The organism is Cetobacterium sp., from assembly GCF_051653945.1.
Classification (GTDB): Bacteria; Fusobacteriota; Fusobacteriia; order Fusobacteriales; family Fusobacteriaceae; genus Cetobacterium_A.
Genome location: NZ_JBOFXD010000029.1, coordinates 1 through 52,707 on the forward strand (window position 1 = coordinate 1; position 52,707 = coordinate 52,707).

At 27.8% G+C, this 52,707-nt stretch carries 48 protein-coding genes and 2 riboswitches; of the genes, 15 read left to right on the forward strand and 33 right to left on the reverse strand.

All coding sequences use genetic code 11. The annotated features are described in order from the left end of the window. The first annotated feature begins 263 nt into the window (after window positions 1–263). Window positions 264–1,433, forward strand: a complete 1,170-nt coding sequence (locus ACRC8M_RS02700; protein ID WP_438527731.1) for a M20 metallopeptidase family protein — start codon at window positions 264–266, stop codon at window positions 1,431–1,433. A gap of 78 nt (window positions 1,434–1,511) precedes the next feature. Here ACRC8M_RS02700 and ACRC8M_RS02705 read toward each other — a convergent pair whose 3' ends face one another. Beyond that, window positions 1,512–2,861 (reverse strand): amidohydrolase family protein, encoded by a 1,350-nt coding sequence (locus ACRC8M_RS02705; RefSeq protein ID WP_438527732.1) that lies wholly within the window; start codon window positions 2,859–2,861, stop codon window positions 1,512–1,514. Between the two features lie 362 nt (window positions 2,862–3,223). Between ACRC8M_RS02705 and ACRC8M_RS02710 the strand changes: the two genes are divergently transcribed. The 4 genes from ACRC8M_RS02710 (at window position 3,224) to ACRC8M_RS02725 (ending at window position 6,511) form a co-directional block, all read left to right on the forward strand. Next, window positions 3,224–3,961, forward strand: coding sequence for a transporter substrate-binding domain-containing protein (locus ACRC8M_RS02710; protein ID WP_438527733.1), 738 nt, complete (start codon window positions 3,224–3,226; stop codon window positions 3,959–3,961). A 2-nt stretch (window positions 3,962–3,963) separates the two neighbouring features. After that, the gene (locus tag ACRC8M_RS02715) at window positions 3,964–5,025 is read left to right on the forward strand and encodes an alanine racemase (protein WP_438527734.1); all 1,062 of its coding nucleotides are present in this window, start codon (window positions 3,964–3,966) and stop codon (window positions 5,023–5,025) included. A gap of 89 nt (window positions 5,026–5,114) precedes the next feature. Beyond that, window positions 5,115–5,759: a GntR family transcriptional regulator gene (locus tag ACRC8M_RS02720; RefSeq protein ID WP_438527735.1), complete on the forward strand. Its 645-nt coding sequence runs from the start codon at window positions 5,115–5,117 to the stop codon at window positions 5,757–5,759. Window positions 5,760–5,830: 71 nt separating this feature from the next. After that, window positions 5,831–6,511 (forward strand): 4-carboxy-4-hydroxy-2-oxoadipate aldolase/oxaloacetate decarboxylase, encoded by a 681-nt coding sequence (locus ACRC8M_RS02725; RefSeq protein WP_438527736.1) that lies wholly within the window; start codon window positions 5,831–5,833, stop codon window positions 6,509–6,511. Between the two features lie 405 nt (window positions 6,512–6,916). Here ACRC8M_RS02725 and ACRC8M_RS02730 read toward each other — a convergent pair whose 3' ends face one another. The 15 genes from ACRC8M_RS02730 to ACRC8M_RS02800 form a co-directional block, all read right to left on the reverse strand. Beyond that, on the reverse strand, window positions 6,917–8,350 hold the full coding sequence (locus ACRC8M_RS02730; RefSeq protein ID WP_438527737.1) for an SLC13 family permease: 1,434 nt from the start codon (window positions 8,348–8,350) through the stop codon (window positions 6,917–6,919). Between the two features lie 11 nt (window positions 8,351–8,361). Then, on the reverse strand, window positions 8,362–10,164 hold the full coding sequence (locus ACRC8M_RS02735) for an aryl-sulfate sulfotransferase (protein WP_438527738.1): 1,803 nt from the start codon (window positions 10,162–10,164) through the stop codon (window positions 8,362–8,364). Between the two features lie 32 nt (window positions 10,165–10,196). Further along, window positions 10,197–11,339, reverse strand: coding sequence for a thioredoxin-disulfide reductase (gene trxB / locus ACRC8M_RS02740; protein WP_438527739.1), 1,143 nt, complete (start codon window positions 11,337–11,339; stop codon window positions 10,197–10,199). Between the two features lie 531 nt (window positions 11,340–11,870). Then, a complete protein-coding gene (locus ACRC8M_RS02745) occupies window positions 11,871–12,455 on the reverse strand; it encodes a CDP-alcohol phosphatidyltransferase family protein (RefSeq protein ID WP_438527740.1) in 585 nt (194 codons plus the stop codon). Then, entirely contained in the window at window positions 12,456–13,439 is a 984-nt protein-coding gene (locus tag ACRC8M_RS02750; protein ID WP_438527741.1) for an ABC transporter ATP-binding protein, read from the reverse strand. It lies immediately after the preceding gene. Then, on the reverse strand, window positions 13,440–14,186 hold the full coding sequence (locus tag ACRC8M_RS02755; protein WP_438527742.1) for an ABC transporter permease: 747 nt from the start codon (window positions 14,184–14,186) through the stop codon (window positions 13,440–13,442). It abuts the gene before it with no gap. A 1-nt stretch (window position 14,187) separates the two neighbouring features. Next, on the reverse strand, window positions 14,188–15,069 hold the full coding sequence (locus ACRC8M_RS02760; protein WP_438527743.1) for an ABC transporter permease: 882 nt from the start codon (window positions 15,067–15,069) through the stop codon (window positions 14,188–14,190). Next, window positions 15,056–16,219, reverse strand: coding sequence for an ABC transporter substrate-binding protein (locus ACRC8M_RS02765; protein ID WP_438527744.1), 1,164 nt, complete (start codon window positions 16,217–16,219; stop codon window positions 15,056–15,058). The genes ACRC8M_RS02760 and ACRC8M_RS02765 overlap by 14 nt, the downstream gene beginning before the upstream one ends. A gap of 79 nt (window positions 16,220–16,298) precedes the next feature. After that, on the reverse strand, window positions 16,299–16,970 hold the full coding sequence (locus ACRC8M_RS02770) for a TVP38/TMEM64 family protein (RefSeq protein ID WP_438527745.1): 672 nt from the start codon (window positions 16,968–16,970) through the stop codon (window positions 16,299–16,301). Window position 16,971: 1 nt separating this feature from the next. Next, on the reverse strand, window positions 16,972–17,883 hold the full coding sequence (locus ACRC8M_RS02775) for a sulfurtransferase (RefSeq protein WP_438527746.1): 912 nt from the start codon (window positions 17,881–17,883) through the stop codon (window positions 16,972–16,974). 22 nt (window positions 17,884–17,905) lie between these two features. Next, complete coding sequence (locus ACRC8M_RS02780) at window positions 17,906–20,491, reverse strand: FAD-dependent oxidoreductase (RefSeq protein ID WP_438527747.1); 2,586 nt, start codon at window positions 20,489–20,491, stop codon at window positions 17,906–17,908. A gap of 160 nt (window positions 20,492–20,651) precedes the next feature. After that, the gene (locus ACRC8M_RS02785; RefSeq protein ID WP_438527748.1) at window positions 20,652–21,158 is read right to left on the reverse strand and encodes a C-GCAxxG-C-C family (seleno)protein; all 507 of its coding nucleotides are present in this window, start codon (window positions 21,156–21,158) and stop codon (window positions 20,652–20,654) included. Window positions 21,159–21,289: 131 nt separating this feature from the next. Continuing rightward, window positions 21,290–22,927, reverse strand: coding sequence for an FAD-dependent oxidoreductase (locus ACRC8M_RS02790; RefSeq protein ID WP_438527749.1), 1,638 nt, complete (start codon window positions 22,925–22,927; stop codon window positions 21,290–21,292). A gap of 73 nt (window positions 22,928–23,000) precedes the next feature. After that, window positions 23,001–23,564 (reverse strand): alkyl hydroperoxide reductase subunit C, encoded by a 564-nt coding sequence (ahpC, locus tag ACRC8M_RS02795; RefSeq protein ID WP_023050769.1) that lies wholly within the window; start codon window positions 23,562–23,564, stop codon window positions 23,001–23,003. Window positions 23,565–23,718: 154 nt separating this feature from the next. Continuing rightward, window positions 23,719–24,072, reverse strand: a complete 354-nt coding sequence (locus ACRC8M_RS02800; protein ID WP_438527750.1) for a winged helix-turn-helix transcriptional regulator — start codon at window positions 24,070–24,072, stop codon at window positions 23,719–23,721. A gap of 144 nt (window positions 24,073–24,216) precedes the next feature. On the opposite strand from ACRC8M_RS02800, the gene ACRC8M_RS02805 reads away from it, so the two are divergent. Beyond that, window positions 24,217–25,440 (forward strand): MFS transporter, encoded by a 1,224-nt coding sequence (locus ACRC8M_RS02805; RefSeq protein ID WP_438527751.1) that lies wholly within the window; start codon window positions 24,217–24,219, stop codon window positions 25,438–25,440. Between the two features lie 112 nt (window positions 25,441–25,552). On the opposite strand, the gene rlmF is transcribed toward ACRC8M_RS02805, so the two are convergent. Continuing rightward, window positions 25,553–26,449, reverse strand: coding sequence for a 23S rRNA (adenine(1618)-N(6))-methyltransferase RlmF (rlmF, locus tag ACRC8M_RS02810; protein ID WP_438527752.1), 897 nt, complete (start codon window positions 26,447–26,449; stop codon window positions 25,553–25,555). A gap of 569 nt (window positions 26,450–27,018) precedes the next feature. On the opposite strand from rlmF, the gene ACRC8M_RS02815 reads away from it, so the two are divergent. After that, window positions 27,019–27,249 carry a hypothetical protein gene (locus tag ACRC8M_RS02815; protein ID WP_438527753.1) on the forward strand — a complete coding sequence of 77 codons (231 nt, stop codon included), beginning with the start codon at window positions 27,019–27,021 and terminating at the stop codon, window positions 27,247–27,249. A gap of 430 nt (window positions 27,250–27,679) precedes the next feature. Here the strand turns inward: ACRC8M_RS02815 and ACRC8M_RS02820 are convergent, their stop codons facing one another. Continuing rightward, complete coding sequence (locus tag ACRC8M_RS02820) at window positions 27,680–28,105, reverse strand: GNAT family N-acetyltransferase (RefSeq protein ID WP_438527754.1); 426 nt, start codon at window positions 28,103–28,105, stop codon at window positions 27,680–27,682. A 137-nt stretch (window positions 28,106–28,242) separates the two neighbouring features. Here ACRC8M_RS02820 and ACRC8M_RS02825 point away from each other — a divergent pair, with 137 nt between their 5' ends. Beyond that, window positions 28,243–28,998 (forward strand): class I SAM-dependent methyltransferase, encoded by a 756-nt coding sequence (locus ACRC8M_RS02825; RefSeq protein WP_438527755.1) that lies wholly within the window; start codon window positions 28,243–28,245, stop codon window positions 28,996–28,998. A 14-nt stretch (window positions 28,999–29,012) separates the two neighbouring features. Here the strand turns inward: ACRC8M_RS02825 and ACRC8M_RS02830 are convergent, their stop codons facing one another. Beyond that, window positions 29,013–30,527 carry an ABC transporter substrate-binding protein gene (locus tag ACRC8M_RS02830; protein ID WP_438527756.1) on the reverse strand — a complete coding sequence of 505 codons (1,515 nt, stop codon included), beginning with the start codon at window positions 30,525–30,527 and terminating at the stop codon, window positions 29,013–29,015. A 290-nt stretch (window positions 30,528–30,817) separates the two neighbouring features. Between ACRC8M_RS02830 and ACRC8M_RS02835 the strand changes: the two genes are divergently transcribed. Then, complete coding sequence (locus ACRC8M_RS02835; RefSeq protein WP_438527757.1) at window positions 30,818–31,186, forward strand: hypothetical protein; 369 nt, start codon at window positions 30,818–30,820, stop codon at window positions 31,184–31,186. A 373-nt stretch (window positions 31,187–31,559) separates the two neighbouring features. On the opposite strand, the gene ACRC8M_RS02840 is transcribed toward ACRC8M_RS02835, so the two are convergent. Further along, on the reverse strand, window positions 31,560–31,757 hold the full coding sequence (locus ACRC8M_RS02840; protein ID WP_438527758.1) for a cold-shock protein: 198 nt from the start codon (window positions 31,755–31,757) through the stop codon (window positions 31,560–31,562). A gap of 366 nt (window positions 31,758–32,123) precedes the next feature. Here ACRC8M_RS02840 and ACRC8M_RS02845 point away from each other — a divergent pair, with 366 nt between their 5' ends. Beyond that, complete coding sequence (locus ACRC8M_RS02845; protein ID WP_438527759.1) at window positions 32,124–33,059, forward strand: TRM11 family SAM-dependent methyltransferase; 936 nt, start codon at window positions 32,124–32,126, stop codon at window positions 33,057–33,059. Window positions 33,060–33,402: 343 nt separating this feature from the next. Further along, window positions 33,403–34,380 (forward strand): beta-ketoacyl-ACP synthase 3, encoded by a 978-nt coding sequence (locus tag ACRC8M_RS02850; RefSeq protein WP_438527760.1) that lies wholly within the window; start codon window positions 33,403–33,405, stop codon window positions 34,378–34,380. 276 nt (window positions 34,381–34,656) lie between these two features. Here ACRC8M_RS02850 and ACRC8M_RS02855 read toward each other — a convergent pair whose 3' ends face one another. Further along, window positions 34,657–35,160 carry a GNAT family N-acetyltransferase gene (locus ACRC8M_RS02855; RefSeq protein WP_438527761.1) on the reverse strand — a complete coding sequence of 168 codons (504 nt, stop codon included), beginning with the start codon at window positions 35,158–35,160 and terminating at the stop codon, window positions 34,657–34,659. Window positions 35,161–35,407: 247 nt separating this feature from the next. Between ACRC8M_RS02855 and msrA the strand changes: the two genes are divergently transcribed. Continuing rightward, the gene (gene msrA, locus ACRC8M_RS02860) at window positions 35,408–35,989 is read left to right on the forward strand and encodes a peptide-methionine (S)-S-oxide reductase MsrA (RefSeq protein ID WP_438527762.1); all 582 of its coding nucleotides are present in this window, start codon (window positions 35,408–35,410) and stop codon (window positions 35,987–35,989) included. A gap of 79 nt (window positions 35,990–36,068) precedes the next feature. Here the strand turns inward: msrA and ACRC8M_RS02865 are convergent, their stop codons facing one another. Further along, complete coding sequence (locus ACRC8M_RS02865; RefSeq protein WP_438527763.1) at window positions 36,069–37,433, reverse strand: ATP-binding protein; 1,365 nt, start codon at window positions 37,431–37,433, stop codon at window positions 36,069–36,071. A gap of 162 nt (window positions 37,434–37,595) precedes the next feature. Then, a complete protein-coding gene (locus ACRC8M_RS02870) occupies window positions 37,596–38,411 on the reverse strand; it encodes a nitroreductase family protein (RefSeq protein WP_438527764.1) in 816 nt (271 codons plus the stop codon). 144 nt (window positions 38,412–38,555) lie between these two features. Further along, window positions 38,556–38,631: riboswitch (cyclic di-GMP riboswitch) on the forward strand. A gap of 35 nt (window positions 38,632–38,666) precedes the next feature. Between ACRC8M_RS02870 and ACRC8M_RS02875 the strand changes: the two genes are divergently transcribed. Next, on the forward strand, window positions 38,667–39,830 hold the full coding sequence (locus ACRC8M_RS02875) for a diguanylate cyclase domain-containing protein (protein WP_438527765.1): 1,164 nt from the start codon (window positions 38,667–38,669) through the stop codon (window positions 39,828–39,830). 161 nt (window positions 39,831–39,991) lie between these two features. On the opposite strand, the gene ACRC8M_RS02880 is transcribed toward ACRC8M_RS02875, so the two are convergent. The 8 genes from ACRC8M_RS02880 to ACRC8M_RS02915 form a co-directional block, all read right to left on the reverse strand. Further along, on the reverse strand, window positions 39,992–41,200 hold the full coding sequence (locus ACRC8M_RS02880) for an Nramp family divalent metal transporter (protein ID WP_438527766.1): 1,209 nt from the start codon (window positions 41,198–41,200) through the stop codon (window positions 39,992–39,994). Between the two features lie 208 nt (window positions 41,201–41,408). Beyond that, window positions 41,409–43,157 (reverse strand): hypothetical protein, encoded by a 1,749-nt coding sequence (locus tag ACRC8M_RS02885; RefSeq protein ID WP_438527767.1) that lies wholly within the window; start codon window positions 43,155–43,157, stop codon window positions 41,409–41,411. Between the two features lies 1 nt (window position 43,158). Next, a complete protein-coding gene (locus tag ACRC8M_RS02890) occupies window positions 43,159–43,812 on the reverse strand; it encodes a hypothetical protein (RefSeq protein WP_438527768.1) in 654 nt (217 codons plus the stop codon). A 9-nt stretch (window positions 43,813–43,821) separates the two neighbouring features. After that, window positions 43,822–45,291: a hypothetical protein gene (locus ACRC8M_RS02895; RefSeq protein WP_438527769.1), complete on the reverse strand. Its 1,470-nt coding sequence runs from the start codon at window positions 45,289–45,291 to the stop codon at window positions 43,822–43,824. A gap of 26 nt (window positions 45,292–45,317) precedes the next feature. Continuing rightward, a complete protein-coding gene (locus ACRC8M_RS02900; protein WP_438527770.1) occupies window positions 45,318–46,244 on the reverse strand; it encodes a toxin-antitoxin system YwqK family antitoxin in 927 nt (308 codons plus the stop codon). A 1-nt stretch (window position 46,245) separates the two neighbouring features. Next, window positions 46,246–46,740: a DUF2628 domain-containing protein gene (locus ACRC8M_RS02905; RefSeq protein ID WP_438527771.1), complete on the reverse strand. Its 495-nt coding sequence runs from the start codon at window positions 46,738–46,740 to the stop codon at window positions 46,246–46,248. 40 nt (window positions 46,741–46,780) lie between these two features. Then, window positions 46,781–48,472 carry a hypothetical protein gene (locus ACRC8M_RS02910; RefSeq protein WP_438527772.1) on the reverse strand — a complete coding sequence of 564 codons (1,692 nt, stop codon included), beginning with the start codon at window positions 48,470–48,472 and terminating at the stop codon, window positions 46,781–46,783. Continuing rightward, window positions 48,459–48,890: a hypothetical protein gene (locus ACRC8M_RS02915; RefSeq protein ID WP_438527773.1), complete on the reverse strand. Its 432-nt coding sequence runs from the start codon at window positions 48,888–48,890 to the stop codon at window positions 48,459–48,461. Before ACRC8M_RS02915 ends, ACRC8M_RS02910 begins: the two co-directional genes overlap by 14 nt. A 205-nt stretch (window positions 48,891–49,095) precedes the next feature. Beyond that, window positions 49,096–49,192: riboswitch (purine riboswitch) on the forward strand. An 80-nt stretch (window positions 49,193–49,272) separates the two neighbouring features. On the opposite strand from ACRC8M_RS02915, the gene ACRC8M_RS02920 reads away from it, so the two are divergent. Beyond that, on the forward strand, window positions 49,273–50,022 hold the full coding sequence (locus tag ACRC8M_RS02920; protein WP_438527774.1) for a 5'-methylthioadenosine/adenosylhomocysteine nucleosidase: 750 nt from the start codon (window positions 49,273–49,275) through the stop codon (window positions 50,020–50,022). Between the two features lie 23 nt (window positions 50,023–50,045). Next, window positions 50,046–51,050 carry a hypothetical protein gene (locus ACRC8M_RS02925; RefSeq protein ID WP_438527775.1) on the forward strand — a complete coding sequence of 335 codons (1,005 nt, stop codon included), beginning with the start codon at window positions 50,046–50,048 and terminating at the stop codon, window positions 51,048–51,050. Between the two features lie 340 nt (window positions 51,051–51,390). Here ACRC8M_RS02925 and ACRC8M_RS02930 read toward each other — a convergent pair whose 3' ends face one another. Both ACRC8M_RS02930 and ACRC8M_RS02935 read right to left on the reverse strand, forming a co-directional pair. Then, a complete protein-coding gene (locus tag ACRC8M_RS02930) occupies window positions 51,391–51,600 on the reverse strand; it encodes a hypothetical protein (RefSeq protein ID WP_438527776.1) in 210 nt (69 codons plus the stop codon). 181 nt (window positions 51,601–51,781) lie between these two features. Next, window positions 51,782–52,066 (reverse strand): hypothetical protein, encoded by a 285-nt coding sequence (locus tag ACRC8M_RS02935; RefSeq protein WP_438527777.1) that lies wholly within the window; start codon window positions 52,064–52,066, stop codon window positions 51,782–51,784. Between the last annotated feature and the right edge of the window lie 641 nt (window positions 52,067–52,707).

The following is a 52,707-nucleotide window of genomic DNA, read 5'->3' on the forward strand; positions in this document are numbered from 1 at the left end:
ATGGAAATAACTCTAATTAGATTACTTGAGAAAATTTTTGAATGAAAAATGGTCGAAATACATTGAAAATAAAGGGGGCATCAATGGTCAGGAAAATCCTTAGCGTTGTTATTCCGCGTTTTCCTGATGGGACCCCAAAAAGTTGAGTATCAGACTTTTTGGGGAGTTTTATTTAAATTAATATCATTATGTAAAGATGATAATGATGTTAATCTAAAAAAATGATATACTATTGGAAAATATATTTTAAGGAGATGCGATTTATGAATAGAGAATTTTTAAAAAAACACAGCGAAAATATAAAAAATTGGTTAGTAAAGGTGAGAAGAGATTTTCATGAGCACCCAGAACTAGGAACTCAAGAGTTTAGAACTCACGATAAAATTTGTGAATATTTAGATGGGATGAATATTCTTCATAGAACTTCATTTGATACAGGAGTGATAGCTGAGATTGAGGGGAAAAATAAAAATATAACGATAGCTTTAAGAGGGGATATAGATGCACTTCCTATACAGGATATAAAAAGTGTTGATTATGCTTCAAAAAATAGTGGAATTTGTCATGCTTGTGGACATGATGTACATACAACTGTAGTTTTAGGAGTGGCAAAATATTTTTATGAAACAAAGGAGAAGCCACCTGTAAATATAAGGTTATTTTTCCAACCTGCTGAGGAAACTGTTGGAGGGGCAAAACCTATGATTGAAGATGGAGCTCTTGATGGAGTTAATGCTGTTTATGGATTACATGTAGATGAAACTATAGATGTTGGAAAAATTGGAATAAAGTACGGAGCTATGAATGCTTCTTCAGATACCTTAAAAATAAAGATAAAAGGGGAAAGTTGTCATGGTGCTTATCCAAGTAGAGGTGTGGACGCACTTTTAATAGCATCTCATGTGATTATTGCTCTACAGAGTATTGTAAGTAGAAATTTAGATGCTAGAGAATCTGGTGTAATAACAATTGGAACAATAAATGGTGGAACTGCTGGGAATATTATATCAAATGAGATTGAGCTTAGAGGAACTTTGAGAACTTTAGATCCAGATGTTAGAGCTAGAATGAAAAAAAGAATTGAAGAGATTGTAACAACTCTACCCTTAGCTTTTGGTGGAAAGGGTGAGATTGATATAGAGCCTGGCTATACAGCTTTAATAAACCATGACAGATCTGTAGATATTATTAAAAAAAGTGCTACTGAACTTTTTGGAGAGGATAGTATCTATGAAAAAAAGCTAGCCAATATGGGAGTGGAAGACTTTGCATATTTCATTGAAACCACTGAGGGTGCATTTTTTACTTTAGGAGTTAGAAATAGCGAGAAAAATATAAAAACCCAGGCTCATAATGGAAACTTTGATATTGATGAGGAAGCTATTGTCAATGGAGTAATGATGCAAATATTAAATGTATATAACTCAATTTAAGGAGGAAGTTGATGAATTGAAATAAAATTAAAAAAGTAGACGATAGAAATTTATAAGGTTTCTATCGTCTTATATTTTTCATAAAAATTTTCTTATAGATTTTCCAGAGTTAAAATTTACAACTTCGTTATCAATTAAAGAAAGTTTGCCATTAATAATAACATATTTTATTCCTTTTGGAGGTAATGTTGTATTTTCAAAAGTTGCTTGATCTTCAATTTCATCTAAAGAAAAAATTGTAATATCGGCGTCAGCTCCAATTTCTAAAGAGCCTTTATTTATTCCAAGTATTTTAGCTGGAGAAAATGTTATTTTTTCAATAGCTTCTTCTATAGATAGCAATTTTTTCTCTTTTACATACTCTTTTAAAAACTTTGGAAAAGTTCCAGCTGCTCTAGGATGTCCTTCACCTAATTCAGTTAAAATTCCATCACTGACAATAACGGTATTTTTATTTAAAATAGCAGTATCAATATCTTTTTCAATCATCATATGACCAACAACAAGAGTCTTAGGAGCAGTTTTTCTTAATTGTTCAAAAATCTCTTTTGTGCATAGATTACCTTTTAATGGACCGCTAGCAATTTGGAGTTGTTCATAACTAAAATTATGATTTTCAATATAATTATTATCAAAAACAGCCGAACCTATTAGCGTACTAAAAGCTTTATATGGATAACAATCACACATTATTTTAGTGCCCTGTTTTTTTTTATTTTCAATTTCATTTAAAAATTTATTCATTTGTCCGTATCCAGCCATACTTCCTATGTGAGAAATTTGTAAATGGGTGTCCGTGAATTTTCCAATTTCTAAAAGTTCATTTAAAGATTTTAAAACATTCTCTCCATCCTCTCTCAAGTGAGCAGAAACAACTCTATTTTTTCCAAGTCTAGCTAAAGTTATTAATTCATTAAAATCTATTCCTGGAATATATTCAATACCAAAGCTTATTCCTAAAAGACCATTTTCTTTTATAAGATTTTTTCCAAAACGATACATTTTCTCTATATTTTTATTATCTAAATTTGCATATCTATCATGAATATCAATGTGTTTTCTTAAAATTTCATGAGGTAAAAGTGTTCCATAGTTTATAGGAAATCCAAGATCAACTAATTTTAAATATTCACTAATATTTTCAATACCAATTCCACAATTTCCTCCTATAGCAGAAGTGACACCCATTTTTAAAAGTTTTTCAAAAATATTAATCTTAATCTCTTTATCCAATATTTTATCTTCATGCATATGCATATCGATAAATCCAGGAGTTACATATAAATTATTTGCATCAATTATCCTATCTCCAATTAAAATATTTTTAGAAAGCTCAACTATTTTACCATTTTCAATACTGATATTTAATTTTTCAGATATATTATTTTTAGGATCAATTAAGTGTCCATTATTTATTGCTATTTTCATAGTTGCTCTCCTCTTTAATTTATTTTAACAAGTATATATAAAAAAAATATCTTTGTACAATATATAAAATGTGTTATTGGAATATATTATTTGTATAACGGATTTTGTTGACTTCTAAAACTTTAGATGTTATAATCTGACAAAATTATAAAAGGAGGAAGATAATGCTAAGGAATTTAAGGAATACAAAGCAACTCAATAAATTTGTAATCCTTAGAGATAGTAGGCTCAATTACTTTATTTTATAATTAAAATTTAATCGATTTTTTATTGATTAAATAGTTTTTAGTTATATTTTTGTGGTTAATACCTGTCTTTTAAGGCAGGTATTTTTTTATAAAATTTTTTATGGAGGGAAGAAGATGAAAAAGATTATTGTATCAATGATAGCTTTATTATTTGTAGTATTTTTAGGGTGTACAAAAGAGGAGAAAAAAACAGAGGTTAATGAAAAGATTTATGTGATTGGAACAAATGCTGAATATCCACCTTATGAATATTTAGAAAATAATAAAATTGTTGGGTTTGATGCTGACATTATTGAAGAGCTTTCTAAAAGAGTAGGATTTAATTATAAATGGTTTAATATGAATTTTGATGGGCTTATATCAGCTTTACAGACAAGAAAGGTGGATATGATTATAGCTGGAATGACTGTAACTGAAGAGAGAAAAAATTTCATTAATTTTTCAACACCGTATATAGCTCCGAATATTTGTTATATAGTCTTAAAAAACAATAATTTAAAAAGTTCAAATGAACTACAAAATAAAAAATTTGGTGTAGAATTAGGTACAACTGAAGAGGGAATTGCAAGACAAGTCCCAGGTGCACAAGTGATTCCTTTTACTGGACATACATCAGCCTTATTAGCATTAAAAGCTAATAAAATAGATGCTATGTTATTAGATGAAAGTGTTGCTCAAAAATATATAGAGAATAATCCTGAAATAGAAAGCATCGGGATTGCCTCTGGAGAAAGTAAAGCAATGGCCTTTAATAAAAGTGACGAAGAGCTAAAAAATAAAATTGATACAGAGTTAAAAAAGATGTTAGATGATGGAACTATTCAAAGTTTAAAAGAAAAGTATGGTATATAATTATGGAAACAAAGTCATTTTTTATGGAAATTTCAGAAAAAAATCTTGTAAATAATATTAATTATCTTAAAGAAAAATATAAAAAAAGTATACTTCCTGTTATTAAGGCAAATGCTTATGGTCATGGAATAGAGCTTGTTGCTAAAGCTTTATATAAAAATGGTTATAAAGAGTTTAGTGTTGCTCGATTAAATGAAGCTCTGAAAATTTTGAAAAATGAAGAGCTGAAGGAGTGTAAAATTTTAGTTTTTGAAACTATAGATCAAAGTTATTTTTCTTATATAAAAAATTATGATTCTATAATTGTGACTGCTAACAGCTTCAGAGAGCTTAAAAATTTAGTAGCTAATGGCATTTCTTCGAAACAAATTCAGCTAAAAATAGATTTTGGATTTGGAAGAAACGGGATAGAAATATCAGATATTTTAAAATTAAAATCTTATATAGTCGATAAAAATCTAGAGTTTAGTGGAATTTATTCTCATCTTTATGCTACTGATTTCAATGAAGGAAAGGAAATAATAGATAGATTTAGTGAAATTGTATTATTTTTAGGAAAAGAAAACTTTCAAATGATACACATTCAAAATAGCATTGGAATTTTATTTTATGGAACTCAAGATTTTATGACTCATATGAGAAGTGGAATATTTATTTATGGATTACAGGAAGAAGGATTTTTCCATGAAGGACTAAAACAAGTTTTTCAATTAAAGGGAAAAGTAGCTGGAATAAAAGATATTAAAGATTCGAAGTACTTAGCATATACTTTAAAAGATGATTTAAGTAATGAAGATTATAAAAATATTGTAAAAATAAAAATCGGATATGGAGATGGCTTTTTAAAATGTAATGAAAAAAGTATGTGTATAATAAATAAAAAGCCCTATAAAATATTATCTGTGACAATGGATAATACTTTTATAGCTGGTGATAATTCTATTTGTGAAGGAGATGAGGTTATTTTATATCCAGATACGAATTTGATTAGAAATAGTACTGGGATGCATATATGTGAAGTTTTACCTCTAATAAATGACAGAATAGAAAGAATTTTAAAATAAAATTCAATAAGATTGACATAAATCATGTTATGTACTACAATATTGTTGAACAATGTTGTAGTGTAAAATGTTGTATGAAAGGAGAAACTATGCCAAATCAAATGGATTTTGTTTATGAAGAAATCAGAAAAAAAATTATTTCAGGAGAATATAAACCCAATGAAAATTTAACAGAAGTTTTTCTATCAAATAGTTTAAGTGTTAGTAGAAATACAATAAAAAAAGCACTTATAAAACTTGAAAATGAAAATCTAATAGTTTTAGAAAAAAATAAGGGAGCAAGGGTTAAATCATTTACTTTACAGGAAGTCCTTGATTATTTAGAGGTAAGATTAGCTCTTGAAGTTTTAATAATAACAAAAGTTGTTCAGGAGATTACAGAGGAACAACTACTAAAGTTGTCTGAAGTTATGGAAAATATGAAAAAATGTTTTGAAGAAAATAATTTAGTTAAATATTCCGAAAACAACCAGATTTTTCATAAAATAATCTATGATAGTTGTTCAAATAAAGTTGCAGTAAAATCTGTAGAGGTAATTAAAAATCAACTTAATAGATATAAACTTAAAACTATATTGATTCCTGGACGTAAAAATCAATCTATAAATGAGCATATATCAATTGTAGAAGCATTAAAAGAAAGAGATGTAGAAAAATCTCAAGAGATGATAAAAAATCATATTGAAAATATAGCTACAGCATTAAAAGATTATTATCCATTTATATTTAATTAATTTATAATTAAATATAATTCTCTGTTAGTAGGGGGGCAAAATTTTTTTATACATAGGAGGCAGATTTAGAGTTGGAGTACAAAATAAAAAAAAGCATTGAAAGAAAATCAAATGAGGTATATGAGAAGTTTCAAGAACTAGGGGTAGCCACAGTTTATGAAGCTCAAGGACAAAAGGGCCTTTTAAATGATAGGATAAAGCCTATTCAGATGGATAGTTGTGTAAGTGGTCCTGCAATTACTGTAAAATGTGGATCTGGAGACAATCTTATGATTCATGCAGCAGTAGAGTTTTGTAAAGAGGGAGATATATTGGTAGTAACAACTGAAGGAGAATCGAATAAACACGGTATGATAGGGGACCTTTTAGTTCAATCTCTTATGGAGAAGGGTGTAAAAGGATTAATAATTGATGGTGGGATAAGAGATTCTAAAAGAATAAGAGAGTTAGGATTTCCAGTTTGGACTACAGCTGTAGTTTGTAGTGGAACAACTAAAATAAAACCTGGAACGGTAAATGGTTCAGTAGTTTGTGCTGGAATACAGATAAATGCTGGAGATCTTATTTTAGCTGATGATGATGGAGTTGTTGTTGTAAGACAAGAAGAGATAGAAAAAGCTCTTGAATCTGCAAAAAAGAGAGAGCATAAAGAGATGGAAACTTTAAAAAAGATAAAAAATGGAGAATTAGGTATTGATTTTTATGGTTTCAGAGAAAGAATAAAAAAATTAAATATAGAGTATATTGACTAAAAAAGAATAAGGAAGAGAGAATAAATGTGTGATTAAGCATTATCTATTCTCTTTTTTTAAAAAAATTATTAGAACTAATTTTTAATTGATATAATTTGTAATTTGATATTTAAACAAATTAAAATGGATAAGTGTTACGAAATAATGTCAAAATATTTGTAAATTTTATAGAGATAAATTTTTATTTAATTTTTCTAAAACTCGTATTATGTGAAGAATACGAGTTTTATTTTGTTGATTTTACTAGAATTAATTAATATATTCAAATTTCATCTAAATAAAGCGATATTAAAATTATCTAAATACGAGAAATATGTATAATAAAAAATACCACTAAAAATAAAAATTGGGTGGTATTTTTCTAAAACAAATATTTAATTTTATTATTTTTATTATAGATTAATATTAACTTGATATTATTCCCAAAATATTCCACCATGGATAAGCTATTCCTAATAAAATAACTAATCCTAAAAACATACGCACTATAAGAATCTTTATTAAGGTACTTAAAGATACGTATCCTGAAGTATAAACCAATAATAATCCTGCAAATTCATATGGTAATAGATATTGATCTAAAGAAACTTGAAAAATATATGTCATTACATAAGGGTTTATATTATTTTCAAGTCCTAGTTGTATTAAAGGGATTGTGAAAGAAGACATAGCTGCTAATGGTGTAAGTAAAAAATTTAATAAAATACCCGAAATATATGATACTGTTATTATAGAAAAGTTTGATCCTTTGAAAAATGGTTGTAGAAAATCTTTTATTATATTTATAGCCTGAGTCTCTGATGCAACGCTTCCTATGCTCATGGCCCCTACAATAAATAGAAGTGATAGTAAATTTACTTTTTTTAAACTCTCATTATTTAATAATCCCAGTTTAGGTATAAAAAATAATGAAGAAAGAATTACTAAAATCCAAGCTGAGTTGATTTTATGAATACTTTCTGTAGACATAAATAGAAGTGCAACTCCCATAACTATAAAAGCCTTTTTTTCTTTATCTTTTATTTTCCCTAAATCCAAATATTTTTTTTCTAACAGTGTTCTTTTTTCTGCAGTTAAAGGTTTAGCATTCTTTGCAAATAAAACCAATACTCCTAGGGAACCAAAAGTATAGAAGAATATATATGGTAAATTATGAATTAAATATTGCATCCAAGTTAAAGTTTGGCCAGTAATTTGCTGAGCATAATTTAATCCAATTATAATTCCTGAATCTCCTGTTGCAAATCCAAGTCTAAAAGTTGAGATAACGAAAAAACCAGCCATTGTTAATAATGTTGCTTCTAAACTTTTAGGTTTATAACCTAAAGTTTCAATCAATCCCATTGTTATGATATTAAAAATTACTATTTTAGCAATAACCGATGGAATAAATGGAGTTATAATTATCCCTGCTAAAGTTATTCCTAAAAGAATTGTTGCAAATGTTTTTCCAAATTTTGCAATACTCCAGATAGCTATTCTTCTAGCTACACCAGTTTCATTCAGCATTGTTGACATTAGCATAGCTGCTAAAACTAACCAAGGGATTGTCGATGTCCAAGGTTTAAAAGCTGTATTCGGTGAGGCGACTTTAAATACAACATACAAAGTCGGCAATAGTAGACCTGTTATAGCGTCTGGAATTAATGAAAAACACCAGAGTAAAACAGCAAATATAGTAATTACAAAAAACATTGATGTTTTATAGTCTAAACTATAACTTTGAGCTGTCACCCAAATTATAATTAATATTGTAATTGTTCCAATCCATTTATAAAAATCCCTATTTATTGTATAGAAAGAGCCTTCTAAGGCTCTTTCACTCTCCATCTCTCTCATTTTTAATCCTCCTATAGATTTCTTTCTATAAACTCTTCAACTTCATCAATTGGATTAAATCCTGAAAGTCTGTCAACAATCTCGTTATCTTTTACTAACAATAAAACTGGAATTGACTTCAAATTATGTTTACTCATAAACTCTTTATTTTTATCAGCATCTAAATGGAATGCAACCATATTAGCTTCCTCTTTATAAATTGGAACTAACTCTTCTAATATAGGTTGAAGAGCCATACAATTTTTACATCTTTCCGCTCCAATAAATATCATTCCTATATCTTTAACTTTAGAGATTTCATCTTTAAGATTTTTTTCATCTAAATGTGCAAATAACGTAGAGTTAATTTTAAATAATTTAGGTTTTTCTTCTGTTTCATCTCCAGCAGCTACACATGCATTTAAAGCATTTGATTTTTCCCATGGCGAAACTCCGTCAACAGCAACTCTTGTCGCTCCACCTAAAGGTTTTGACCCAGGAACTCTAAATGTAGAAACATCAACTTTTTTAATTGGAGTTTCCTCTGGTTTTTCCAATTGAGGTACCCACTCGTAAGGAACTCTATAAGCTCTGAAAATCATATTCATGTTCATAATCTCTTTATCCCAATATGGATTTATATATTCCCATACAATCTCATAGCTCGAAGTTACTTCAATCAGTCTTCCATTAGATCCCTCTGTTATTAAAGTATTTCCATTTGCTAATCTTTGAGCTCCACTTATAAATGGACTGTAGAATCTTGAAGCATCTAGTGGCATTACAAATCCAGCTTCTTTTGGTGTATATTGCCATACAATTTCTAATGTAACTGGGTCTATTTCTAATATTCTAGAGTAATCTCTTCTTGCATTTTTCTCTCCGTATTTAGACTCAGGATTTGGTGCACCATATCCTGCCCATCCACCATTATCAAATACAAGAACATTTCCTTCTCCAGGTAACCCTCTTGGAATCATATGAGCGTGGTGTTGTCCAATGATACATCCTAAGTGCTTAAACTCTGGAGTATTGTAATATGGACCGATTTTCCATACAACTTTTCCAGTTTCTTTACTGATAATAGCAATTATATTTGTTTCTCTACCATCCCATATAATGTTATCTGGATGGAATCTTTCGTCACCAGCATCATACCACTTGTTAGGACCCAAAGCTGACATTGAGTTTATGTGCATCCAGTCTCCAACTTTTTCTGGTTCTACACTTCTTAAATTTGGATTTCTAAATAAAACATTTTTAGCTTCTTCTGAAAATCCGAACTCATCAAAGTGTTCATTACAAACCCACTCCCAAATTACTTTTCCATCCTCATCAACTTCATAAATAACATCATCTAATAATAATTTATCTGATATTTTTAAATTTCTTACTGTTTTATGTCCAAGGATTAAAGTTTTTCCACCATGTACCTTTGGTTCCATACCAGGTGCATAGTATCCAACTGGATTTCCCTCTCTTTGATAATCATGATGCTGTCTTGCCATCCATCTTGGCTCCATCCCCTCATCTTCGATATATTCATATCTATCAAATCTCCAAACTTCATTTCCATCCCAGTCTAGTTGTACAACATCCTCATAATCTTGCATTCCAAACTTTGAACTTCTCTCTCTTTTGCTACCTAAAACGTATCCTCCTGGAAACATCTTTGCAGGAAAACCTTTTAAATTTTCCCAAAGTCTAATCTCTCCTCCGTTCATGTCTATTAGCATTACTCCTTGCCCTTTTAAAGGAAAAAGTGTATACCCACTCCATGCTTTTTCTGGATTGTAAATCGTTGCTCCTGTTGGATAAATTGTTGGATGACCCATTTTGTAACCTCCCCATTTTATATATTTATTTTTTATTTGTTAATTATTAGCTCAGGACTATCTATATTTTCTTTATCAAAAAATTTTGCTAAATACCTATTTTTTCTAATATCAATATAGATAAAATCTTCTATGTTATTCTCTCTTAACTCTTTTTCTTTTTCAGAAAGATATTTTAATCCATCGCTATCTAATGAGTTCCAAAAACCAATAGCTACATTTTTATCCTTGATTCTATTTATATAAATATTCATCTCTTCTAAATATTTTTCTGCTGCTACTGCTGCTATAGCTCCATCCGCTGCTGCTGTTATAACCTGCTTTAAATATTTTTCCCTTACATCTCCAGCTACAAAAACACCAGAAATTGATGAATTTAATAAAGTATCACACTCAATGTGACCTCTTTTATCAAGTTTTAACTCTGTTTCTTCTAAAAATTCAGTATTAGGAATCATTCCAACAAAGAAAAATACACCTTTGCAAGAGATATCTGTTATTTTACCTGTTTTTAAATTCTTAACTTTAACTCTTTCTACAGATTCATCTCCTATAATCTCATCTAAAGTTGAATTCCAAATAAACTCTATTTTAGGATTTTTAAAAGCTTCCTCTGCACTCAATCTATTACAATCCAATACTCCTTCATCATGAAGAACTATAACTTTTACTTTTGAAGCATATTTAGATATAAACATTCCCTCTTCAATAGCTTGATCTCCGCTTCCAACAACAACAACCTCTTGATTTGAGAAAAATTCAGCATCACAAGTAGCACAATAAGCCACACCACTACCTTTAAAATCTACTTCCCCAGGAATTCCTAGGACTCTAGGTCTAGTTCCTGTTGCAAAAATTACACTTCTAGCTTTATACTCTTTTCTTCTGCTTTTTAAAACTTTTATCTCACCATTTAATTCTACTGTTCTTATGCTATCTCTTACAATCGTAGCACCTAATTTTTCTGCGTGTTTAGACATAACTTCACCTAGTTTTTCTCCAGATGTTTTTGGTATTCCAGGATAATTAACTATCTCAGTAGTTTTTGCAGCCATTCCACCTATAGTTCCTTTTTCTAAAATTAGAGTTTCCATTTTTGCTCTAGCTCCATAAATTCCTGCAGCTAGTCCTGCTGGCCCTGCTCCAACGATTATTAAGTCGTAGATTTTTTCCATGCTCTCCTCCAATATTTAAATATAATGATACTTTTCAAATAAAAATATAAATATATAGTATAAAATATATTTATACTATTATTAATAAATATATTTTTATAAACTTAAAAAAGTTTATACATCATAACTAAACACCGTTCAAGGTAGATCGTAGTCTATATTTATTTTGAAATTTTATTTTATTGTTAAATTGGATTTAAAATGTTTGTTTTTAAAACTTTTAATATGAATTTTATTTGAAAAGATTTGTTTATATTCAGAATTTTAATTAAAAATAGTGTTTTTGTCAATTTTTTATTAGGGTTAATTTCAAAGTTTTTTTTGCTCTATTTCTATCCATTTTTTATTATTCTTAAAAAGAAACCATTAAATCATAAGTTCACTTAAATATATTTATACTAATATACTTGTATTTTTTGTTTATTTTTTAATCCAGATTATATTTTTTTTTCTTCATTCTAAGAACAATTTATCTAAAAATAAAAAAAGAAAAGTCTATTTTTTAGACTTCTCTTAATTTAATCAATATTCCTATTTCAATATTTTTTTAGCTTCTACAAATCTTTGGAAAGCTGTAAACAGTACCATCGCTGTAAATATATTTATTACAACTCCTGCATTCTCCTTTAAAAGTATCATTAAACTCAACATTAAAAACCCTTCAGTTCTTTCTGCTAATCCAGCTTGATAGTAAAATGTTTTTTCTCCTTTATTTTCAGCTAGTGGTCCTGTTGTTAAAAATATTGTCATTGATATAATTATACTTACTGCTAGGATAAGAGAGAGAAAACTAAACTCACTATATTTATATGCAACTCCCAATATAACTGCACCCTCAACCATTCTATCAAAAGTAATATCCATTACAGTTCCAAATGGCGATGAAGAGTTTGTTTTCCTAGCTATTGTTCCGTCTACAGCATCTAAGTATCCAGAAAACCATAAAATTAAAACTGCTGGAATATTAAATCCAAAAGCTGCTAAACACCCACTAAAAATCCCCAATAACATAGCTATTATTGTGACAGCATTTGCACTTAAACCAATCTTCATAGCTGTTTCTGCTCCAACTCCTATCAACGGTTGGATATATTTTCTACAATATGTATCTAACATCTATTTTTGCTCTCCTATTAAAATTTTCTCATTGTCATTGTAAGTAAAAGATACCTCATCTCCCACCTCATATAAAAACTCTTTCTCCTCCACTAAAGTTACTTTTTCGTTTCCTAAAGAGATAACTACTGAATATCCCCCCATTTTAAAGTTTATTTCATGAACTACTCCCTTTAAATTCGAACTCTCTATAACTTTAATACTCTTCCCTCTAAGAGCAACAAACTTACACTTCTTTACTTCACACTTAAAAAGCTTTTCAAATACTTCTCTTGAAAATATATTTTCTATAGCTAATAACTTTGCTGTATAGACATTTTTAGGATTATTATATAAATCTTTTGGAGTTCCATAGTCTAAAAGTTCTCCTCTAAACATAATCCCAATTTTATTAGACAAATAAAAGGCTTCCTCTCTATCATGAGTTACAAATATAATTGTAATTTGTAATTTTTCATGAAGCTTTTTAACCATTTTTTGCATTCTATCTCTCAAATTAAAATCTAAGGCTGAAAAAGGTTCGTCCATCAATAAAAGTTTAGGTCTTGTCACTATGGCTCTGGCTATAGAAACCCTTTGTTTTTCTCCACCACTTAATTCACTGGGAAATCTTTTTTCTTTTCCCACTAAATCCATTTCTAATATGGCATCTTTCACTCTTTTTTCAATCTCATCCTTTGAAACCTTTTTAATTTTTAATCCAAAAGCTATATTTTCCCAAACATTTAGATGTGGAAGAAGTAAATCTTTTTGAAAAACCATGGCTACTTCTCCATCTTTTATTATTCTACTTGGATTTTTTCCATTTATCAATATTTCACCATTAAAATCTTTATCTAAACCCGCTACCAAATTTAAAAGAGTAGATTTCCCTGATCCAGATTGCCCTAATATTCCAATAAACTCACCATCTTCTATAGAGATATCTATATTTTTTAGTGAAAATCCAGAGAAGGATTTAGACACCCCTTTTATTTCTATCATTTAATACTCTCTCTTTCTATAAATATTTTTTACTATTCGGTCTACTAAAAAAACTAAAAAGTATGTAAAAGCAACATATATTATACTATAAACCGTTCCATTAGTAATCCCTCCATCAACTAAATATGGCATCATTAAAATTGGAAGCGTCATAATTTGACCTCCGCCAATTATAAAAGTTACTAGATATTGAGCTAATGAAACAATAATAACTAAAGACATTCCAACTAAAAATGACGGATAGATTATAGGCAAAGTTATTTTTAAAAAACGCTCCACGGAGTTGGCACCTAAAACTTTTCCTAAGTTTATATAATCTTTATTTAAAGTCACATATCCTGCTCTCATACTTTGAATATAGTAAGGCATTGTTGTTACACTATGAACAATGGCAACTCCCAATGCTGTTTCTATTAAATTTAATTTTATAAATGCAAATTGAATTCCCATTGTACTGACCATTGTCGGAATAATTAGTGGAAGAATGATTAAAAACTCTATAAATATCTTTCCGCTAAAATTTTCCCTAGCCATAAAAGAAGCTATGGGAGTTCCAATTATAAAATTTATAAACATTGTTATAATAACAACTAAAAGCGTAGTTATTAAACTATCATAAGTTTTTCCTGATTTTAATACATATTCCCACATCTTAAAATTCATACTATTTAAAAATATTCCAATGAAAGGCAGTAAAAATATTAAGGATAATAAAAAATATGTAGTCCATAAAAATAATTTTTTCATTTTACCACTCTCTTTCCTGGAATTTTGTAAAAAATTTCAAAGCTAAGCACATTATCCCACCAAACAATAAACTTATACTTGAGATTAAAATGTTCATAACCATTATCTTTCCTCTCAAATCTAAATTCCCTTTTGTATATGTATCAAACACTAGTACAGATAGTACTCTAGGATGAGTAACTCCTAAAATATATGGTGTTTCAAATGCTGCAAAAAGATATGTTAAAACTATAAAGAAACTGATACTTAAAGTTGGAAAAACCAATGGAAAAACTATTTTTTTAAAAAAAGTAACATTACTTAAATTATATATTTTCCCCAAAGAATCCCATTTCTTATCAATTCTAAAAACTACAGGAAGACTCATCATAGTCATAAATGGCAAAGCCTTCCAAACATAAGTCAGTATTATTCCAATTCCAAGATGATCATTTGTCAGTACTGGAAACTCATCCATAGAGGATATTACCCCTATTTCTAATAAAAAATTACTTACTACTCCTCTTCTCATAAGCAAAAGTAATATTCCATATGCACTTACTAAATATGGTACAAATACAGGTGCTTCAATAACTTTTTGAAAAAACTTTGTATAAAAATATCCTTTTCTCTTGCTTAAAAAAACTAAAAATATAACAATTACTGTCAACACAAAGGCTAAAAATGCAGCAATACTATTTATTTTTATAGTATATATTAAACTTTCATAAAACTCTTTCGAATGAAGAACATCTCTATAATAATGCAAGGTAAAACAAGAGTTACTCAAAATCCTATTATAGCCTAAAGAAGTCATAAAAACATAGTAAAGACCATAAAGAAAGAAAAATGTCATATATAATAAAAACGGTACTATATATATAAATTTTTTAATTTTTTCCAACGTTCTCTAGCCATCCTTCTTCTATAATTATAAGTTTTTCAGGTTCTAACTCCATAACTCTTTTTTCTTGTAACTCCTCTAGTGATGGAATCTTTCCATTTTTATTCAAATCAAAAAACTTTTTCACAGTTTCAGGAGGTAATTTTTTCATATCTAAAATAGTAAAATCACCCCAATTTTTAGGTTCTTGTTTTAGAAGTTGTAATTCTGGAGATATTAATTCATTAATTACTGCTAAAGCTCCACCCTTATTTTGAGCATTTACAGGTATAGCTAAATAGTGATTATTAAATAGAGTTCCTTTATTTAATAAAAAGCTCTTTGATGTTTCAGGATAATCTCCTGATTCTATTTTTGAATTTACTTTATTTATAGTATATCCCATAGTTATATCAACTTCTCCAGCTGAATAAAGAAGATCTAATTTTCCCTCTGATTCTGGATAAGTTTCACCTTTTCTCCATAAATAAGGTTCTATCTCATTTAAGTAATTCCAAACTATGTTTAGATTTTGCTTAAATTCCTCAGAAGTCATACTTTGAATATTATCATAACCCAACATATCAATTGTCATGTTTCTTACAAATGCACTTCCTGTAAAGTTAGTTGTATTTGGATAAGTAAATCTTCCTGGATTCTTTTTTACATACTCTGTTAAAGTTTCCCAACCAGTAAATGGCACCCCACCATTTTTAGTATTATATATAAAATTGAACTGAGCTTCTCCAAATGGAATCTCCAATCCATTAATGTCCTCTCCAAAATCTTTAACTATTGTACTCTCTTTTAATAAATCTTTATTTTTAATGCTTCCTAAAGCATTCTCTGTTAAAACTCCAGCATCTTTTAAAGCTTTAAAGTTTTCACCATTTACCCATAAAATATCTATGACACCATTTTTTTTTCCAGCTTGTTTCTCAATTATCAATTTATTTACAACATCTTTTATATCTACAATGGGTACTCTTTTTAAATTTATATTTTCCTTTTCCAATACTTTAGGAGCAACTACATCATCCATAAAAGTATTTATTTCTATAGAGCCTCCCCACATATAGATATTAACATCTTTATTTTTTTCTTTATTACAACTTGTTAGTACACTAAGAACTAATAATGAAAGTGTTAGTAATTTAAATTTTTTTCCCATTTTTACTCCTCCTACCAATTAATAAATAAGGGGAGATACCTTTCTCCCCTTTATTTATTATAACTTATTTATTATTTTCTTACGAGTTTTTCTTTGCTTTTTTTGCTATCAGTTTTGTGATTATAGTTAAGCCAAAGAATATAAGTGATGCTACTATTGACATTTTAGCAGCTGTTTTCATATCTCCTGAAGCAACTGCTCCTGCTAATAATACAAATACAGATGTTCCTGGTAATATAAATATTGTTGATAATAAAGAATATTGGATAAAGCTAATTGGTGTTAATCCATAGACATAGTTTTGAATTCCAAAAGGAAATACTGGTAATAACCTTGTTGTTGCAAGAATAAACCATCCATCATTTTTAACACCTTCATTTATTTTTTTAAAAGCTTCTGTTTTTCCAAACTTTTCCTCAATAGGTTTTCTAGCAATATATCTTGCTATTAAAAATGCTAAAGATAATCCTAAACATGCACCTATAGCTGTATATACAATTCCCATTACAGCACCAAATATCAATCCACCTACTAAAGTTAATGGTAAAACCGATATACATGTTGTTGTTACTACAGCATATAATCCTATATATGCTATTGGTCCCCATGCACCTAAACTTTTAATTAATATTTCTAATTTTTCTCTATCTTTTAAATATTCTAAAGCTCCTGATTTTACTAGTCCAAATATCATAATAGCTAAAATACAAACTATTATTATTAATTTTATAGGGTTTTTCTTCGCACTCATCTTACTCTCCTGTTTCTACTTTTACTTTTCCATCTTTTGCTGCATAAGACCATTCAATCCAAGAACCATCATAGTTTTTAACAACTGGATATCCTAAAAGTTCTTTTAACACAAACGTTGTATGTGCTGATCTAACTGCTGATTGACAATATGGTAAAACCTCTTTATCTGGAGTTACTCCTTGTTTATTGTAAAGTGCAACTAACTCATCATAAGATTTCATTGTTTTATCGCTATTTAAAACTTCAGTCCATTCTACCCAAACACTTCCTGGGATTCTTCCTTTTACAACTGCACCTTTTTTAAGCTCTTCACCTGTGAACTCTTTCTTACTTCTTGTATCTACTATAATATCCCTAGGATTATTTATTGCCGATTCCACAGTTTCTATTGTTGCTAATGTATCTTTATCTGGATTGTTAGTGAATTTAAAATCCCCTTGCTTTTCAGTGGCTTCTTTTCCAAATCTTGTTTTTACTCCTACCTCTTTTAGAGCTGAGTATCCTCCGTCAACAACTTTTACATTTTCCATTCCATACATATCAAGTATCCACCAAAGTCTGTACTCATCTAAATTGTCACCAATTAAAATTAAAGTTGAATCTTTAGTTACACCCATTTTATTTAATTCAGTTTCTATCTCTTCTCTAGAAGCCCTCATCCCACCAATTTCACCATATCTGTTATCTTTTGGTTCCATATCTGGTCTCCACATACTATAAGACCCTTCAACATTTCCGATTAAAAACTTTGCCTCTGGTCTAACATCTATAATTACAACATTTTTATCTCTTTCAATCATCTGCTTTGCAACTTCAGCACTAACTAATTTATCACTTTTATACTGAGTATAATCTTTTCCAAAAGCTACCATTGATAATAACAGTGATCCTAATACTAAACTTTTCTTCATTTTATCCCTCCATATTTGATAATTACTTTCTTTTATTAAGTTCCATTTTTGATTTATATCTTGTTAACCATTGTTTTGCAGGTCCCATATTTCTATTAGTTACTTTTGATTTTTCATATCTATCCCCAAATATTAAATCAACTATATGGAGAGCATCTGTGCTTCCTTTTTCCATTGACTCTCTACAAGCTGCACAGTAAGTTACCATATGTCCTGTTGTTGTTTCTGCGGCTCTTCTATCCATAACTTTTTTAGCTATTTCTGGTACAGCTGGAACAATCATTCCTCCAAATCCACAACATCTTGTTTTCTCTCTTGAGTTTTCTAATTCCTCTACATCGTATCCTAACTCAGTCATAATCCATCTAATTCCGTCATGAATTTTTGTTTGTTTTCTGATTGAACAAGAGTCATGAATATTAAATTTAACATCTGAATCTTTTCCTACACCAATTTGAGATTCTGGTAATCCAATTTCTGGCAATAACTCCCAAAGTGATATCACATTTTGCTTTGCATATGTATTGAAAATTCCATAACACGATTGACATGCGACAATAACAGTTTCAGCTTCAACTTTATCCAACTCTTTTTGAACAGCTTTAAATCTTTCTTTAAATAGATCATCTTGTCCTAAAGCTTTAGGTGGTTTTCCACAACATTTTAATAAAGACCCAACCTCTCCATTTAGCTTATCTTGTAAGTGATCCATAATATTTCCAACAGCAACTGAGTTATATGATGGTAATGAACATCCTGGAAAAAACACATATTTTGTTTTCTTTCCATTAGGAGCTGCATTTGTTGTATTAAACATTTTAGAGTATCCTAAATATTGATGAGCCTCTATCGCTTTATGCCCTTTCATCGGTGATTTTCCACCATTTTCTTTAGTATATTCACTTCTCATAGCTCCAAAGTTTGATTTAATATCAAAATCTTTTGGACATTTTAAAGTACACTGGTCACACATATTACAAGAATATGCTATTTTAGCATCCATCTCTTCGCAGCCCTTTTCAAGATATTCTTTAAATAAGTGCTTTGGACAATCTGTATAATCGTTTAACATTATACACTCTTTCATACAAAGTTTACACTCACATTGTAAACATCTATTTGCCTCTTTCATTGCTTCTTCTTTTGTAAATACCCTTTCAACTTCTGAGAAATCTTTAACTCTTTCATTTCCATCAATTGTTCCAGGAACCACTCTTTCAACTTTTTCAGCAGCATCCCATCCTTCTGGTAAATACTCTGTTGGTAGATATAATTTTGCTTTATATCCTCCTTCAGCTTCTATTGATCTTCCCTCTTCTAAATTCTCTCCATTTAAAAATCTATCAATTGACTTAGCAGCTCTTCTTCCCTCTGCCATGGCTTCAATAACAATAAATGCATTTGCACAATCTCCAGCTATAAAAACTTTTTCATTACTTACAGATTGCATAGTTAATTTATCAGACTCGAAAGTTCCATTTCTTCTTGTTGCTAATTTTTTATCTGCATCAAATGAGTTATCCACTCCTTGACCAATTGCAAATACAAGTGTATCTATCTCTATAATCTCTTTTACATTTTCATCAAATTGAGGATTAAAATTTCCTTTTTCATCAAATAGACTTAAACATTTTTTTATTTCTAATCCAGCTACTCTATTCTTTTCATCCTTAATTATTCTGCTAATTCCGTTTCCTAGTTTAAATTCAATATTTTCCTCAATTGCCCCATGAATTTCATGATTTGAAGAAGCCATTTTTTCAAAAGTTGACTCTAGAGGAATTGAATAAACTACTTCTACACCTGGAACTCTCTTTGATGATCTAGCACAGTCCATTGCAACATCTCCACCACCAATTACTGCAACTTTCTTTCCAGCTCCTTTAAAATTCTTTGTTAACGAGATCTCTTTTAAATACTCAGCTGCATGAAAAACTCCCTCTGCATCATGATTTTCTAAAGATCTGTCTATTCTTCCAGATTGCTTTCCAACAGCAACTAAAATTGCATCATAATTTTTCTCTAACTCTTCAAAACTTATATCTTTTCCTATCTCTGTAGATAGCTTAACTTCTACTCCTAATTTCTCTAATAAAGAGTACTCTTTATCAATTATTTCTCTTGGAAGTCTATATTCAGGAATTCCAACTCTCATCATTCCACCAAATACAGGTAATTTATCAAATATTGTAACGTCATATCCTTCTTTTGCTAAATCTATTGCACCTTGAGCTCCTGCTGGTCCTGCACCTATTATTGCAACTTTTTTACCATTTTTATTTTTTACAGTTACATCCCAATTCTCTATACTATCAAAATTATCAGCTGCATATCTTTTCAATGAAGCTATTGCTATTGATAAGTCTTCCTCTCCTCTTCTACAATTTTGTTCACAAGGATGTGCACAAATTCTACCTAAAGTTCCAGGTAAAAAAAGTTTTTCTCTAATAACTTTGATTGCTTCTTGTCCATTTCCTTCACCGATTAATCTCACATAATTTTTTACATCAGTGTTCATTGGACAATTATTTTTACAAGTAGCATCTGAGTCGCCCATACAGTTTTCAACAATATCTTTCATTTTTAAAACGATATTTTCATTTAACATCTGATAAACCCCTCCAAAAAATTTAGTCTACTAGTATTTTAGCTTCAAATATAATTTATGTCAATAACTATATTTTGAATTAAAATCCCTTGTTAAAAAAATAATTTTGTTAGATAAAAAAAGTGAAGGATAACCATTTAAAATAATTATCCTTCACTTTTTATTTTTCTTTATAACCTAACTCTCTTGCTAAAATCTTTGCTGTTATTTCTGTTAACTCACCAGTTATCTCAATACAATGATTAATATGTTCTTTTGTTCCTAAATCCATTCCACGAGTTAAAACCTTACAACAACAAACTTTTCTTTTTTCTGTAAACTTTGTTTGAAGTTCTTTTGTTAGTTCCATACTTTTTTTAACCTCTGAACCTCCAGCCTCTCCTCTTCCAAAAAACATACCAATAGCCATTACTCCACCATTTACAGCTCCACATGTGCATCCATTTCCCATTCCAACAGGAAATCCTGATGCTAATTTTATTACCTCATCTCCATAAGGAGCTTCGAAGGAATCCTTTAAAACCTTTAAAACTGCTTCTGAACAATAAAAATCTCTATTTCTATAATACTCTTCAGCTTTTTTTCTTAAAGCTTGTATATCTACTTCATTATTTTCAATTTTAACAATCTTATCTTTTCTAAATTTTCTAAAAATTTTATGCAACATAATATTTTACTATCTCCTTTTTAAATTATAGTTCAATTTAAATTATAACTCTTTTTTTTAAAAATACAATAGGTATATTCCAAAAATAAAAAAGATTAGGTAACATTTCATAATTACCCAATCTCTCGATTTTATTTTGCTATTTTCTCAATAATCTCCTCTAAAGATTGCTTTCCAAAAGAGATATCTTTATCATTTATAATTAAAGCTGGAACTCCCATAATATTGTATTTACTTTTCAATTCTGGGAATGCAAATATATCTACCATTTCAGCTTGAACGTTTGAATTTTCAATAGCTAACCTTTGTGCTCCTGTAACTACCTCTGGACAAAGTGAACAAGAAAGTGAAACTGCAATTTTAAGTTTTACTTTTTTATCTATACTTTGAATTTTTCCTTTCAGCTCCTCATTTAGCTCTTGACCTGGCCCAGCTATATTATATAAAGCTAGAATAAATGAGTTCAGCTCATGACCACTTGGAAGTCCTGAGAACTTAACTCCTCTAAAGTTATCATTAGAATCTAAAATAGCAATGGTTGGAGAACAATCTAACTCTATTTTTTTCTCTAATTCAAGATTTTCATCTTTTTTATAAAACTCTAAAGTTATTCTATCTGAGATATCACAAATCTCAGTTAAAAACTCTCTGATATTTACTGAAAGATCATTATCATTTAATATAGAAACTATTTTTATGCTACTTTGGAATCTTTCAAAGATACCTTTTAGTTGAGAAACTATTCCTTCATCTAAAAACTTAGATTTAGAATCCTCTTTAGAAATATCTGAAGTTTTTGGATGTTCCTTTTCCTCTTTTTCAATTCCTAAAGCCTCTCTTTTTTCTTCAACAACTTTTTCTAAAACTGTTGCAGCTAAAGCTCCATCAGCAACTGCTGTAACAACCTGTCTTAATCTCTTTGGTCTAATATCTCCAACAGCATATACATCTTTAACATTTGTTTGTAACTCTTCGTCAGTTACTATATATCCTTGAGAATCTAAATTTACATGACTTTTAAATATATCACTTTGTGGTTTGTATCCAATGAAAACAAAAACACCAAAAGACTCATTGTCTGAAGCATTATACTCCCAAGTTGTATTTGTAAGATTATCTTTAAAGATAGCTTTTCTAAGTTTAGTATCTCCAGTTACTTCCACAATTTGAGAATTAAATCTCACTTCAATCTTTGGATGTTTTAAAACTTTTTCAGCTATAGATTTAGCACATGTAAACTCAGGTTCTCTAGCTATAATTGCAACTTTTCTTGCAAATTTAGTTAAAAATATAGCTTCTTCAGCAGCAGCAAACCCAGCTCCAATAACAAAAACATCAAGACCAGTGAAAAACTCTCCATCACAAGTTGCACAATATGCAACTCCTCTACCTGTAAACTCAGCTTCTCCTGGGAATCCTAACTTTCTTGGATTTGCTCCAGTAGCAATAATGACACTTAGAGCTTTATAAATTCCTGAAGTTGTTTCAACTTTTTTAATCTCCTCTTTAAAATCCATATTTGTAACTTCAGATTTTAAAAATTCTACACCAAATCCAAGAGCTTGCTCTCTCATCTGCTCTCCTAAATGATGCCCTGATATCTCTTTAATCCCTGGATAATTTACAACTTCAGAAGTAGTAGTTATCTGTCCACCAACCTCAGATTTTTCTATAATAAGTACATCCATTTGAGCTCTACCAGCATATATTCCAGCTGATAATCCCGCTGGACCTCCACCAATAACAATTAAATCATATATTTTATCCATAGTTCACCTCATAATTTAAAGTATATATATTATTAAAAATTGAAAGGCACCCTATAGTGCCTTTCAAAAGAGTTTAAATTTTCCCAACTAAATCTAAAGATGGTTTTAAAGTTTCTGAACCTGGTTTCCATTTTGCAGGACAAACCTCTCCACCGTGCTCAGCTACAAATTGAGCAGCTTGAACTTTTCTTAAAAGCTCAGCAGCATCTCTTCCAATTCCTAAATCATGAATTTCATACGCTACGATTTTCCCCTCAGGATTTATAACAAAACTTCCTCTTAATGCTAATCCCTCTTCAGGAATTAAAACACCAAACATCTCTGATATTTTTCTTGTAGGGTCTGCCACCATAGGATACTGTATTTTTTTTATAGTATCAGAAGTATCATGCCATGCCTTATGAACAAAATGAGTATCAGTTGAAACTGAATAAATTTCACAATTAATCTCTTTAAACTTAGCGTAATTATCAGCTAAATCTCCTAACTCTGTAGGACAAACAAAAGTAAAATCTGCTGGATAAAAGAAGAAAACTGACCATTTCCCTTTTATAGACTCGTTAGTAACTTCAACAAAGTTGTTGTTGTGATAAGCTTGTGCTTTAAATTCTCCAATATTTTTTCCAATTAATGACATGTAATAACCTCCTATACATTTTATAATTATTTTCATTTTGTAATGATTACAAATTAATGATACTACACTTTTTTAGTATTGTCAATATTTAATTTAAAAATATTTTGACAATAAAAATATAATTTTATTCGATATAGTTTATTACTTTACTTTTTTATTTATTATCACACTGGGGGTTGATGATTTCAAAACGCCCATCCTTATTTTTTTCTCCCCACTCACACATAAGCTCCAATATAGGAAATAAAGTTTTACCTTTTTCAGTTATGGAATACTCTACTCTTGGAGGAATTTCGCTAAAAGCCTTTCTAAGTATCAAGCCATCACTTTCGAGTTCTCTCAATTGATTTGTAAGTGTTTTTTGTGATATCTGATTGACTTTAATCATTAAATCTTTAAATCTTTGCGTACCTTGTTCAATTAAAATATATAAAATATGAGGTTTACATTTACCTCCTATTATTTTTAATGTGATTTCGATTTCAGAGTTAACCTGTATTCTATCCAATTACTAACCTCCATTTCACTAAGTGAAAAAATTGTGCCTTATTGACTTTTAAATTTTTAACAAGTACAATATTTTATTGTTATAGTAATATATCCTATAACAATAAAAATGTCAACATGAATATTTAAACATAAGGAGAGTTTTATGTCACAATTTAAAACCCAAAATACCCAAGCCTTGGCTCAAGAAATTTCTTATCAGTCTACAATAAATGCATGCTATCTAGGAAATTTTATTCAAGCCATTGTTATAAATCTACCAGCTTTACTTTTTGTTATTTTTAGAGAAACTTTTAATTTAAATTATCAACAGTTAGGATTTTTAGTTTTTATAAATTTTACTACCCAAATTGCTGTAGATCTAATTTTTAGTGGAATAGTTGATAAATATGGATTTAGGAGATTTGTTGTAGCTGCTCATATCTCTGTTTTTATAGGACTTACTTTATTTGGATTAGTTCCTATACTACCATATGATACCTACACTCTTTTAGTCATCTCTACAGTCATTTTTTCTTGTGGCGGAGGTATTTTAGAACTTCTTTTAAGTCCAATTGTCAATTCTATTCCCACTGATGAAAAAGCCTCAGCTATGGCAATTCTTCACTCTTTTTATGCTTGGGGACAGTTTACTGTAATAGTTTTAACAGCCTTACTTTTATCACTTTTAGGTAATAGTTTATGGTATTTGATAGTTTTTATGTGGTCTATTCCAGCTTTAATAAATAGCTATCTTTTTTTTGTAGCACCTCTTGCTCCACCTCTTGAAGAAAATCTTAGGCAAAAAAGCAGAGACCTTATAAAAATTCCATTTTTTCTTGTAGCTATAGCTACCATAGCTTTTAGTGGAGCTACAGAGGTTTCAATAGCACAGTGGAGTTCTGCCTTTGCTGAACAGGTCCTTCATCTTCCTAAAATTACAGGTGATTTTGGTGGAATTGCAATGTTCGCCATATTTTTAGGAGTAGGAAGAGTTATCTATGGAAAATATAGTAATAAAATAGATTTAACTAAAATTATGATTTTAGGAGCTATTCTTGCATTTTTATGCTATATAACATTAGCCCTATCTACAATAAAAATTCTATCTTTAATGGCCATTGCTATAGGTGGATTAGCTGTGAGTCTTTTATGGCCTGGAACTTTAGTTCTTACTTCTGAAAGATTTCCCATGGCAGGAGCTTCCATGTTTGCAATTATGGCTGCAGGTGGAGATTTAGGAGCTGCTCTTGGACCTTGGCTTATAGGGAGTGTCGCAGAATTATCAGGTTTTGGACTTCGTGGAGGAGTATTTCTAGGCTCAATTTTTCCTATAGGAACACTTTTATGCATACTATGGATGAAAAGAGAAATTAGAAAAAACAATTAACTACAGATAAAAAAATTACCTATAGAATAGATTCGTATAAAAATAGCGAGTCTATCAAATAGGTAATTTTTATATAGTAATATAACGTGACTTTTTATGAGTACAATAAGATTTATCTTTCTTTTTTATTAAAAGTCCAAGCTAAAACTCTACTTATTTTTTGTCCTTGGCTCATCTCTAAAACTTGACACTTAGCTCCTAATTTTTCAAGAACTTTTATAGTTGGTTTTACATTTTCTTTATTTGAAATTAAAGATGTAAAATAATATACTTGCGAAGCAAAAACAGCACTCTCTTTAGCCATTTTTTTTAAGAACAAACGCTCTCCACCTGGACACCATAACTCAGCTTTTTGTCCTCCAAAATTTAGTCCTTTTTGAATATTTTTATTTCCCTTATTTAAATTATCAACTTTTCTCTGATTAGCTTTTAAAGCATCCTCTAAAGATGAATGAAAAGGTGGATTACACATAGTTAAATCAAATCTATCATTTTTTTCAATAACTCCTACAAATATGTGGTTTCTATCTTTTTGAAGTTTAAGTTTTACTTTATTTTTTAAATTTTCATTTGAATCTATTATTTTTTGAGCGTTCTCAATAGACTTAGGATCTATATCTGAAGCCGTATAGTTCCAGCCAAAAGTTTGACTACCTATAATTGGATAGATACAGTTTGCTCCAGTTCCTATATCTAATACATTTATATTTTTCTTCTTAGTTAATAAATCTGCTATATAATGGATGTAATCTGCTCTTCCAGGTATGGGTGGACATAGAAAACCTGCAGGAATATCCCAATTTTCAATATTATAATATGTTTTTATTAACGCTTTATTTAAACAGATAACAGCTTGGTTATCACTAAAATCTATTGTATCTTCACCAATTGGATTTTTTATAATAAATGATTTTAATTCAGGCAACCTTTCAATTAAAATCTTAAAATCATATCTTCCTTTATGAGGATTGTTTGGATGCAGCTCCCCTTTTTTTATTTCTTTTTTCAATAGAAACACTCCTTGTATCTTAATGTTTATTTTTAATTTTATTTATATATTTTAACATTAAATCTTAGGTTTGTTAATACTTTGAGGTTTTTTGTATTTTTCAATAAAAAAAGTAGAGGGCAACCATCACAAATCCCTCTACTTTACTACTAAATCACCTTTGAATAACTTTAAAACTTTCAATCATTTCATTTAAAAATCTAAAAAACTTCTTAAAAATAAATTAATCTACTAACGTTTAAATCTATTACCTCAACATAATAGTTAGACAAAACAACTTCATAATTTGTTAAAACTTTTTAAAAACCCTCCTTTTAAAATTAAAACATCTTCGAAACTGTGTGATGGCTATTTTTACTACTTTAAATCTTTTTTATCCTCTAACTATTATCATATCTTTTAGACGTTTTTTTCTTAAAAAAAGTTTGAAAAAAGTTTGAAATACAAAAAATAGAAAGAGCCTCTGGCCGTAATAGAGTGCCCAAAAATATTGGAATTCTTGTAATTTCTTCGTTCAGGTGCTAAAATATAAAGTATATCTTACTTGAGAAAAAAGGGGGGTGATAACAATGATATTACTTAATAGTTTCAAAGGTAAAAAAGTAAATATATATTTTACAAAAGATAGCTTACTTGATACGATTCACAATGTAATTTTAAAAAATGTAGACTCTAATTTTTTTGAGGTTGAAAATGATGATAGCACTAGAAATAGAATTTATTCTATTTCTTCAATTGTAAGTGTTGAAGAATGTCGGGAACCAGCCCCGTATTATGAAGCTAGCACTAATAATTTATAACTTTATTGAATTCCTAAATAAAAGTTTTAATCTTTGTAGAGATAAATGAAATTAACTGTATCGGCTAGTGAAAATATTGGATTATAACGAAAAAAGGATTAGGCTATTTAAGCTTAATCCTTTAACTTTTTATCATAATTCCAAACAGTCATAAAAATTAAATTTATTTCAAATAAAATTTATATTCATAGATTACAAATGACATCCTTCTAGAAGTGACCCTATTATTACTAAAAGTTGATAAAACGGCTTTCTTAGCCTTTCCTATTCCTTGAAATAATTCAATATTTTTTAATAAACAAAATTTTTTCAAATACTTAAAGTTAGAAAAAATAGCCATCACACAATTTATTTTTTCTAACTATTTAAAGAACAAAAGTAGGAAGAATCTGTGATGACTGTCCTCTACTTTTTTTATTTTTTTATTTTTTTATTTCTTTTCCCATGTCATAAAAAACTCTTTCTCACCTGTGTTCTCATCAAGATTTTCAGATATTACTTTAAAATTTTCTCTCTTATAAAAATTTATTGCACGTGAGTTTTTTATATATACACTTAGAGAAAGATTTTCTTTCTTTTCTTTTGCATAGTATAATAACTCCCTTCCTATTCCTTTAGATTGACACTCAACTAATATAAAAATACCAGCAATATAGTTATCCACAAGACCTATAAATCCCTTAATTTCATTATCCATTTCATAAACATATACCTCTGCCTGAGGTAAAATATCTTGCACTTCATCAAACTTTTCTAACCAATAACTCTCAGGAATAAAGTCATGAGCTCTTTTATTTGTCTCAAACCAAATTTGAATTACCACATCAATATCTTTTGTTTCTAATTTTCTAATCACTATCATTCTCCTGTAAATTTTTATTTAATTTTATTATAGGTTATTATACTTTTTTTATCAATCAAATTATAATAACTTGAAAACATTGATGGAATATGCTACTATTACAAAACAAATCTTTTATCAGGGGGAAAAAGATGTCACTTAAAACAGAGTATCAAAATCAACAACAATATAGAAAATGGAATTTAATTGTTAATAAACTGCCAATTAAAAGTGATTATGTCGTTGCAGAACTCGGTTGCGGAACAGGCACTTTTGCAGAAATTCTTTCTAAAAAGATAAAAGAAGTTATAGCGATAGACTTAAATCAAAATCTACTTGAAATTTTACAGAATAAAAAAATTGACAATATCACAATTTTACAAAAGGATATCTATAATTTAAACTATATCCCAAAACAAATTGACGGAATATTTTCTAGCTTTGCTATTGCTTATTTTCCAAATAAAATGGAACAAATATTAAAAAACTGGTTTGACAAATTAAAAAATGGGGGATGGGTTGCAATTATTGAAATTGATGATCTTTTACGAGGCCATACTCCACTCTCTAAAGAAACTCTAAATAAATTAGAAGTATTTGAAAATAGAACTAAGAATAATGGAATTTATGACTTTAGAGCTGGTCGAAAAATCTCTCCAATTTTAAAAAATCTAGGAATGAAAATTTTTCTTGATGAAGATTTAGAGGATTCTGAACTAACTAGCTCTGGTATACTCTCTGATGAGATTTATACAATGTGGGAAAATCGTCTTAACCGATTATCATTTGATAAGTTTTTTCAAAAAGAAGAGATTGAATCAATAAAAGCTGATTTTTTATCTCTTCTTAAAAACTCTAAACATATTAATCAAACTAAAGTCAAATTCATTATAGCTAAAAAACCTTAATCTTTTTTCTATAATTATTTTAACTCTTTTCCAACGTTATAAAATCTGTGCATCCCACTTGGATGTGGTTCAAAATTTGATATGTTTTTATTAACTCCAGCAATAACTTTTCTTGTAAATGAGATTGCCATAACCCCTTCCTCTTGAATTATTTGGCAAACCTCTTGATAATAAACCTCTCTTTTTTTATCATCAATCTCCTCTTTAGCTAAAGTTAAAAGTTCATTAACTTTTGGATTTGAATAGAAAAATCTATTTCCAGGAGCTCCTATAAACTTCTCATTGAAAACAGTTAACGCTTCCTCTCCATCACCAGTTGGTGATGTTTTTCCCAAATGAAACATCTGATGCTTTCCATTAGATGTTTCACTTATAAAAGTTCCCCACTCTAAAGGGTTTATAGTTAAATTTATCCCAATATCCTTTAATTGTGCTTGAATTATTTGGGATATCTGCATACTATCACTATTACTATGAATTGTTATAGAGAGATTTAAATCCTCCTTATTTTCAACTTTATCCAAATACTCTTTAGCTTTATCTATATCTTGGCTATACTTAACTCTATTCTCCGTGTACCCAAACATATTCTTAGCTAAAGGTGAATTTATACTTTCAGCATATGTTCCTAAAACTGTTCCCAATATTTCATCTGAATTTAGAGCATAGATTATTGCCTTTCTTAAATTCTCATCTTTTAACTTTAAATCTTTCAAATTGAACCCTATAAACTCTATTGCCAATGGATTAACTGTCATTAACTCCAATTTAGGATTTTTTATAACTTGTTCTGCATCAATAGGAGAAACAGCATAAGCTACGTCAATCTCTTCTGTTTCCAATCCAATAACTCTATTTGTAGCTTCTGGAATACTCTTAAAAACTAACTTATCAATATTTGGATTTTTAAAAGTATGTTCTTTATTACTTTTTAAAACAATCTTGTCCCCTGTTACCCATTCTTCTAAGACGAAAGCCCCTGTTCCAACAGGGTTTTGACCAAATTTATTTCCATACTCATTAACAGCCTTTTCACTCACAATTGAAGCTCCTGGATCAGCTAAAAATTTTAAAAGTGTTTTCGTAAGATATTTTGTATTTATATCAAAAGTTTTATCATCTATCTTTTCAATACTCTCAATGCTTTCACCAATTGCTCCAACTATTTTAGAATTCTTAACTCTATTTAAAGAGAATATAATATCTTCAACTTTTAATAAATCCCCATTATGAAACTTAATACCTTCTTTTAGTTTAAATCTAATTTTAGTAGGAGTGACGTATTCCCAATTTTCAGCTAAACCATCTTTTAACTCCATGTTTTTATCTACTTCTACTAAAGTATCGTAAACTTGGACTATAACTTCAAGTGATCTCTTATCATTAGTTCCCTGAGGATCCAAGCTTTTAGCTGCACCTACCTGAGCTGCAATAACCTCTTTTTTAATCTCACTCTTTTCCTTTTTATTGCAAGAAGCTACCAAAATTATTACTATAACTAAATATAATAATCTCAATTTTCTTTTCATATTTTCTCTCCTTTTTAATGTCTAAAAAGACACGAACTCTTTATCTATTCTTAATATGGTATCATTTTTTCTAAAGTATTTCTAGATAACTTTTTTTAAACTTTTGTTCGTAATACTATTTTTCTTTATATAAAAATACTCAAGATGAGCTTGTTAAATTTTATAATTCAATTTTTTATTAAAAAAAAGTAATAATATAATTTTAATCCCCCAAGAGAGGCTCTCCTCCTTTTTTGAAAAATTTCTAATTTTATATGATATAATACTTTTATAAAAAAGGAGGTTACAAAGTGAAAAAAATATGGTTAACATTAATTTTAATAATGTCCAGTTTATTAGGTTGTAAGAGTCTTGAAGAGAAAAAAGAAAACTCAATTAAAATAAATCTTATTGGAAATATTGTACCTAAAGATAATTTAACAGTTTTACTTTTTGCATATGATAATAGAATAGCTGATAAAAAGGCTGATTTAGTTAGAAAAGAAAGTATTGTACTGAAAGAACATGAAAATATTATTGAGTTTATAGTTCCAAAAGATACTCGAACTTATTACATCTCTTTAGATAATAAAGAGACTTATTCTTTAGATTATAGTAGTGGTAGTATTCAAAATCTTGAATTTACGCAAGTAAACAATATAAAAGTAAATAAAAAATAGTAGCTCACAATAAAGTGAACCCTATATTAAGTAAGTATTTAAAATTTTAATTCTTTTAGATAGACATAAACAGTACTTTTTTGCATATTATATTTACATAGTGATAAATATAATATTTCCCATAGTGTAATTGCATTCTTAATATTTTTTTTATAATCAAATGTTTTTAAGTTAAGATTGTTAATATTTTTTTTAGTAAAGACTCCATAAATATACCTTTCAAAATAAGAATAAATTTCTTCTTCCGTTTTTAATTGCTTTAAAACTTTCAGTATATAAAACTCCAATTTTTCAATTTTAATTTGCTCTATATCAATCACCTCTGAAATTTAGTATAAAAAAAGAGTTCCTCAATGGAACTCTTGATATATTATTATTTTGATATAATATTCTCAGCTTGTAATCCTCTGTCACCTTTAGCAACATCAAATTCTACCTCTTCATTTTCCTTTAAAGTTTTAAATCCATCTTTTTTTATTTGTGAAAAATGTGCAAAAACATCCTTCCCATCTTCACCAGTTATAAATCCAAACCCTTTTTCTTCGTTAAACCATTTTACTGTACCTTTCATCTAAGTACCTCCGTTATTTTTTGTTAGTAACAAACAACTCAACATAATAACATTCTAAAAAAGTACTCATTTAAAATAGTCTTTCAAAATCTTTTATTAACTTGTCTATATCTTTACTACTTCTTAAGTATAACATACATCTAAATTTAAATCAAGTTTTTTTATTTTTAAATGTTTATTTTTTGAAAATAATGTTATTAATTTTATACAAAATATTTTATATGTAATCTATACATACAACAACTTATACTATGTGTCTGATAATGAAACAATCCTGTATTTTAAAAATTTATAGACTAACTGTGATAATTAACATAAAATATTTTATACTTATTTAACAAAATAAATTTAGAAGGAACGTGAAATATGAATCAAGTTTTAAAGTATATGTATATAGTCAATTATCCAACATTTGAAGAAGAGCTTTGTCTATTAGAAATGAGAGCTGTTTTTGGAAAAATACCCGATGAAAAAACTTTATTTTCAAATATAGAATTTAATCCATCTAATAGTCCTTTTATAAAGACTCGTTTAGATATTCTGTATGAGAAAGATACTATAGAGGAGCTTTTAGTTGAAATTAATAAAGATACAACAATTTATAATAATTTTAAACTAGAATATGTAAGATTAAATAATAACAATAATGTTTCTTATGAGGAAAGGTTAGATTTGATAAAAAAACTTTCTATGAATATTATAGGTACTCATAATTTTAAAAATCCTGAATTTAATTTTGGTGTAACTAAAGTTGACGGTAAATGGTTATTTGGTATTGATAATAAAAATAACTATAAATGGCATGCTCATGACAATAAACCGTGTTCTTATTCTAATTCATTAGGTGTTAAAGTCGCTAAAGCTGTTGTTAATATTGCTAACAATGGTTTAAAAGAAAAAACTATTATAGACCCTTGTTGTGGAGTTGGAACTACAATAGTTGAAGCACTAGATGCTGGGTATCAAATAGAGGGTTATGAAATTAATAAACATATTGCTAAAAATGCAAATATTAATTTAGAATTTTATGGATTTGAACCTATCGTTGTAAATGACGATATGCATAACATAAAAAAGAAGTATGATAGTTCTATAATCGATATTCCTTATGGTCTTTTTAGTCATACTTCTGAAGATGAACAACAAGATATAATTAATACAGCTCGAAGAATTTCAAATAAAATAATTTTAATCTCTTTTGAAGAGCACGATTCAATGATAGCTAAAGCTAGATTTAAAATAGTTGATAGATGTGTTGTTACAAAGGGAAGATTTAAAAGATTTATAGTGGTCGCTGAATAATTTTTTATTTATAATTAAAAATATTAAAAAAATAAATTAAATTTAAAACTTTTTTATCAAACCTATTGTCTAAATATTATAAAAAGTGTTATAAAGTAGTAATATAATTTAATCCCCTAAAAAAGAGCCTCCCCCCTAGAGGCTCTTTCCCTTTTTTGAAACTTCTCTTTACTTATTTAATTTCATATGTAAAATTGGATAAGGATTGCCGTGGTCATCAAATTCAGATTTTTTATAGTTTATTTTTTTTAATTCATGTATAATATTTTAACTTTATAATTTAATACCTTTATCTAGAAAAATTAATCTTTAATAAAAAATATCAAATTCTAAAGGAGCCCTTATGAGAGTACAAATTATCAAAACAGGAAAAAAAGTTCCATATAAAAAAATTACAAATTTTGATTTAGAAAAAATTTTAGACACTACTGACGAATGGATTAAAGATAGAACTGGTATAATTAGTAGATTTATTTCTACAAATGAAACAGCAACTTCTCTATCTATTGAAGCTTGTCAAGATTTGCTTAAAGAAAATGATATTAATTTATCTGAAATTGGATTAATTATCTGTGCCACAATGACACCAGACACTATTATTCCAACAGTTTCTGCAAATATAAAAAAAGCTTTAAAAATTGACCATTGTATCACATTTGATATTAATGTTGCTTGCTCTGGATTTTTATATGCTTTATCAGTTGCAGAAAGTATGATGAAAAATTTAGGTATTAAAAAAGGCATTGTTGTGGGAGTAGATTTGAATAGTCAACTTATAGATTGGAAAGATCGAGGAACTGCAATTGTATTCGGTGACGGTGCTGGTTCAGTTTTATTATCCTATGATATAAACGACACTTCTGGAATTATCTCAACATTTTTAGATAATATTGATGACACTGAAAATTCTTTAATCTTAAAAAATATTTCTTATAAAACACCATTTAATAATTTAAAAAATGAGTTTGAATTTTTTAAACTAGAAATGCTTGGTCCAAAGGTTATGAAATTCGCTATAAATGCCATAAATACTTCTATTTCATCTGTTATAAATTCAGCTAAAGTATCTTTAAATGAAATAAAGTATATTGTACCTCATCAAGCTAACCAAAGAATAATTGATGCCGCTGTTAAAAATTTAAAAATACCTAAAGAGAAGTTTTATATAAATATAAAAAATTATGCTAATACTTCAGCAGGTTCAATACCTATTGCTTTGGATGAATTAAACAAAAATAATCTTTTAAAAAAAGGAGACTATATTATTTTAGTTGGATTTGGTGGGGGACTGTCTTTTGGAGCGATTCTATTAAAGTGGTAATAATTTAGATTTTTAGGAAATATAACTTATTTATAAAGAGGCAAACTTTGATGATAAAGATTGCCTCTTTGTTTACACTACACTCAGTGTTTTAATATTATTTTGAAAGACCCTTTCATCAATTACTTCATCCCTTAAAACTACACTTTCTCATTTCACTTAAAAAAGCCTCTAACTCTTTCTTTTCTTCAAGAGTTAATGTTTCTTTATTCAAAAGTTCTTGAAATCTTTTCTCATCCATATAGCTTCTCCTTTCTAAATAGAATCTATTAGCTTTTAAATCTTTTTATAATTTTCAGATAATTTTTTTAAATTTTCACCAGTTACTCTAAATGTTGTCCACTCATCCATAGACTCTGCCCCTAATTTTTTATAAAATTCAATAGACGACTTATTCCAATCAAGACACCACCACTCTAGTCTTCCACAATCTCTTTCCTCACATAAAGTAGCCAAATATCCTAACATCTGTTTTCCAAACTCTCTTCCCCTAAAAGCTGGCTTTACGTATAAATCTTCTAAATATATCCCAGGTTTCCCTAAAAATGTAGAAAAATTATGAAAAAATAAAGCAAACCCTATAGGCTTTCCATTTAATTCTGCTATTATGACTTCAGCCATATTTCTTTTAAAGAGAGACTCTCTCAAAATCTCCTCTGTTGCTACTACTTCGGAAAGTAATTTTTCATAATCAGCTAACTCTTTTATAAATTTTAAAATCAAACTTATATCCTCTTCTTTTGCAATTCTAATTTTAAACTCCTGTTTTTTATCTAACATCCGTCCCTCCAATTAAAATTTTTCTAATTTTATCTCAAACTTAATATACCTTATCTTGACCATCTTTGCAAATATTTAAACTCATTTTTATTAAATTTTGATATTGTACATGTCCTCTCTATGTCTATCATATCAACTACAATAAAATCTATTAAAAATAATAATATTTTTACTTATTAAAGGTTTTTATTAATATTTTTAGTAATGAATATATAAGAAAAAATTTAAATTTTGAGGAGAAATACTTATGAATAAGATAAAATTTTTACTAATATCAATGATGACTTTAAGTACAGTTTCTATGGCTGAGATAAAAGTAGCCTATTTAGCTGGAGGATGCTTTTGGTGTACAGAAGCTGATATGGAAAAAGTTCCTGGAGTTGTAGATGTAATTTCTGGATACTCAGGTGGACACATAAAAAATCCTACGTATGATCAAGTGTCTGGTGGAACTACAGGGCATATTGAATCAATAGAGGTAAAATATGATAGTGACAAAATTAGTTATTCTCAACTGCTACATAGTTTTTTAAAGGGAGTTGATCCCACTGATGGAAATGGGCAGTTTGTAGATCGAGGATATCAGTATTCTCCAGCTATTTTCTATCAAAATATAAATGAGGAGAATCTTGCAAAAAAAGCTTTAAATCAAATACAAAAAGAAGGACATTTTTCTGAGATAAATGTCAGACTTCTTCCATTTGATAAATTTTATGTTGCTGAAGAGTATCACCAAGATTATTATAAAAAAAATCCTATAAGATATAAGTACTATAGATATCGTTCTGGTAGAGATCAATTTTTAGAAAAAGTTTGGGGAAAAAATTAAAAATACCTTATATAAAAAATAAAAGGAAGCTTTTAAAAGGCTTCCGTTTTTATATACAAGATTTTTTATCTATTTTATTTTAAAAATCACTTAAAATAATTGTAGAATCCTTTTGACTAGCCTCTATAAGTTCATCACTAAATCCAGATTTTGAAAATAACATATAGTACTCTTTACGAGAACCATTTTTCCATTTAACAGCTTTAGCTTTCTCTTTAAGTTTATAAAGAACGCTCAAACCCACATGCTTATTTGACCACTTGCATTCACCAAATAAAACTTCATCCTCTCCCAGAGCAACTATATCTATCTCCTCATTTTTGTCCCACCATCTCCCAAGGTTTTTTATAGGGAATGGAATTTTACTATCCCACATTAAAGTTTCCCTTGAAAGATCCTCGTAGACTTTTGAAACCCAAAGGTCGAAAGTAGTTTTAATCTTTTCTAAAGGGTAGGTTAAGTTTTCTATCTCCAAATAACTTTGGTATGGATAAACATAGTTAAACCAAAAGTTCAAATAGTTATCCTTTATCTTATAAAGTGCCTTTTTACTATTTTTTATATCCTCAGTTACAGGGATCTCTTTTTCAAGAATATCTAATTCTATAAGCTTAGAGATATATGGAGTTAACCCATTAGATGGAATCTCAAGCTGTGATGAGATAGAAGACATCTTTGTATTCCCAACAGCTATAGATTGTAAAATAGAGAAATATCTAGACAGATCGTTTATTTCCTCTTGAAGTAAAAATTTAGGCTCAGAGTACAAATAGTTATCTCTATCAAAAATATTATGTTCTATGTTCCAAAGAGGAGTTCTCTCTCTATTAAAACTTAAAATATATTTTGGAATTCCTCCAGTGATTGAGTACATCTCAATTAATGAATGGTGTGATTTCTCTTTAAAAAACTCTGGATAATATTTAAAATCTATTGGCTTTAACTTTATCTGAGCTGTTCTTCTTCCAAATAGTGGACTATCATAAGCTAAAGCCTCTGAGTACATCATAGATATTAGGGACCCACAAAGAATTATCATAATATTTTTATCCTTTAACTTCTCATCAAAAATTCTTTGGAATATAGATGAGAAACTTTTATTTACCATACAAAGGTATTGAAACTCATCAATTACTAAAACAAACTTCTCATCTCCAAGTTTATTTATAAAATAATCAAATAATGTATCCCAATCTTTTATCTCAATCTTTTTTACAAAATCATCATTGAAGTACTCCCCCAATTGATTTTTAAATCTATTTATTTGAATCGTTTCATTCTGTTTATCTGCAAAGAAATAAAAAGCTTTCTTGTCTTTTATAAACTCTTTTATAAGAGTTGTCTTTCCCACTCTTCTTCTACCGTAGATGACAGTGAAACTTAAGTTTTTTTCAAACTCCCTATTTAAAGTTTTCATCTCTTTTTGTCTATTTATAAAATTCATAATATCACCTCATCTATATTATATAATTTTAATTATAATAATTCAAATTATAATAATTAAGATTATTATACAATGTAGCCTTATATTTTCCTAAAAAATTTATAAATAATTTAAGAACTTTTAAGTTATTTGAAGGTGATTTAATATATCTCTTTGTTCAATCTATTTCCATGTAATATCTGGAGATTTTCTAGGTACTGTTCTAAAATATCTTACATTAGGATACCCAACTATCATGCAAGAAACTATATTTTGATTTTCCTTAATTCCTAAAAACTCTTTTATACTAGGATCTCTTTCACAAGCTCTTATAAGAAAGCCACTAAAAACTGATCCTAATCCTAAGGTATCAATCATAAGCTTCATATTAGCTGAAGCTATCCCAGCATTTAAAGGGTTCTCTGATGTAACTACTATTAAAACTGGTGCTTTATAGAATAATCTATCATTTCCTAAAGGATTTGAAATATAATCATTATACATTTCAATCCACATCTTAGCATATCTTATTTGTAACTTATTTATTGAGCTTTCTAAAACTTCTTTTCCAAAATCATTTAATATTTCTAAAGTCATTTTTCTAAGTTCTTGAAGTTTATCTTTTACTACTATATATTTTACATTTTGCGTATTTCCAGAAGTAGGTGCAAATCTTCCAGCTTCTATTATTTTTAAAATCTTTTCATTTTCTATATCTTGATTTTTAAAGTTTCTTATAGTTCTTTTATATTTTATGAAATTTAAAAGATTATCTGATTCAATATCGAAATCATCTTTGTTATATTCAATTACTTCATTCATATCATAATCATCTGTAGAAATAGCTTTTGTTGGGCAAATAGCAATGCAATGTCCACACTTAACACAAGCACTGTTTTTTATTGAAGCTTTTTTTTCAATAAATTCGATATCTCTAACAGGGCAATCTTTTATGCATGCTCCACAACTTATACATTTTTCACTATTCACTTTAAACATTTTAAACTCTCCTTTTTTAAAAAAATATGCTAAATCATATAATATAAAAAATTTTATAAAAAATCAAATTTTTTTAGAAAACCTAAAAATAAATAAAAATCATGGAAAATAATACTAAAATAGGGTATAATATTACAAAGAGATTCATATATTCGGCAAACTATAAGAAATTATAGGACGCAAAACTATAGGGCCTGTAAAATGGTAGCCAGCTACAGTATAATAACTGTAGCTTTTTTATTTGGAGGGAAGTACTTGTTAGAAGATTTGATTTTTAAAAAAATATTAGAACAAAATGAAAACGGATTTATAATTTTAAACTTACAAAGAAAAGTTCTATATACTAACAAAAAAATAGAACAAACTTATGGATTGGGACAAAATAAAATATTAGGAAATTATTTAAAGTGTCTTCACACAATAACTGATGAATTTGAATGTCAAAAAACACCAGATTGTCCAAAATGTTTTATCAATTTAAAAATTGAAGAAGTTATAAAAACTGGAGAAACACAAACTTTATATGATCTTAAATTCCATTCTAAAAAAAATACAATGAAGTCAAATTGTAGAATCTATAAAATGGATAAATATATAATTATTGAATTTTTTAATCTAAGTGAAGATGAAAAAAAGAAAAGATATTTGGCTAAACTTTTAGATAAAGCCAATGATCTTATTTTTTTCAAGGATGCAAACTTTAAATATAAATATGTCAATGAAAGCTGTACAAAGATGTTTGGATTAAAAAAAGAAGAGATTTATGAAAAACTGGATGAAGAGTTATTACCTGAACATCTATATCACCAATGTCTCAAAGGGGATTTAAATACTTTAGAAAAAGGTTCTTATGTTGGTATAGAAACTTACGGTGACCGTAGCTTCCAAGTTTTAAAAGAAGCCGTTGATGGAGGAATCTTAGGAGTAGCAAAAGATATTACAAAAGAACTTGAACAACAGCATTTTGCAGAAATTGACTCTTTAACAGAACTATTCAACAGAAGAAAATTTTTAAAAATGATTGACAGTATTTACAATAAAAAATCTAAGGAGTATTATCTTATTTTAATTGATTTAGATAATTTAAGAGATTTAAACAATAATTATGGTCATGCAAAGGGAGATCAATATTTGAAAAGTTTAGGTGAAATTTTAAATAGTTATCCTGAAAGTACATTTTTTAGACTGGGAGGAGATGAATTTGCTGGATTAATAAATCGAAACTTTAAAGAAGTTGATAATATTTTAAAAGAGATATTAGAAAAACTTTCTGAATTAAATTTAGAGCCCAATCTTACAATAAGTGTGGGTGCTCAAAAAATAGATTTAGATAAAAGTTATCTGGAAAACTATACTGAAATTGATAAGCTACTATACCAAGCTAAATTAAATGGAAAAAATTGTTACATATTAAATTAAAAAAGTAACATTTTTGAAATTTTAACAAAAATTTATAATTTTTAAAACTTTTTTATAAAACCTGCGGTCTAAATATTATAAAAAGTGTTAAAAGTAAAATAATTTTAATCCCCCATTGGAGCCTCTATCCCCCCAGAGGCTCCTTTACTTTTTTGTAATTTCTATTTGATAAAAAGGTATAAATTTAAACCTGTTATAATAAGACCAATACTCAGTATTAAAACGTTTATTAAAATAGTATTTTTAAATCTACCCATAATTTTTTCGTTAGATGTTAAATAAAGCTGTGATGCTATTGTTAATGGTAGTTGAAAACATAAAACTGCTTGAGAATATACTAAAGCATGCAATACATCTTTAACTAAAAATATAACACATAGAGCCCCTAAGGAAGTTATTAATACTCCTAGAACTGTTTCTTTTTGCTTTATATCATAATTTTTTCCAAATATTCCAGAATAGATTGTTCCTCCTGCCATCCCCGCTGTAATTGATGAAGAAAACCCAGAGAAAAACAAGCCTAAAGCAAATATTAATGCAGCCTTATTTCCCAATAATGGAATCAATAATTCATGAGCCTGACTTAAATCTGTTACCTCAATTTTTTTATAGTAAAAACAAGCTATACTCAGTACAAACATACTTAAATTTATTATCCAACCTAAAATCATAGAAAAAAATGTATCGAAGAACTCATATCTAAACTGCCTTTTTATAACTTTTTCATTGGATAAATCCCACTCTCTACTTTGAATTATTTCTGAGTGCAAAAATAAATTATGTGGCATAACAATAGCTCCAAAAACTCCAAGTGCCACTAAAATTGAAGATGGATTTAAATTTGGAACAACTGATGCTACCAAAACTTTCTCCCAATTTACCTCTACCAAGTTTAATTCAAATATAAAAGAAAATCCTATTATAGATACAAATCCTATTATAAATTTTTCAAGTTTTTTATAAGTATTTGTAAAAATCATTATATTTGAAATAGTAACTCCAATACAACTTCCAAGCCAAATTGGAATTTTAAATAACATCTGTAAAGCTATTGCAACTCCTAAAATTTCAGCTAAAGAAACTGATATGTTAGCTAAAATTGCACTCCATAAAATAACTTTAGAAACTACAGGATTAAAATTCTTTTTAATCGATTCTGCCAAACAATCTCCTGTTACAATTCCTAAGTGAGCTACATTATGTTGTAAAATAATTAATGTTATCGTTCCCAAAGTTATTACCCACAAAAGATCATAGCCAAATACACTTCCTCCAGCTATATTAGCAGCCCAGTTTCCAGGATCTATAAATCCTACCGTAACTAATAATCCTGGTCCAATATATCTTAAAATATTAAATTTTCTTTTCATCTGTCACCTCAGGAGTTTTTATTAAACTGACTTTATTTGAATATTTTTTCTTTTTTTAATCTCTCTAACTAATCTATTACGTTCTATCTTTAATTTTCCTTTTGCTTTTGTATTCTTTAATAATTTATAAGAAAGAAACTTTGTATTCTTATCGAATAAAACTTTAAAATATCCATTGAGGAGGTAGCAAATACAATTTTTATTTTAACTAATATGATGGCCAATATTGTGGTCCAGCTTCCCACAAAATAACTTTTATCCCATCTCTATACTCTCCATTTTCTTTTAGAGCTCCATTGGAAAAGTATATCTCATAGGGTCCTTCTAATACTCCTTTAACGTAATTAAAAGATGATATTAAATCTCCTCTAGAAGAATCATAGTTTTTCCAAACTCCATTTTCCAATCCATTTTCAAAATATCCACTTTTTATAACAGTTTCTATATTACATGGTGATCCTGTTATAGAAGCTGCTCCTGGGAAAAATCCTAAATTAAACTCTTCAAAGTACCCATCTTTGACTATATCTTCATAGGATTTTATTTTTTCATTTTTTCTCTTTCCATAAAAAATCTCTTTTATTCCAAAATATTTAAGTGGGTCTTCATACCAACGAATCCCATCTTGAGAAGTTTTTCCAGGAGAGTAGTTTTGAAATACTATAAAAATCTCTTTATTATTAGAGTTCTTTAGAGAATACAGATTAAGCTCCTCAGTTTCCAATTTTGCATCTAAAAGATTTAAATCTTTAAACTGTGTTAAAGACTCACGAGCTTTATAATACTCATATCCAGTTTTGGGATTAACTAATTTATCATATATTGAATACTCTCTTTTATAGTGAGAATAGTTTACAACTTTCTCCAAAATAGAGTCTTTGTAAGTTTTAACTTGTGATACCTCTCCATTTTCTTCAAAATATTTTATCTCCACTACTTCATTTTTAGAGTTATAAGATGTTGAAGAAAATGTATGAAGCTCTTCTGATCTTCTATATAGAACATCTTTTCTACTCAGCACTCCACTGGTAAAATATTTTTTCACAGGAAGGTAACGCTTTAACTCCTCTGAATACTCATAGGAGTTCCAAATTCCAGTTTTACTATTCTTTTCATAATTTCCATTTTCATATTCATTAAAGTATTCTCCATTTCTTAGAATACTTTTCTCTGATATCTCCCCTTGAAAAACTTCTTCTAAAGTTATTAGTCCCAATCTTTGAATCTGAAAAAGAAAATAGTAATTCCCATCACTAAATATCACGCTACTTCCGATATTTTTTATAAAATTCAATTTATCAAGTGAATAGATTTTAAAGTATTTTTGGAGATCAAATTTTTCATAATCTTGAGGAATAAGTTCGTATTGATAGAGATAAGCCTTACTATTATACTCATCTCTTCCCACTCGTTTTGAAACATCCCAAATATTATAATCATTAAAATTTACAACTTTATAGTAAGGTACTAGCTGCTCTAACTCTTTTTTAGCTAAACTAGCATTGAAATTTTGAATATTTTCAATTTTTTTATTTAACTTTTGAGATGTAGCAATATTAAGGGTTTTAAAAAAGTCTATCACTTCCTCGCCTTCATACTCATTCCCTCCCATATATAAATTCCCTAACGAATACCCCTCTAAAGAGTTTTTATTATTTTCATTATAAATAACAAATATCTCTTTAATATTATCTTTGTTAAGGTCATATAAAAAGACACTTTTAATCTCTTTTTTCATATTTAAAGTGTCTAAAACTGTACTCAAATTTTCTTCAGGTATTTCAAAAATAACATCATATCTATTTTTATTTTTTTCAAACTTTAAAACTCCATTAATTCTAATTGTCTTATCTTTATACAACTCCAACTCTAAATCTTTGTGGATTGAATCTCCATATAAATTTAATTGAAACAAAAAAATCATAGGTATTAAAAGTTTATAATAAAATTTATTCATACTACACCCCTATTTTTAAGTAGTCTTCTAAAACATTCACATAGTTTTCTGGAATAAAAATATAATTAGCTTTATATAGAACTTTATTCTTCACAATCTCCTCTTCCCTACTAGTTGTTATTGCCCACTTCCCATTAATAACTCCTATCTCTCCCTTATATTCAGTTGGAACATATGTATCTTCATATGCAACATATAAGTTCCTCATAACTAGACCTGGTTTTAATCTAAAAAGTGGATCTTCTGATTCATATCTATTTATTTCTAAATTTTTACTCTCTTCCAATATTTTCGAAATAGCATCACACAACTCTTTATCAGTAAAAATTTTATATCCCCAAGATAGTTTAGTTATCTTTCCCTCTGTAGGTACCTTAGAATCCTCCCTTACATAAAGTGCATTATCTAAAAAAGATCTGTAAACTATAAAAGTTTCAGTTGGATCTCCTACACTAAATAGGGAAAATCCATCCCCCTTGGCTATTCCTTCTCCCTCTTTATGCCCTCCCTGAGAGATAATGTAGGTACTCCCTTTCCAACGGATAGTATCTCCAAAAATCTCAGGCGGATTTTTTTCATAACCGAGGAAAATTTTAAAAAAAGCAAAGACAATAGTTCCAAATAAAATAATTTTAAATCCACGTTTTTTTTTCATCTATCTCTCCTAAATATCTTCAGTGTTCTCCAATCTATTTTTTATAAACCAATACTTATAGAGATATGTAAAAAATAGATATAGATATAACAGAGTGATTAAAATATAAAGTTTAAACATCACTCTTAAATTTTGAAACTCCTTTTCACTAAAATCTTTTTTAGAGGCATCTAAAGTTATTACTTCAGTCATTTTATTTTTTTTCGTGATAATCCCTGCTGCACTAAACTCCGTTCCATTTATAAACTTTAAAATTTGTTTTGAATTTCTTTTTAATAAATCATAACTGACACCTTCATTTGAAAGACTATAATAACGTCTTATATTTTCAGGCATCAAATCTATTTTAAACATAAAATCATTTTTTCTAATCTCTCTATGCTCTTTTAAAAACTCAATCTCTTTTTCATAAAAATTATAAACATCACTCAGTTGAATAACATTATCCCTTCTCAAAGGGTACAGTGGAAGCTCTTCAAGTAGGGTAACTATTTTCTCATCTTCACTTGGATTTTCTTTTTTTAAAATATAAATTATATCAGCCGAATTATTTGACATAGCTTGAACTTTTTTTAAAATTAACTTGTCCCCTATTTCAAAATCTGAAAAATCATACTCTTTACTTTTTTCAATAACTATCTCTTTTCTAGTATATCTATGTAATCCATCGCCATAGATTCTAAAAGTTTTAAATGAAAAAATTAAACTCACTATTAAAGTTGCAAAAATCAAAATTTCAATACATCTAAGACGACTAACTCTTGTAGTCAATCTCCCATTAGTTATAACATCATCTATTGAAAAAGTTGGAAAGTACTCTATCTTACATAGTTTATTTCCAATTTTATATAGTTTTGAAAAAATTATGCCTCTTAGATTGAAAACAATAGCACATCCCACAACAACCGAAGTGAATATAGTTGTTAGTTTTGAAAAAGGATTAAAAAAAGCAACAAATAAAAGTATAAAAGATAAAATAATGTTGCTAAAAATTGGATCGGTTTTATCTCTTTCACTTGGAAAACTTTTAATCTCTTTAACATAATCTAAAATATTAAATCCATTTATCTCAATAACATAAAAACTACCTAAAGCAACAACTCCTTTTAAAGTTACAACTTCATTTTCTTTTAAAAAGAACTCATTTTTATTTATAAAGTAAGTGTTAAAAATATTTATTTTCCAATCATTAATATAATCAAAAGGATATGTGTACTTAATCCCATATTTCCCACGAAAGCTTCTATCTTTTTTTTTCACCTTCCCCTCTAAAATAGTTACAGTTCTCTTATTTTTTAATAAGAATATATTTTTGTAAATTCCATTTAATAAAAGTAAATCTTTTTTAGATAAAATCTCTCTAGTTTCTTTAATACTTTCTAATTTTTCCTTAGTAACTGGTTCAGAATAAAAGCTATCATAAACATAGCATAGATAACACAAAATAATAAAAAATGTAATTATTAAAAGCTCTCCCATTTCCCCTCATTTCTATAAATTGTTATTTAATTATCAGATTTATAAAATTTTTTATATAATTCGTTTTCTTCCTCTTCACTTAAAATACATTGATAAATAATATCTCCATTTTCTGAATACTCAATCTCTTTAAAGCCAGTTCTTTTATCATCAACATAAGTATCCATAACTTCGTAAACCAATCTATTATTTTTAAAGTTTTGTGTTTTTATCCATATTCCATTTCCAAGTTTATTAACTTCATTAATATCAAATATAATTGGAGAATCATATTTTAAAACTTGAACTATTGTAACATCTTTTAAATACTCATACTCTTCTTTTAAAAATATATTTAAAGGTACTTCATTTGAAATTTTGGCTAATATTTTTCCATTAGAACCATAATAAACTAAAGAGATTAATTGATTATCCTTCCACATCTCATCTGTTTGAATCTCTTTAGATGAATAATATGTCTTTTTCACTCCATCTAACTCTCCATTTTTCCAATTGGAAAACTCTTTGATACTTCCATCTTCAAAATATTCATAATACTCACCTACATGTTTTCCATTTTTTAAAGTATATTCCAATCTTTTTTTGTCAGTATAAAGTGGCTTTATTTTTCCTCTTCCAATCCACTCAACTCTAAACTCCTCCTCATAATATTCAATAAATTTTCCATTACTAGCTTTATAATCTCTGTATACATCTATAGGAAAAAAAATAGTATCATATATAAATGACGATGTTCTATCCACCATGTATATAGGAATTGCTAAAGGTCCCAAAGTCATTCCAATAACAACATATAAAGTCCCCTCTGTGCTATTACTATTCATCTTGAAATTAAGAGAGGGATATATTCCTATATATCCCTCTCTTCTTTTAATTTTAGATGTAAAAGATGTTAAAAATATAAAAATAGCTATACAAATTCCTATTATTAATTTTTTATTTGAAATTTTCATACTAATCCCCTAATAAAAGCATTAAAATAACTCCAGTTGCTCCTGCAATAGCCATTGGCATTAAAACACCTAAAATAAATCCATATAAGATTCCTATTTTTGAAACTCCTATTTTTTCATCACCTTTAGTTATCCTTCTTTTTAAAGATAAAAAATAGATATAGTTACCAAAAAATCCCATCAGTCCCATTAAAGCATAATTTAAACCTCTAATAGTTGAGTTAGAGATAACTGTTAAAGAAAAAAACTCATACATCATTGCTAAAAAACCTAATAGAGTAACACAACAACCAACGATAAAAGTTTCAAAATACATTTGTCTATAACCCATCCATAATGGACCTAGAAATAGGGCACAAAAATTAGTTTTATTTTTTGGTCCTTTAAAAATATTTAGATAGTACTCTCCTTTTTTATCAATATACTTTAATAATTTTTCTTCATTGCTTTCTAAAAAATCTTTATTTTTTTGATTTGATTTTATATAATTACTCATCTATACTCTCCCTTTTCTGAAACTTCCCATATTTACTATCTTATTTTTCATATTCTATTAATTTTCCCTCTTCTGAATAAAAATTATGATTTCCTATCCAAGAGATATCGTTATTATAGTTATCTTCGTAAATATAATATCCCTCTTCCCTTATATTTCCATTGAGATAATAACTTATAAATCTATATACCTTTTCATCTGATAAATAAATTGTAGTACTATCTAAAATCTCATTGAGATAGTTTTGTGTATCTATAAATTTTCCGTCCTCTGAATAGTTTGTCACTATTTTTAGAGATCTATTTTGATTAAATGTCCGTAGCTCTCCTATCCAATAGAAAACATTTTCATCTCTAAAGAAAGTTCCTTTTTGTGTCAGAATTTCGTTTTCATCATAACGCTCTATTGAATATTTATTTTCTCCAACTATTTTCTGTTTTTTTCTTAAATTTCCATTCTCATAATAAGAAATATCTAAGTTTTCATATCCTCTTATAATATTGTATGAATAGTCCTCTTGATTATGTTCACAAAGAGCATCCTCCCACTGAATGTAACTCTCTATAGCTCCCGATTTATAATATGACTTGGAATAGTTTAAATATGAACATCCATCAATTAAATCATATTTACTAATTGATTGTAACTCTCCTGTTTCATAAAACCACTGAGATATTCCAACTCTTAGTCCATCTTCATAAGACAACTTAGCATACAAACCTCCACTTTCATAGTAAAGGTATGAATCACTTATTGGAGCATTATTAGCATAATAAGTCTCATCCTCTAATTTCCCAGACTTATAGTATTTTAAAAACTGTCCACAACGTTTTCCATCTTCCAAATCTATAATACATTCTGCCTGACCATTGTTATAAAAACTTCTAAACTCACAATTTTCTTTTCCTAGAATATAAAAACTATCAGTTTTCAAAACTCCATTTTCATAGTAATCTTTATACTCACCATCAATTAGATTATCCACATATGAACATATTTTTTTAAGTTGACCATTTTCATAAAAAGTCCATCCCATTCCAACATATTCATTATTATTGTTAAGAGTTCCTATACTCATCAAATTTCCATTTAAGTAGTATTCTACAATTTTTGAAAACTTTTTAAATTTATATACTTTACTTTTTAATTCACCTGTTTCGTAAAACTCTATTGTTTGATTTAAATTTGTTAAAAATTTTAAACTTCCATCTTCATAATAATATTTAGAAGTTCCAACAATCTCACCGTTAGAATACTCCTGCTCTTCTAGTAAAATGTCCTTTTCATTATAAAGATAACGATATCCATTTTTTACAAATTCAAAAGTTTCTACACAATACTCCTTTAAAGCTGGATTAATAACAAGAGTATTATATCCGCTAGGTGTTACAATCCTCTGAGACATTAAGTTATTTGTCGCGTTTTCAAAAACTTCTATCTTTATTATGTTTTTATCAGTTATATCAAAAGTTATATCTTCATAAGAGGATTCATTAAAAATACTTCTAATAACTCCCACATTCTCTAAAGAAAATTCCCAATACTCTAAAGCATATTCATTATCTAAATAATACTCTATATATTTATATTCATCTTCATCTCTACTAATAAAACTATTATAAGAAATATTTAAATACTCTATCTCATCATTATTATTTAAATAATATATTGAGTAATAGCCTTCTTCACTACTTAGTTCGATTTTTTTTAAAAACATATTATTTTTCTTCAACTCTTTCCCTCTCTTGAATTCTATACCATAATTCGTCTATAAAAAACGGCGATTTTATTTGTTCCATTATATTTTCTACAATAGTTGTATCAATTTCATCTTTTTGAACCGCTTTTTTAGTATCTCCCATTTTTAAATATAAACTTTCAATCTCATAATTTTTTATCGTTACTGATAGTTCTTCTCCGCCATCTAAAATTAAAATCTCTTGAGGAACTTCGTCTTCATCAAAATTGATTTTAATTTGAAGCCCAAGCTCTTTAGAAATCTCTTTATATATTTTTATTTTATTCTCTTTTATCTGAACTGCTTCAATACTATAAAAATCATTTTTTAATATTATACTTTTATCTTCAAACTCAATTGGTGAAGCATGAATTGTAAATAAAAATAAAATGTATATGGAAATTAGAATCATTTTGTTTATAGTAATCTCCCCCTCTCTTCTAACTAACTTATTCTATAACTTATTTTCCTTTTTAACAATCCCTCGCAGTAAATATATCTGTTTTATATAATATATCTTAATTCTAATGTATTTATACTCCAATTTCAACATTTAAAAATATTATTTTATTGCATTGTTAAAAAACTTATGATATCATTTTCTTAGGAAAAAAAGTTATAAAAATCACAATTAAACTCATATATACTTGGGATTGGCCGAGAGTTTCTACGAACTACCGTAAATAGTTCTCTATGAGGGATAAATATAATCGCTAATAATGAGAGTATGTATTCCCATAGGATTTATATGCTCTTTTTTATTTTCTATAAAATTACTTAATGGGGAGAATTTAATGAAAAAACTTACACTACTTTTAACACTATTGACATCTACTTTAACTTTAGCTGAAAGAATAGCTATAATTGGAGCAATGGACTCTGAAATTAAAATTTTACTTTCTCAAATGAAAGATGTAAAAAAAGAGGAGAAAGCTTCTATTACATTCTATAAAGGAAAATTAGAAAACAAAGATGTTGTAGTTTTTAAATCTGGAATTGGAAAAGTAAATGCTGCTATGTCAACAACTATTGCCATGGAAGAGTATGATGTAAATAAAATCATATTTACTGGAGTGGCTGGAGCTATTAATAATAATCTTAATATAACAGATGTAGTTATCTCTGATTATTTAGTTCAACACGACTATGATACTACAGTTTTTGGAACTAAAAAAGGTGCTGTTCCTGGTTCAATAGATACAAAATTTTCAGCTGACGAAACTTTAATTAAAATTGCAAAGAACTCCGCAGAAAAAGTTTTAGGAAAAAATAAAGTGTATATTGGTACAATTGCTACTGGGGACCAATTTATTGCTGATAAAGCTACTGTTCAATCACTAGAAACAACTTTTGGCGCATGGGCTGTTGAAATGGAAGGTGCCTCTGTAGCTCATGTTGCAAATTTATACAAAGTTCCTGTTGTAGTTATTAGATCAATGTCTGACAAAGCTGATGGTAGTGCTCACATGAATTATAATGACTTTGTTACAATTGCAGCTGATAACTCTGCTAAAATTGTAATGAATATGCTTACACAAATGTAATTAAAATTCGGAGGGACAATAAAATGAAAAATAAAATCTTACTTACTCTTATACTTTTAAATCTAACAGCTTTTTCTGCTACTGAACCTAGTTCAGCTATTGAAAAATTAAAACTTCAAGAGTTAGCAAAAACTTATCCAAAAGAAAAAATTGAAAAAAGTTTAAAAGGTTATAAAAATATTAAAACTGAATCTTCTGAAGATCTTTCACACAAAGCAGTTCTAGTTGATTTAAATATAACTTCAGTGGAAATGCTTAACCAAAAAAATTACTCAACTATTACAGAATATGTTTTTGATTTTTTAGATAATAATGAAAACTCTTTAGGAAATATTTTTGATAAAAATATTTTTGAAAAAGTTTTAGTAAAATGGAATAATGTTGTTCCTGCAAAAGATGATCTTTTACTTGAAAAATTAAATGTAGCTTTAGCTAATGGACTTATGACTGGCTATAATCTAAAAAATATCAATAACTATGCTAATTTTGATAAAAACCTTTCAGTAAGCTATGGCCATAATGATGTCACACACGCTATACAGTTAATAGCTCTTTTAAAGGGTGAAGGTATTGATGCTAAAGTTCAACTAGAACCTAAAACCTCTGCTTTCTTACACAATCCAAATTGGGGAGCTCCAAACTATACTCACATTATTTTAGAAGATGGAAAAATTGTTGTTACTCCTACAGAGTACGATTTAAAATTTCAATTCTCAAATAATAATGATAAAATTAAATTTACAAAACTTATTGACCTTTACGCAAAAAAAGATTCTAAAGATCAAGAGGGATTGATTTATAAATCATGGTGGCAACCATTTATACAAACAGATAAAATTGAGGGATATCAAATGTTAATATCTCATTTAGTTAAAAATGGAGATTTTGAAGCTAATGTTCTAACTCTTCCTAAAAATTCAAAAGCTTTCATTGATTTTATGAAAAAAGGATCAGACTTAAAAATTATAACTCAAGAAATTTGGGTAAATCCTGCTTTCTACAGATTCATGGATGGAGATTATAAGTAAATTATAGTACTAATTTTGAAAAACAATGTTTTTAACTACAGTTGATACTTCTTCTGAAATTTATATCGAAATTTTAGCTGAATGTTTTTTTCTTAAATAGTTAATTTAGACTGATGTAAATCATGCCTTAATACCTGTTAAAAAGCAATTTGACAGGTGTATCTTCTTTGTAGTCAAAGTCAGTAAGGGTCTTCTGGCAACGAGTCTAGAATGACATATGATTGGTTTTCAGATAGTTATCTTTAAATCTAATATAATAATATTTTGATGTGAAATTTTAAAGCTTTAGTTAATTCAAAAAAAACTGTTAACAATTTTTAATTACTGTTAACAGTTTTTTTTATTTATATTGATATAATAATTTATTATTTGAGCTATTCTCTTTTAGATTATACTCATATATTAATTTATTATTTAAATCATTAGTTTTCACATTATATTCATATGCCAATTGATTCCTAGTATTTTTTAACTTTTGATTTTTTTTATTTTGAACTGAATAATACCCAATTATAATTAAGCATAAAATGAAACCAGATACTTTTTTCATAAAATACCTCCCTTTATCTGCTACATTATAAGTATAGCTCTCACTTTTCTCAAAGTCAAATTTAATTAAGCTAGTTTTTATAATTTTCATGTAACACATGTGTTACATGAAAAAAAATTTTATTGATTTCTCCTCTTCTTTTTATACTATAATTTTCATGAATATTTTAAGTGATAATTTTTTATTTTACTTTTTTAGGAAAATTAGGATTATATATTCCCATAAATTCATATTTAGTTGATAATTTTCTTTCTATTAATCTAGATATTTCTTCTAGTGTAAATTCTAAAACTTCGTTTCTCAGATCTTTTTTTTTAAAAAATTCAATTAATGTATTGGAGATTAAAAATTTATTTGAATCTATTTTTAAAATATATACGGAAGATTTTGTTATTTTTTCTCTTTTTCTTATTTCAAATATATTTTGTTCATCCATATTTTTTAATTTAGTTAATATTAAATTCATAGACCCCACCTTTTTTAATTTTACTATTTTGAATTATTTTATAAAAAATAATAACTTTACATTTGAATCATAAGTCAAAAGGCATAAAATTTCAAGTTTTTTTTGACTTTATATTTGAAATTTTGAATTTGATTTAGATATTCTTATTTATTTTCTATTTTAAACCACTTAAATTTAATACGCTCTAATTTAGAAAAAAATGAAAAAATGTTTTCTAAATAAAAACACTATTGACATAATAGTGCGAATATGGTATTATTAATCGAAACCGATGATTAAGTAAATTTAATACCCCCCAAATTTATTTAAATCTTTTTATTTTAACACTCCCCCGTGTTATAAAAACCTTCCTTTTCCCCAAAAGGAAGGTTTTTTATTATATAAGGAAATTATAATAAAATTAGTTTTAGGAAACATTCATTATAGATTTTAACCAAGAAGTTTTATTTTTGAAAAGTATAATTTTCTTGGTTTTTTTATTTTTTGTTAAATATTTTTAATTAATAATAAATCATATAATTTTAAATATTTTTAAAGTTACCCTCACTAATAAGTGTTTATTTTTTATTAAATAGTATAAAGTATAAAAAATTACATTGTTTATAGTTGTTTATATTGTTATATATTGTTTATATTGTTAT

What these genes read in the sequence shown, in the direction of transcription:
- ahpC (WP_023050769.1), bottom strand. Translation starts at nt 23,564, where the DNA reads ATGTCATTAATTGGAAAAAATATTGGAGAATTTAAAGCACAAGCTTAT.
- ACRC8M_RS02805 (WP_438527751.1), top strand. Translation starts at nt 24,217, where the DNA reads ATGTCACAATTTAAAACCCAAAATACCCAAGCCTTGGCTCAAGAAATT.
- ACRC8M_RS02870 (WP_438527764.1), bottom strand. Translation starts at nt 38,411, where the DNA reads ATGTTTAAAGTGAATAGTGAAAAATGTATAAGTTGTGGAGCATGCATA.
- ACRC8M_RS02935 (WP_438527777.1), bottom strand. Translation starts at nt 52,066, where the DNA reads ATGAATTTAATATTAACTAAATTAAAAAATATGGATGAACAAAATATA.
- ACRC8M_RS02850 (WP_438527760.1), top strand. Translation starts at nt 33,403, where the DNA reads ATGAGAGTACAAATTATCAAAACAGGAAAAAAAGTTCCATATAAAAAA.
- ACRC8M_RS02900 (WP_438527770.1), bottom strand. Translation starts at nt 46,244, where the DNA reads ATGAAAATTTCAAATAAAAAATTAATAATAGGAATTTGTATAGCTATT.
- ACRC8M_RS02830 (WP_438527756.1), bottom strand. Translation starts at nt 30,527, where the DNA reads ATGAAAAGAAAATTGAGATTATTATATTTAGTTATAGTAATAATTTTG.
- ACRC8M_RS02775 (WP_438527746.1), bottom strand. Translation starts at nt 17,883, where the DNA reads ATGAAGAAAAGTTTAGTATTAGGATCACTGTTATTATCAATGGTAGCT.
- ACRC8M_RS02840 (WP_438527758.1), bottom strand. Translation starts at nt 31,757, where the DNA reads ATGAAAGGTACAGTAAAATGGTTTAACGAAGAAAAAGGGTTTGGATTT.
- ACRC8M_RS02815 (WP_438527753.1), top strand. Translation starts at nt 27,019, where the DNA reads ATGATATTACTTAATAGTTTCAAAGGTAAAAAAGTAAATATATATTTT.
- ACRC8M_RS02895 (WP_438527769.1), bottom strand. Translation starts at nt 45,291, where the DNA reads ATGGGAGAGCTTTTAATAATTACATTTTTTATTATTTTGTGTTATCTA.
- ACRC8M_RS02825 (WP_438527755.1), top strand. Translation starts at nt 28,243, where the DNA reads ATGTCACTTAAAACAGAGTATCAAAATCAACAACAATATAGAAAATGG.
- ACRC8M_RS02905 (WP_438527771.1), bottom strand. Translation starts at nt 46,740, where the DNA reads ATGAGTAATTATATAAAATCAAATCAAAAAAATAAAGATTTTTTAGAA.
- ACRC8M_RS02720 (WP_438527735.1), top strand. Translation starts at nt 5,115, where the DNA reads ATGCCAAATCAAATGGATTTTGTTTATGAAGAAATCAGAAAAAAAATT.
- msrA (WP_438527762.1), top strand. Translation starts at nt 35,408, where the DNA reads ATGAATAAGATAAAATTTTTACTAATATCAATGATGACTTTAAGTACA.
- ACRC8M_RS02735 (WP_438527738.1), bottom strand. Translation starts at nt 10,164, where the DNA reads ATGGGTCATCCAACAATTTATCCAACAGGAGCAACGATTTACAATCCA.
- ACRC8M_RS02855 (WP_438527761.1), bottom strand. Translation starts at nt 35,160, where the DNA reads ATGTTAGATAAAAAACAGGAGTTTAAAATTAGAATTGCAAAAGAAGAG.
- ACRC8M_RS02885 (WP_438527767.1), bottom strand. Translation starts at nt 43,157, where the DNA reads ATGAATAAATTTTATTATAAACTTTTAATACCTATGATTTTTTTGTTT.
- ACRC8M_RS02730 (WP_438527737.1), bottom strand. Translation starts at nt 8,350, where the DNA reads ATGAGAGAGATGGAGAGTGAAAGAGCCTTAGAAGGCTCTTTCTATACA.
- ACRC8M_RS02780 (WP_438527747.1), bottom strand. Translation starts at nt 20,491, where the DNA reads ATGTTAAATGAAAATATCGTTTTAAAAATGAAAGATATTGTTGAAAAC.
- ACRC8M_RS02915 (WP_438527773.1), bottom strand. Translation starts at nt 48,890, where the DNA reads ATGATTCTAATTTCCATATACATTTTATTTTTATTTACAATTCATGCT.
- ACRC8M_RS02920 (WP_438527774.1), top strand. Translation starts at nt 49,273, where the DNA reads ATGAAAAAACTTACACTACTTTTAACACTATTGACATCTACTTTAACT.
- ACRC8M_RS02785 (WP_438527748.1), bottom strand. Translation starts at nt 21,158, where the DNA reads ATGTTGCATAAAATTTTTAGAAAATTTAGAAAAGATAAGATTGTTAAA.
- ACRC8M_RS02710 (WP_438527733.1), top strand. Translation starts at nt 3,224, where the DNA reads ATGAAAAAGATTATTGTATCAATGATAGCTTTATTATTTGTAGTATTT.
- ACRC8M_RS02930 (WP_438527776.1), bottom strand. Translation starts at nt 51,600, where the DNA reads ATGAAAAAAGTATCTGGTTTCATTTTATGCTTAATTATAATTGGGTAT.
- ACRC8M_RS02865 (WP_438527763.1), bottom strand. Translation starts at nt 37,433, where the DNA reads ATGAATTTTATAAATAGACAAAAAGAGATGAAAACTTTAAATAGGGAG.
- ACRC8M_RS02765 (WP_438527744.1), bottom strand. Translation starts at nt 16,219, where the DNA reads ATGGGAAAAAAATTTAAATTACTAACACTTTCATTATTAGTTCTTAGT.
- ACRC8M_RS02750 (WP_438527741.1), bottom strand. Translation starts at nt 13,439, where the DNA reads ATGATAGAAATAAAAGGGGTGTCTAAATCCTTCTCTGGATTTTCACTA.
- ACRC8M_RS02925 (WP_438527775.1), top strand. Translation starts at nt 50,046, where the DNA reads ATGAAAAATAAAATCTTACTTACTCTTATACTTTTAAATCTAACAGCT.
- ACRC8M_RS02770 (WP_438527745.1), bottom strand. Translation starts at nt 16,970, where the DNA reads ATGAGTGCGAAGAAAAACCCTATAAAATTAATAATAATAGTTTGTATT.
- ACRC8M_RS02700 (WP_438527731.1), top strand. Translation starts at nt 264, where the DNA reads ATGAATAGAGAATTTTTAAAAAAACACAGCGAAAATATAAAAAATTGG.
- ACRC8M_RS02715 (WP_438527734.1), top strand. Translation starts at nt 3,964, where the DNA reads ATGGAAACAAAGTCATTTTTTATGGAAATTTCAGAAAAAAATCTTGTA.
- ACRC8M_RS02790 (WP_438527749.1), bottom strand. Translation starts at nt 22,927, where the DNA reads ATGGATAAAATATATGATTTAATTGTTATTGGTGGAGGTCCAGCGGGA.
- ACRC8M_RS02745 (WP_438527740.1), bottom strand. Translation starts at nt 12,455, where the DNA reads ATGTTAGATACATATTGTAGAAAATATATCCAACCGTTGATAGGAGTT.
- ACRC8M_RS02880 (WP_438527766.1), bottom strand. Translation starts at nt 41,200, where the DNA reads ATGAAAAGAAAATTTAATATTTTAAGATATATTGGACCAGGATTATTA.
- ACRC8M_RS02755 (WP_438527742.1), bottom strand. Translation starts at nt 14,186, where the DNA reads ATGAAAAAATTATTTTTATGGACTACATATTTTTTATTATCCTTAATA.
- ACRC8M_RS02890 (WP_438527768.1), bottom strand. Translation starts at nt 43,812, where the DNA reads ATGAAAAAAAAACGTGGATTTAAAATTATTTTATTTGGAACTATTGTC.
- ACRC8M_RS02845 (WP_438527759.1), top strand. Translation starts at nt 32,124, where the DNA reads ATGAATCAAGTTTTAAAGTATATGTATATAGTCAATTATCCAACATTT.
- ACRC8M_RS02705 (WP_438527732.1), bottom strand. Translation starts at nt 2,861, where the DNA reads ATGAAAATAGCAATAAATAATGGACACTTAATTGATCCTAAAAATAAT.
- trxB (WP_438527739.1), bottom strand. Translation starts at nt 11,339, where the DNA reads ATGGAAAAAATCTACGACTTAATAATCGTTGGAGCAGGGCCAGCAGGA.